We start from the raw sequence: 42,447 nt of genomic DNA on the forward strand, positions 1-42,447 counted from the left end.
GAGCGGGCGGGGTCAAGGCCGTCAGCCGCCGGAGGCGGGGGCGCGCAGCGCCAGCCTTGAGCCCGCTCGATCACCGGTCTACTTCAACACAGTTGCTCCTCGGGGAGCGATGCACTATTGCCCCCGTCGCCTTGCCGATGGCTGATGCCGCGGTCCGGTTGGGCCGCAGGCATCACCGCAACACTTGGCGCACAGACCCCGGGCGCCAGGACCACACGATTTTGCCGTACGCAGGCTGCACCCGTCGTATGCGCGCGGCGTTCGCTCACGGAGTGACCCGCCCTGCAAACCATCGCGCGCGGCGCTGCCCGCGTCCACCACGTCCCATCCCGCGTTCGTGACGATCGCGATCCGCCCCTCGGCCCGGGTTGGGGTGGCCGAAACATGCGATAATTCCGAATTCTAGTAAAGCGAATTATTTTGAATGAACGCATTGACCTTGGCCTCGTGTGTTTGCCCGTCAGGCAACGCAAGAGATGGTGTGGAGATTCGACACCACGCCCGCCACAACCGCGCCACGAACACGTCTCCCCGCGGTCTAAAAATGCGCTACGATGACCTCAGCGCGCTCCAAGTCGCGCAGATTGATGAATGAGGAAACGACATGAGGATGACGATGGGAACGGCGATCGCCGGGGTGGCGGCGCTGGTGGTGGCGGGGATGGCTCTGACGGCGGCTCTTGAGCCGGTCTGGGCCCATGGGCCGACACGGCAGAAGGTGCGGGAATCCATCGAGATCAGCGCGCCGCCAGCCAAGGTCTGGGCGGCGATCGGCAATTTTCAGGACATGAGCTGGCTCCCGCCCGTCACCAAAACCGAGGGCCAGAAGGGCAATGAGATCGGCGCGACGCGGACGCTGACCTTAACCGGCGGCCCGACGGTCGAGGAGGAGCTCTACAAATACGAGCCCGACATGCTGAGCTATTCGTACCGGATTACCAAGGTCGACGTGAAGGTGCTGCCGGTGACCAATTATTCCTCGACCTTGACGGTGTCGCCTGCGCCGGATGGCAAGGCGAAGCTGGAATGGGCCGGCGCGTTCTATCGTGGCTATCCCAACAACGATCCGCCACCGGAGCTGAGCGACGAAGCCGCGGTGAAGGCGGTGAGCGGGCTGTACAGGGCCGGGCTCGAGTCGCTCAAGAAGAAGATCGAGAGCGGTAGCTGATGGTGCGAGCGCTGGTCCTGGCGGCCTTGGCCGCCAGCCTTTGCGGTGCCGGTCTCCCGCGTGCGTCCGCCGACGAGGCGTTCGTCACCAACCAGCTCAGCGACGATCTGATGGTCGTGGACCTCGCCACTGCCCGCAGCGTTGCAACCATTCCGATCGGCGGCAAGCCGGCGGGCGTCGCCGTCAGCGCGGACGGACGTTTTGCCTATGTGACGAGCCCCGATGCCAAGGCGGTGACGGTGGTGGACGCCGCCGCGCGGCAGGTTGCGGGGCGGATCGAGGTCGGCGGCGGGCCGCTCGGCATTGCGGTCGCGCCCGATGGCAAGACCGTCTATGTCGCCGACTGGTTTGCCGCCGCGGTGCGGGTGATCGATACGGCCTCGCGCAGCGTCATGGCCAGCATCGCGGTCGGCGCCTCACCATCGGGCCTTGCGGTGACGCCGGACGGCAAGCTGCTGCTCTCGGCAGACCGCGACGACGACAGCGTCTCTGTGGTGGATACGACGACGCGGCAGCGCAAAGCAATGATCAAGGTCGGCACGCGTCCGTTCGGCGTCACCATCGACGCCGCGGGCAAGCGCGCCTACACCGCCAATGTCGGATCCGACGACGTCTCCGTGATCGACATCACCGAAGGCCGCGAGATCGGCCGCGTGCCGGTCGGGATGCGGCCCTACGCGGTGGCGCTGACGCAAGGGCGCGGCTTCGTCACCGACCAGTATGGCGGCACCGTCAGCGTGTTCGATCTGGCGACTCTGAAGCCAATGAAGCGCATCAATGTCGGCGATTATCCCGAAGGCATTGCCGCGACCGCCGACGGCAAGCGCATCATCGCCGCCTGCTGGGAGAGCAACTCGCTCAACATCATCGATGCCACTGATCTGAAGGTGATCGGCGAGATCAAGACCGGCGACGGCCCGCGCGCGTTCGGGGCGTTTTTGCGCAGGACGGAGTAGGGGATTGCGTAGGGTAGGTTACCCGGACCACGCGCGGGATGTCTCAACGAGTCATAGTGGAAGGCGTAACCAAGCCGCGAGCAACGGAGGATCGGAAGACCACAGCAGTGGGTTACGCTTCGCTAACCACCCTACGAGTCCCGCGGGTCCCGCACAACACACCCACAATCTCGTCCATCTGCTCAAACACGTGGTCCGGCTTCAGGGCCCGCAGCGCCGCCGGGGCCGCATAGCCCCAGCACACCGCACCGCAGGCAATGCCGACGTTGCGTGCCGCCTCGATGTCGCGGACCTCATCGCCGATTGAAATGACCTTACTAGGCTCGACACTCGCGCGCCGGATCACCCGGCGGAATTTTGCAGCCTTGCCGAACAGTGATGCAGAGCAATCGAAATGCGCGAACAGCGCCGCGGCCTCGCCGAGCTTCTCGCGCGCATTGGCTTCGCTGTCAGAGGTCACCAGCGCGAGTTGCACGCCGCTTCCGGCAAGCGCCTGCAGCATCGCCTCGACACCCGCAAACAGCGAAATCTCGCTAGCTGCCTCCGCCTTCAGCCGCCGCGCATGCCGCGCGATCGCCGGCAGCTTCCACAAGGGTACCTCGAGGTGGCTGAGGATCTCGCGGCTCGACGCATGCCGCAGCTCCTCGATGTCCTCATCCTTCACGCGGCGAAAGCCGAAGCGATCGGCGACGTCGTTGATGGTGCGCAGGAACCAGGGAAAGCTGTCGGCGAGCGTGCCGTCGAGATCGAAGATGACGAGGGAGTAGGGCATTGATCTCGCTGAGGTGCTTTGGTTCGCAGAGCCCTTTAGTCCGAACATAACCTTGCGGAAGAGATTTACGTTCATTTCACACAGCGCGGCCGTCACAAAGCGAGGGCTTTGGATCTTTGGATTGGCAAGGTCTCGCTGTAGGACGCTAGCTTCGGGCGGGTGTTGGGAACAATTTGGTGGGCTTGGTGGCGTCCGCCGCAATGGCAGGGCGGCGCAAGCGCTCCCCGGCCCATTCTACGAAGACCGCGCGCGCGGAGGAGTCACCAATGACTCGTGCCGGGATGAAAAACCCCTGTCTCGCATGGTACCAGAATGCGACCATGACTGGGCTGTCTTGAATCGTCGCAATCTCATCCCAAGACATCCGGCTCTCGGTGTTCGGACCTCTGGCGACGATCGAGAAGTCGTCAAAAATAACGTGCCATGTCTTCTGACTGAGACGATCCAACTCAAAGAGTTTCTCGAATATTTGGCGAGAAATCCAGCTCGAGACAAAATACATGTAGAGCTGTCCCACTACTAAGCACAGTATCGCGGCAAACACGGCGGGCGGCGTCAGCCATTCCTGACGTAAGGCGATATAGCTTGCCACGATCATGAAGGCATAAATGGTCAACGCCAAGGTCATTTGGCTACGCCAATCGATGAGGGCCTTCAGGTTGGCTTTCGCAAGTCTTCTGAAGAATCTATCTTCTTCTCTAGAAATTATGAATTCAAAGCTAAAGCTGGATGAGGCGGTTGCGTCGCTCAATCTAACCTCCTGCAGGCGAAGTCAGAAAAATATAGCAACAACCTTCAACTGAACCACAGATTGTTGCCCGAGGCGCCACTTGAGATGCGTCCTAACGAACGCGCGTCCGACTGGTCCGAGTCATTTCCGGGAAATTTGATCACGGCTGCGAGGCGGCGTCACTCCGCCGCCTCGCTCGTCCTCCCGCGCTTCGGCTTGCTTGCCTTCTTCAGCACCGGCTCCAGGAACTTGCCGGTATAGCTCCGCGGTGCCTTGGCGATGTCTTCCGGCGGGCCCCAGGCCACGATCTCGCCGCCGCCGTCCCCGCCTTCGGGGCCGAGATCGATGACCCAGTCGGCGGTCTTGATGACCTCGAGATTGTGCTCGATGACGACGACGGTGTTACCCTGCGCGACCAGCTCGTGCAGCACCTCCAGCAGCTTCTTGACGTCGTGGAAGTGCAGGCCGGTGGTGGGCTCGTCCAGGATGTACAGCGTGCGCCCGGTGGCGCGCTTCGACAGCTCTTTTGCCAGCTTGACGCGCTGGGCTTCGCCGCCGGACAGCGTGGTGGCCTGCTGGCCGACGTGGATGTAGTCGAGTCCGACGCGGTGCAGCGTGTTGAAGGTCTCGCGTACGCGCGGCACCGCCTTGAAGAACTCGGCGGCCTCCTCCACGGTCATGTCGAGCACGTCGGCGATGCTCTTGCCCTTGAACAGCACCTCCAGCGTCTCGCGATTGTAACGCTTGCCCTTGCAGACGTCGCAGGTGACGTAGACGTCGGGCAAAAAGTGCATCTCGATCTTGATGACGCCGTCGCCCTGGCAGGCCTCGCAGCGGCCGCCCTTGACGTTGAAGGAGAAGCGGCCGGGCTCGTAGCCGCGCGCTTTGGCCTCGGGCAGGCCGGCGAACCATTCGCGGATCGGCGTGAAGGCGCCGGTATAGGTCGCGGGATTCGAACGCGGGGTGCGGCCGATCGGCGACTGGTCGATGTCGATGATCTTATCGATGTGCTCGAGGCCCTCGATGCGGTCGTGCGGCGCTGCGCCTTCGCTTGCATTGTTCAGCTTGCGGGCGATGGCACGATAGAGCGTGTCGATCAGCAGCGTCGACTTGCCGCCGCCGGAGACGCCGGTCACACACGTGAACAGGCCGAGCGGAATCTCGGCAGTGACGTTCTTGAGGTTATTGCCGCGCGCATTGACCACCTTGATGGTGCGGCGATGGTTCGGTGGGCGCCGCTCCGGCACCTCGACTTCGAGCTCGCCGGTCAGGTACTTGCCAGTCAGCGATTTCGGATTGCGCATGATCTCCGCGGGCGTGCCCTCGGCGACGATGTGGCCGCCGTGCATGCCGGCGCCGGGGCCGATGTCGAGCACGTAATCGGCCAGCCGGATCGCGTCCTCGTCATGCTCGACCACGACCACGGTGTTGCCGAGGTCGCGCAGGCGCTTGAGCGTATCGAGCAGACGGGCGTTGTCGCGCTGGTGCAGCCCGATCGAGGGCTCGTCGAGCACGTAGAGCACGCCGGTCAGGCCCGAGCCGATCTGCGAAGCCAGGCGGATGCGCTGGCTCTCGCCGCCGGACAGCGTGCCGGAGGAGCGGGACAAAGTGAGATAGTTGAGGCCGACGTCGAGCAGGAAGGTGAGGCGCTCGCGAATTTCCTTCAGGATGCGCCCGGCGATCTCGTTCTGCTGCGCGTTGAGCGCATCAGGCACGGTCTCGAACCATTCGCCGGCCTTCCTGACCGACAGCTCCGAGATCTCGCCGATATGCTTGCCGCCGATCTTGACGCAGAGCGCCTCGGGCTTGAGCCGAAACCCGTGGCACGCCTCGCAGGGGACGTCATGGAAATATTTCGCCAGCTCCTCGCGCGCCCACTCGCTCTCGGTCTCGCGATAGCGGCGGTTGATGTTGGTGATGACGCCCTCGAACGGTTTTTTGGTGTCGTAGGAGCGCACGCCGTCTTCATAGGAGAACTTGATCTCATCCTCGCCGGAGCCGTAGAGAAGCGCGTTTTGCGTCTTCTTGGGCAGGTCCTTCCACTTGGTGTCGAGCGTGAACTTGTAGTGCTTGCCGAGCGCGTTCAGCGTCTGCACGTAATAGGGCGATGATGACTTGGCCCAGGGCGCGATCGCACCCTTGCGCAGCGTCAGATCCTTCTCGGGGATGACGAGATCCTCGTCGACATGCTGCTCGACGCCGAGCCCGCCGCAGGCGGGGCAGGCGCCGTAGGGATTGTTGAAGGAAAAGAGTCTCGGCTCGACCTCGGGGATGGTGAAGCCGGAGACCGGGCAGGCGAATTTTTCCGAGAACAGGATGCGCTCGGGCCCGCTCTTGTCGTGGATCTTCGCGGTCTTTTTTTTCTCTTCCGCGGGTGCGGCCGCCGGCGCGTCGGCGAATTCGACGACGGCAAGGCCTTCGGCGAGCTTCAGCGCGGTCTCAAAGCTCTCGGCGAGGCGCTGGCCGATGTCGGCGCGCACCACGATCCGGTCGACCACGACGTCGATGTCGTGCGGGAATTTCTTGTCGAGCGTCGGCGCCTCCGCCAGCTCGTAGAAGGTGCCGTCGATCTTGACGCGCTGAAAACCCTTCTTGAGCCATTCGGCGAGCTCTTTGCGGTACTCGCCCTTGCGGCCGCGCACGACCGGAGCGAGCAGATAGAGGCGCGTGCCTTCCGGCAACGCCAGCACGCGGTCGACCATCTGCGAGACGGTCTGGCTCTCGATCGGCAGGCCGGTGGCCGGCGAATAGGGCACGCCGACCCGCGCCCAGAGCAGGCGCATGTAGTCGTAGATCTCAGTGACGGTGCCGACCGTGGAGCGCGGATTCTTCGAGGTCGTCTTCTGCTCGATCGAGATCGCCGGCGATAGCCCGTCGATCTGATCGACGTCGGGCTTCTGCATCATCTCGAGGAATTGGCGCGCATAGGCCGACAGCGATTCGACGTAGCGGCGCTGGCCTTCGGCGTAGATGGTGTCGAAGGCGAGTGAGGATTTGCCGGAGCCCGACAGCCCCGTGAACACCACCAGCTTGTCGCGGGGAATCTCGACGTCGATGTTCTTGAGGTTGTGCTCGCGCGCGCCACGGATCGTAATCGCGCGCAGGCTTGAGCCCGCGTTCTGTTGTTGGCGCTTGGCCTTGATCACTTCGTCCATCCCGCTGGTCCTCAAGGAATCCCAAAGACGCGCGATCGCGCCAATGTAAAAGGCGCGCTTCGCCCGGAACCGGGATCGGCGCCGATGGGTATGTCAGCGAACGTAGGAAGAACGCGAGCGGATTTCCAGTGGCACGTGCGAATCGTCAACGGATTGTTGGCGGGCTGGCGGCATCTGGCAGCAGCAGGCGCGAGCGGAACTGCGCGGAACGACCCGTAAAACAAAAAGGCCGGCGCGAGGCCGGCCTTTCGTGACGATGTGACGTCGATAGTGATCAGTACTCAGCTCAGTACTTGGCGACCACCGGGCCCCCGAAGTGATAGTTCACGCCGACCTGCACGGTGTGGAAGTTGATCGTGCCGGAGGCCAGCGGAGCGCCAAGGTTAGAGAAGTAGTTCTCGCTGCCGAGGCTGCGATAGAGGTACTCGCCCTTGACCGACCACTGCGGAGCGAAGAAAGCTTCGACGCCCGCACCGACGGTCCAGCCGGAATGCCACTTGCTGTCGGAGACGCTCACGCCGAGGGCGCTGACGGTGATCTTGTTGTCGATCCAGGCGTAGCCGCCGGTGCCGTAGAACAGGACGTTGTTGACGGCCCAGCCGATTCGGCCGCGCACGGTGCCGAGCGCATCGGTCTTGGAGGCGACAGTGATGCCAAGAGCGGTCGCCGAAGCGCTCACGTCAGCCCAGGCGCCATCCGCCTCGATGCCGAACACGACGTTGCCGGTCTGCCAGTTGTAGCCGGCGGTGCCACCGACGAAGCCACCCTGCATCCGCGGGTCGGATGCGTTTTCCCAAGCGCCGCCGCCGACGACGCCGAGGTAGAAGCCGGTCCAGTTGTAGACAGCGGCCGGAGCGATCGGGGCCTTGGTATAGGGGCGCGCTGCGAGGTCAGCGGCTGAAGCCGGAGCAGCGAGAGCGAACAAACAGGCCGAAGCCAACAAAACCTTTTTCATTTTCAACTAATCCCAGTCCCAGTTTCTGTTGTCGCCTTCCATGCCGAAGGCAGCGGACTCAACGGCCCAACTAATGCCGTGCTTACACCACTAAAGCCGCAAGTTGTGTCTCCGAAAAGCCACAACAGTTACAAAACGTCTCGATCACTGACTTATCCGACCGTCCGCTTTGGATAAAACGAAAAAGGCCGGCACGAGGCCGGCCTTTAATCCTTGAACGAAATCAGAGCGATCAGTACCTCGCGACCAGCGGGCCGCCAAAGCGGTAATTCAGCCGGACGAGACCGATGTCGACATCTTGGCCAATTCGGTCGCTCCCGAACACAACGCCCGCCGGCGTGGTAAAGCCGATCGTGCGGTGGCCGAGGAAAATGTGGTCGTATTCGACGCCGACCGACCAGTTTGGTGCGAATCCGAATTCCAGACCGGCCCCCACCGTACCACCCCAGCGGGTTTCACGTGCCGATGCCAGCAGCGTGCCAGCGCCCGGAGTGCCTGCGGCGGCATAGACGTCGTACTTGTCCCCGACCACAGCGGCGCCGCCCTTCACATAGAACAGCACATTGTTCCAGGCATAGCCGACCTGGCCAGTGATCAGGCCAAAACTGTCGATGCGAGAGCGGTTACGATCACCGGTGACCAAAGCGGTGCCAGGGAACAGGGTGCTCACGTTGTCGCCGGAAAAGTCAGCCCAGTTGCCCTGGCCCTCGAAGCCGAACACCCAATTGGTCGACTGCCAGCGATAGCCAATCTGGCCACCGACCGTGCCGCCCGTCGCGTTGTGGCAGCCTTCGCCAACCAGAGTGCCGGTAACAGGCGTCACGAAATCCCAGCACTTGTGGCTCGAACCACCGCCGCCGTTGATACCGATGTAGAAGCCGCTCCAGTCGTAGATCGCGGCAACGGCAGGAGCCGGAGCCTTGGTGTATGGGCGCGCAGCGAGATCTGCCGCGCTTGCGGGAGCCGAGAGGCCCAGCGCCATTGCACCGATTGCACTAAACAGAATCTTATTCATTGCAGTCTCCCCAGTTTCGACCGCTTCTCGAACTCCCCGAAGCGGCTAATTAAGGCGCGACGCCCATATGAACTAATTCCGAGGCAACCCTAGCCTACGAAACCGGCAAAGTCCGTCTCCGAAATGCCACACTCGCGGACCGATTGAGCCAAGCGCAACTTGATGAATGTTAAGCGGTTTCCGCCTTTCGCGGGAACCCAAAAAAGTTCCATCGAGCGGCTGCCTTCATCACCACCATCGCGGCTCGAAGGGCCCGATGTCCGCCTCGGATTGTCACAAAGAACAAATCTGGAACGAAGCCAATGGCGGTGCTATATGTGGGGATAACCCGAGGGGTGATGGGCTGAGCGGCGCCCGCAAGCGTATAGGGTCGCCTCAACGGGCGGCGGAGGAACGCACAGAGCGGACTCGGCCTTTGAAATTCAGTGGCATTGGAGTGGAGAGCGGCGATGGCGGGAAGCGTCAACAAGGTCATTCTGGTTGGAAATCTCGGCAAGGATCCCGAAATCCGCCGCACCCAGGACGGGCGACCGATTGCCAATTTGAGCATCGCCACCTCTGAGACCTGGCGCGACAAGAACACCGGCGAGCGCAAGGAAAAGACCGAATGGCATCGCGTCGTGATCTTCAATGAAGGGCTGTGCAAGGTCGCCGAGCAGTACCTGAAGAAGGGCGCCAAGGTTTACATCGAGGGCGCGCTCCAGACCCGCAAATGGACCGACCAGAGCGGCGTCGAGAAGTACTCGACCGAAGTCGTGCTCCAGGGCTTCAACTCGACCCTGACGATGCTCGACGGTCGCGGCGGAGGCAGTGGCAGCTTCAGCGACGAACCCAGCGGCGACTTCGGCTCGTCCGGTCCCGTAAGCAGCGCGCCTCGCCGTCCCGTTGCCGCTGGCGGTGCCCGCAACAGCGACATGGACGACGATATCCCGTTCTGAGAACACGGATCACGCGGCCGAGGCGCATTGCCCGATCGGGCTCCGCCTGGTGTGTCGTGTCAGCAATTCCTGTTCATCGGCGGGGTGGGCTCGGATTTTCCGGGCCCGCTTCATGTTTGACGTGAGCTTGGATTGCGCCATGGCAAATATTCTGAAAGGGCACTCGCAGCGCGATCTTCAGGCGATGGAGGCCATTTCGGAAGGCCGATTTCGCGCCTCTCGGGAGCAGGGCTCTGAAGGGCTTAAGTTGTTGGAAAAATAGGCGGAAAAATCGCTTGCCCTGACCTTCGCGAGGGTAGTTATCGCGGCCCCGATGCGCTATATGATTCCCAGATAAAACCTCACCGGATTTCCCCTTGGCTGACGACGATAACAAGCCCGGCAACCAGCCGGCGCAACCCTCGGACATTCGCCCCGTCTCCATCCTCGACGAGATGAAGAAGTCCTACCTCGATTACGCCATGAGCGTGATCGTGTCGCGCGCGCTGCCCGACGCGCGCGACGGCCTGAAGCCGGTGCATCGCCGCATCCTGTTCTCGATGAACGAGGAAGGCTATACGCCGGACAAGAAGCACAAGAAGTCGGCCGGTATCGTCGGCGACGTCATGGGCCAATACCATCCGCATGGTGACCAGGCGATCTACGACGCGCTGGTGCGCATGGCGCAGCCTTTTTCGATGCGCGAATTGCTGGTGGACGGGCAGGGCAATTTCGGCTCGGTCGACGGCGATCCGCCAGCGGCGATGCGCTACACCGAGTCGCGCCTAACCAAGATCGCGCTGAAGCTGCTCGACGACATCGACAACGAGACCGTCGACTTTCAGGACAATTACGACGGCTCGAGCAAAGAACCGGTGGTTCTGCCGGCACGGTTCCCTAACCTGCTGGTCAACGGCGCCGGCGGCATCGCCGTCGGCATGGCCACCAACATTCCGCCGCACAATCTCGGCGAGGTCATCGACGCCTGCCTAGCGTTGATCGACAATCCTTCGCTGACCATCGACGAGCTCAACAACATCATCCCGGGCCCGGACTTTCCGACCGGCGGCATCATTCTCGGCCGCCAGGGCATCCGCAGCGCCTACCATCTCGGCCGTGGCTCCATCGTGATGCGTGGCAAGGTCGCCTTCGAGACGATCCGGAAGGAGCGCGAGGCGATCGTCATCACCGAGATCCCGTATCAGGTGAATAAGGCGACGATGGTCGAGCGCATCGCCGAGCTCTACAAGGAAAAGAAGATCGAGGGCATCTCCGACCTGCGCGACGAGTCCGACCGCGATGGCTACCGCGTCGTCGTCGAGCTCAAGCGTGATGCCATGCCCGACGTGGTGCTGAATCAGCTCTACAAGTTCACGCCGCTCCAGACCAGCTTCGGCGTCAACGCCGTCGCGCTCGATTCCGGCCGTCCGCAGACGATGAACCTGAAGGACATGCTGACGATCTTCGTCGGCTTCCGGGAGCAGGTCGTCACGCGCCGGACCAAGTACAAGCTGCGCAAGGCGCGCGAGCGCGCGCATGAGCAGGTCGGCCTCGCCATCGCGGTCGCCAACATCGACGAGATCATCAAGGTGATCCGCACCTCGCCGACGCCAGCGGCTGCGCGCGACACCCTGATGACGCGGGACTGGCCGGCGCGCGACGTCGAGGACATCATTACGCTGATCGACGATCCGCGCCACCGCATCAACGAGGACGGCACCATCCGCCTGTCGCTGGATCAGGCCAAGGCCATTCTGGAATTGCGTCTGGCGCGGCTCACTGCGCTTGGCCGCGACGAGATCGGCGACGAGCTGTCAAAACTCGCCGGCGAGATCGGCGACTATCTCGAGATCCTGCGCTCGCGCGCCCGTATCCTCGACATCATCAGGACCGAGCTCGCCGAGGTGAAGGCCGAGTTCGCCACGCCGCGCCGCACCGTGATCATGGAGCAGGAAGGCGAGGTCGAGGACGAGGACCTGATCCAGCGCGAGGACATGGTCGTCACCGTCTCCCACGCCGGCTACGTCAAGCGCGTGCCGCTGTCGGCCTACCGGGCGCAGCGCCGCGGCGGCAAGGGCCGTGCCGGCATGCAGACCCGCGACGAGGATTTCGTCAGCCGCCTGTTCGTCGCCTCTACGCACACGCCGGTGCTGTTCTTCTCCTCACGCGGCCAGGTCTACAAGGAAAAGGTCTGGCGCCTGCCGATGGCTGCGCCGAACGCGCGCGGCAAGGCGCTGATCAACATCCTGCCATTGGAGCAGGGCGAGCGCATCACCACCATTATGCCGCTGCCCGAGGATGAATCGACCTGGGGCAATCTCGACGTGATGTTCGCCACCACAGGCGGCAACGTGCGGCGCAACAAGCTGTCCGACTTCGTCGATGTCCGCCGCTCCGGCATCATCGCCATGAAGCTCGACGACAACGAGGCGATCGTCGACGTGCAGATCTGCACTGAGCGCGACGACGTGCTGCTGACCGCCGCTGGCGGCCAGTGCATCCGTTTTCCCGTCACCGATGTGCGCGTGTTCACCGGGCGCACCTCGATGGGCGTGCGCGGTATTGCGCTTGGTGAGGGCGACAAGGTGATTTCGCTGGCGATCCTGCGCCATGTCGAGACCACATCGGACGAGCGCTCGGCGTACCTGAAGATGCGCCGTGCGGTCGCCGGCGAAGCCGCGACTGAGGAGACCGCCGCGGACGGAGAGGCCGAGGAGACCTCCGGCAGCTTCCAGCTTGCCCAGGAGCGTTACGCCGAGATGTCGGCGCAGGAGCAGGTCGTGCTCACCGTCTCCGTCAATGGCTATGGCAAGCGCACCTCGTCCTACGAGTACCGCACCACGGGACGCGGCGGCAAAGGCATCGTCGCCATGAGCGTCAACAACCGCAACGGCAACTTGGTTGCGTCCTTCCCCGTGGAGGATGCCGATCAGATCATGCTGGTCACCGACAAGGGCCAACTGATCCGCTGCCCGGTCGAAGGCATCCGTATCGCCGGCCGCTCGACCCAGGGCGTGATCGTGTTCGACACCGCCGAGGACGAGCACGTCGTCTCGGTCGAGCACATCACGGAAGAGGCGGAGAGCAACGGCGCGAATGGGGAGTAACGTGTAGCGCAGATGGAGCAGGAAGTCGGTGCCAAGCGCCGGCCAAAGGCACAATCCGGGACCGCATGTTGCCGAACGTTCGGAATCGCGGATTACGCTTGCACTCCATCCGGACTGCGCATTTGCGCGCTAAATCTCCAGCTCGGTCCCGAACTCCACCACCTGCTTGGTCGGCACGCCGAAGAACGCGGCCGAGCGTTCGGCATTGCGCTGGAGGAAAGCGAACACGCTTTCGCGCCAGACCCACATGCCCGGCACGTCCTCGCGCGGGATGATGGTCTCGCGGCCGACATAGTAGGTGACGTCGGAGAGATCGATGCCGGGCAGCTTGCCGAGGCGCCCGACGAACCCCAATCCTTCATAGATCGTCGGGTTCTGCATGAAGCCGTAATGCAGGATCACGCGGGTGATGCCGGGAATGATCTCGATCACCTCGGCCCGTTCTTGGTCGGGAATGTGCGGGGACTCCTCGATCAGCACGGTGACGAGCAGCACGCGTTCGTGCAGCACGCGGTTGTGCTTGACGAACTGGGTCAGCGCCAGCGGCACGCCGCGCGGCGCGGAGGCCAGGAACACGGCAGTCCCCGGCAGCCTGGCGCGGCATTTGTTGACCGCGGTCTCGATCAGGTCTTCCTCCGGCTGGCGCAGCTTCGCCCGCGCCGCCTCGACCAGCTTCACGCCGGCGCGCCAGGTCAGCATCAGGAAGGCGACGAGGCCGGCGAGCAGCAGGGGAAACCAGCCGCCCTCGAACAGCTTGATCGAATTGGCGGAGAAGAAGATCACGTCGATCACGAAGAAGGTGCCGTTCACGGCCACCACGAGCCAGGGCGAATATCCCCATTGGATCGCCACCAGGGCCGCGAGCAGCGTGGTGATTGCCATCAGCAGCGACACCGCGATGCCGTAGGCGCCGGCGAGCGCGTCCGACGTCCCGAAGCTCAGGACCGCTCCCAACGTTGCGGCGGCCAGCAGCCAGTTCACCAGCGGCACGTAGATCTGGCCGATCGCAGCGCTCGTGGTGTGGCGGATCAGCATGCGCGGCAGGAAGCCGAGCTGGATCGACTGCTGGGTCAGCGAGAACACGCCGGAGATGATCGCCTGCGAGGCGATCACGGTCGCAACCGCGGAGAAGGCCACCAGCGGATAGTGCAGGGCGTCGGGGCAGAGCTGGAAAAACGGATTCTCGATCATGGCGGGATCGGTGATCAGGAGCGCGGCCTGACCGAAATAGTTCAGCACCAGCGCGGGCAGGCAGATTGCGAACCAGGCGAGCCGGATCGGGAAGCGGCCGAAATGCCCCATGTCGGCGTACATGGCTTCGCCCCCGGTCACCGCGAGGAAAGCGGCGCCGAGGATTCCGAAGGAGATATGGAAATCCTGGTGGATCAGGAAGTCGAAGGCATAGAGCGGGCTCAGCGCCGCCAGCACCGCCGGCGCGTTGACAATGCCGTGGATGCCAAGCGCGGCAAGCACGACGAACCAGGCCAGCATCACCGGGCCGAAGATGCGGCCGATGAAGCCGGTGCCCTGCTTCTGCATCATGAACAGGCCGATCAGGATCGCGATGGTGACGGGCACGACGACGGGCGCAAGCGAGGGGGCGTCGACCTTGAGGCCTTCGATGGCGCTGAGCACGGAGATCGCGGAGGTGATCGCGCCGTCGCCATAGAGCAGGGCGGCGCCGACGAGGCCGACGACCAGCAGATGCGCCCGCCAGGTGCCAGGCTGGGCATTGCGGGCGTGCAGCAGCGCTAGCAGCGCGACGATCCCGCCTTCGCCGCGATTGTCCGCGCGCAGGATCAACAACGCATATTTGAGCGAGATGATGAGCAGCAGTGCCCAGAGGATCAGTGAGGCAACCCCCAGGACAGCATCGTGGCTTAACGTGCCGCCATGGGCAGCCGCCTTGGCGGCTTCCTTCAGGGCGTAGAGGGGACTGGTGCCGATATCGCCATAGACCACCCCAAGGGCGCCCATGGTCATAGCAAGCGGCAGCGGATCGGGATGATGGCCGGAAGCGACTGCGGGCGTACTGGACAATGGCGACCCCCGATGGGAATCGCGCCCGACGGATCATTCCGGCGGGCGCGAGCATCACGCAGTCTGCGACGAGACGTCGCAAATATCCATGGGGTTTGTATTGGGTCGGTCTATAGCGGGCTAGCGCATGATCCCGAAAAGTGCCCAGCGGTTTTTCGAAAAGATCATGCTCAAACAACAACCTAACGCGCGATGACGATTCATCCTGATCTCATCGCGCTTTGGCTGACGTGAAACTGACAGGTCCGACTAAGGGGTCCGATCGGCGGTCACGAGGCGTGCCTCACGGACATTGGCCTTGGTGCCGGCGCGGCGCAGGCACGAGGCTTCGAAGTTCGGCCAGGCCTGCTGCGAGCAGTCCTTGCCGATGCTGCGGATGTCGAGCCGGTCGCTCTTGGCCAGCGGCTGCGGCACGCTGGCTTCGACGGTCGGGGCGAAGCCGGGCAGCAGGGTGAGGGCGGCGGCAGCACATGCTGAGATGGCGATCGCCGAAAGAGCCTTGATCATTGACAGTCCCCTGTGATGCGGCCGCTGCGCCTTGTGTGCGGCCCGTCATTCGTTGGCTAGATTGGTAACCATGGCCAGTTTCCAGACGTCTTCGCCGGAGCGGGAAATGGTTTCGTTGATGCGCCCTTTGTTTCGTGGCCGCCCCCAGGACGAAACAATTCGAGGGATTTCGACATGGTTTTGCGGAAAAAACGGCAGGGAACCCGCCCGACTTGCCGCCCCGGGCCGGGCGCGGTAGGAGGAGGCCATGCCGCGCATCGCCTTCTATCCCGGTTCCTTCGACCCCATCACCAACGGCCATCTGGACGTGGTCAGGCACAGCGTGTCGCTGTGCGACAGGCTGGTTGTCGCAATTGGAGTCCACCCCGGCAAGAAGCCGCTGTTCTCGACCGAGGAGCGGCTGAAGATGCTGCACGACGTCTGCGGGCCGGTGGCGGCCCAGGCCGGTTGCGTGCTCGAAGCCGTGACCTTTGACGATCTGTCGGTCACCTCGGCGCGCAAGCACGGCGCGACCATCATGATCCGGGGCCTGCGCGACGGCAGCGACCTCGATTACGAGATGCAGCTTGCCGGCATGAACGAGGCCATGGCGCCGGAGGTGCATACGGTGTTCCTGCCGGCCTCTCCCATGGTTCGCCCGATCACCGCCACTTTGGTGCGCCAGATCGCCGGTATGGGCGGAGACGTTTCGGCCTTCGTCCCGCCGCTCGTAGCAAGCCTGCTCAAGGCAAAATTCGCCTGATAACCGCGCGCTTCTTCCTCATCTGATCCGGAGTTGTCATGATCCGAATTCTCGCAGTTCTTGCCGCGCTCGTGTTCGCGGCGCCGGCGGTGGCGCAGCAATTGCCGGCGAACCTCGACAAGGCCAACGCCATCGTCATCGACAGCACCAAGGGCCGCATCGTCATCAAGCTCAGGACCGACATCGCGCCCCAGCATGCCGAGCGCATCAAGCAGCTCGCACGTGAAGGCTTCTACAACAACGTGCCGTTTCATCGGGTGATGGACGGCTTCATGGCGCAGACCGGCGACGGCCAGAATGGCAACGGGACCGGCGGGTCGAAATATCCGAACCTGAAGCAGGAATTCTCGAAGGTGCATTTTGCGCGCGGCATCGTCGGGATGGCGCGGCGCGGCGACAGCGTCGACAGCGCCAACTCGCAATTCTTCATCATGTTCGCCGACGGTGGCAGTCTTGATAACCAGTACACGGTGATCGGCGAGGTCGTGCAGGGCATGGAGGTCGTCGACAAGCTGAAGAAGGCACCGCCCGGCTCGCCGAGCGGCACCGTCAGCGATCCCGACAAGATGGTGAAGGTGCAGGTCGCATCCGACATCAAATAGGAGAGGCCGATGGCGCGCCGCGGTGGCAAGCTCCTGCTGGTTGCCGCGATGCTGCAGCTCGGCATTCCCAGTGCGGCCGCCGCGGATGCGCAGGTCAACACCATCCAGGACGTTTTCCGGCATCTGCGCACCTGCTGGAAGCCGCCACCGCCGGCCAAGGCGCGCCCACTCGACATCACCGTCGTCGTGAGCTTTAACCGGGCCGGAAACATTCTGGGCCATCCGAGGATTACCTATGAATCCGCGGAAGCCTCCGACGATGACCGGCTGCAATACCGGATCGCGGTGATGGAAGCGTTGCAACGCTGCACGCCGATGCCATTTACCGATGCAATGGCCGGCGCCGCCGCAGGGCGTCCATTCGCAATCCAGTTCCGCAGCCGGAAGACTTCACCCCCAACGCAAGAGAGACGAGCATGAGCGTCACCGAAAACACCCTGATCCTCGAGACCACGCAGGGCCCCGTCACCATCGAGATGCGGCCTGATCTGGCGCCCGGCCACGTCGCGCGCATCAAGGAGCTGGTCCGCGAGGGCTTTTACGACGGCATCGTGTTCCATCGCGTGATCGACGGCTTCATGGCGCAGACCGGCTGCCCGCAGGGCACCGGCACCGGCGGCTCCGGCAAGAAGCTGAAGGCCGAGTTCAACAAGGAGCCGCATGTGCGCGGCACCGCCTCGATGGCCCGCGCCGCCAATCCCGACTCCGGCGACAGCCAATTCTTCATCTGCTTCGAGGACGCCCGCTTCCTCGATAACCAGTACACGGTGTGGGGCAAAGTCACCGAGGGCATGGAGAACGTCGACAAGATCAAGCGCGGCGAGCCGGTGCAGAACCCCGACAAGATCGTCAAGGCGCGGATGGCCGCGGACAAGGAATAAGTGCTCAATCCTCATCCTGAGGAGCGCGGAACGCGCGTCTCGAAGGATGAAGGCCGCTGCTGCAGTTTGGCCTTCATGGTTCGAGACGGCGCTACGCGCCTCCTCACCATGAGGGTCTGACTGTGCGGCGCTGAACTCGACATGCGCACCGATCTCTTCGATTTCGACCTGCCGCCCGAGCGTATCGCGTTGCGTCCGGCGAGCCCGCGCGACTCCGCGAAGATGCTGGTCGTCGAGAATGGCGCGTTGCGCGACCAGACCATTTCCGACCTGCCGCAATCGCTGAAGCCGGGCGATCAGCTCGTCGTCAACGACACCAAGGTGATCGCGGCGCAGCTCAAGGGCCGCCGCATCGGCCGCGAGACCGAGCCGAAGATCGAGGCGACACTGATCAAGCGTCTCGACGGCTCGCGCTGGCAGGCGCTGGTCAAGCCGGCGAAGAAGCTCACAGCCGGCGACCGCATCCGCTTCGGCAATGAAGGCAAGGTCTGCCTGCTCGGCCATCTCGACGCCGAGGTCGAGGCCAAGGGCAGCGAAGGCGAGGTGACGCTGTCGTTCTCGTTCCACGGGCCCACGCTCGACCAGGCCATTGCCGATCTCGGCAGCCCGCCGCTGCCGCCCTATATCGCCTCCAAGCGTACGCCTGATGACCAGGATCTTGCCGACTACCAGACGATGTTCGCGGCGAACGAAGGCGCCGTCGCCGCGCCGACCGCCGGGCTGCATTTTACGCCCGCGCTGGAGCAGGTGCTGCGCGAGCACGGCGTCGGCATCAACCGCGTGACGCTGCATGTCGGGGCAGGGACGTTCCTGCCGGTCAAGGTGGACGATACCGAGAGCCACAAGATGCATGCCGAGTGGGGGACGATCTCGGCCGAGACGGCGGAGCGGCTCAACACCGCGCGCAAGAACGGCGGCCGCATCATCGCCGTCGGCACCACGTCGTTGCGCCTGCTCGAGAGCGCGGCAAGCGAGGATGGCACCATTCTGCCGTTCGCGGCGGAGACCTCGATCTTCATCACCCCCGGCTATCGCTTTCGCGCGGTCGATATTTTGTTGACCAATTTCCACCTGCCGAAGTCGACGCTGTTCATGCTGGTGTCAGCGTTTGCGGGTCTGGAGACGATGAAGCGAGCCTATGCGCACGCCATCGGGAGCGGCTACCGGTTCTATTCGTATGGCGATGCGTGTTTGCTGTTCCGGGCAGAGCCCTAAGACGGATGAGCGAAGCGAAATCCGGGATTCCTGCCTTGCGGCTTCCCGCATTTCGCTGCGCTCTTGCGGGCTACAACACTGCCCTAGGGTGGGCAAAGGCGCAGAGCGCCGTGCCCACCATCGATCTGCATAGTTGAGGTCGATTGGTGGGCACGCTTCGCTTTGCCCGCCCCTACGAGACCGCTACGCCATCGCCCGCTGCGGCAAGAGCTCCGCTATCTGTACAGCATTCAATGCCGCGCCCTTGAGCAGCTGATCGGCCGCGACGAACATCGAGATCGAATGTCCTGTGGGGTCGCTGAGGTCCTTGCGGATGCGGCCGACCAGGACGTCGTCCTGGCCCGAGGCGTCGATCGGCATAGGGAAGTAGTTCTTGGCGCGGTCGTCGATCACCTTGACGCCGGGCGCCTGCGCCATGATGGCGCGGACCTGGTCCTCGGTGATCGGCTTCTCGCATTCGAAGGTGATGGCTTCGCAATGGGCGCGCAGCACCGGCACGCGCACGCAGGTGACGCCGACGGCAATGGTCTCATCCTCGAAGATCTTGCGGGTCTCCTTGATGACCTTGGTCTCTTCATCATTGTAGCCGGTCTCAGGATCGACCGCGGTGTTGTGGTTGAAGAGGTTGAAGGCGTAGGGGTGCGGCATCACCTTTGGCGTATAGACCTGCCCGTTGAGATTGGCGCGGGTGGATTCGACGAGCTCCTCCATCGCCGCGGCGCCGGCGCCGGAAGCCGCCTGATAGGTCGAGATGATCACCCGCTTGATGCGGTTCTTCTGGTGGATCGGCCAGAGCGGCACCAGCGCCGTGATGGCCGCGCAGTTCGGGTTGGCAATGATGCCCTTGTGATCACGAATGCGGTTTGCGTTGATCTCGGGGATCACCAGCGGCACGTTCGGGTCCATGCGGAAGGCGGAGGAATTGTCGACCACGACCGCGCCGGCCTTGACCGCGATCGGCGCGAACTTCTTGGAGATGCTGCCGCCGGCGGAGAACAGGGCGATGTCGACGCCGTCAAAAGCGCGCTCGGTCAATTCCTCGATGACGACCTGTTGCCCGCGGAACGACACTGTCTTGCCCGCCGAGCGGGCGCTCGCCAGCGCCTTGAGCTTGCCGACGCGAAAGCCGCGCTTGTCCATGGTGGCGATAAATTCGGCGCCCACCGCACCGGTGACGCCGACAATCGCGACGACGGGATCGTTACTCACTTTGTCCTCCATTGCATTGAGAATTTAGACAACAAAAAAGCCCCGGACCATCGAGGGCGGGGCTTCGGTAGAGCTGATGCGTTTAAGTCGACGACCTACGCGCGCACGCCTCCCCCGGCCCCTGAGGCCGTGGTGGTTTTGGTCGTGCGTTTGGTGGTCGCGAACATGGCGGCGACTTATGCGGGAGAGTCTTGCAGCCGTCAATGGCTTTCCGCCCCGGTCGATGCCGGGGCCGGGCCGCCGCTATTTGGCCCGCGCGCCCGGCGGCTCCAGGATGACCTCCTTGAGGTCGTCGCCGCTGATCACGACAATCGCAAAATTGAGACGGCCGCGTTCGCGCACCAGCCCGCCGCTGATTGCCTTGCCCGAGGCTGCGCGTTCGGCGACGCGCACGGCGTCGGCGAGGCGGTGCCTGATCGCGCCGAGCGCTGCGAGGTTGTCGCGGTCCTCATGGTCGAGCTCGGCGAGGGGGAGGGCGGCTTCCCCGCCGACGAGCTCTCCGGTCAACGCGTTGATGGTGTGGCGCCAGATCCGGTCATTGTGCAGGGTTTTCACCCGGTAGACCGGGGCGCCGGAAGCTCCATCGAAACTCACATCTGCCGTGGTGGCGCCGGCGTGTCGGCCTTCTGCAATCGCCATGGCCTGGCTGATCGAGATCGACGAGCTGCGGAAGCGCTCGATCTCGCGGCTGACCGCCTGGCGGTCCGCTTCGGCATCACCATCTGTGTCGCTGTGAAGCGCGGTCGGCGTGCCTGCGGTCATGATCGCCTGTGCCGGTGCCGCGAGGAGCAGTGCGGGCAGGGCGATCGCAAGCAGTTGCGAGGTCCATCGTTTGGCTGTCGTCATGCTCGAAACCCTCGGCCAGCGAGTGTGCCGGATGATCGTAAAGAATTCGCGGCCGACCTTGGGCACCGGTCGGCCGCGGAGCGCCGCATCGGGCTGTACCCGGCGCGACGATCGAAGCGGTACGGACCTCCTTGGGGCTGGTGAAAAAAGCGGTCCGTCTCGCCTTATAACAAAACCATACCGTATCGTTTCATTTGGTCAATGGCCGAGGCACGGGTTCTTGGGAATTTGATCGCGAGCTCACGGAATTGTCAGCGGGACGGGCGCCGCGGCGTGCTCTTTGCGGCGCTCTGGACGCGGTCGGCGGGTCCCAGCGCGCCGGCCAGGAACAGCTTGATCGCCGCACGCATGCGCTTCTCCGCAGGTTTTAGCTCCAGCGCCGTTCCGAACGTCGCCATGCGGTGGGTGTGCCCGACGACCACGTCGAGAAACACCTCGGCTGCAATGGTGGTGTCTTCGACATCAAGTGCGCCTTGCGCCACCAGGTGATCGAATAAGCGCGCCGTGGTGGCGACGGCCTTGAGCCAGCCTTCTTCCTTGCCGAGCTTGGCGACGTCAGGGAAGTTGATGGCTTGTGACGTCATCATGCGGCTGAAGGCGACGGCGTCGGGACCGCAGGTGAATGTGAGCATCTCGCGCCCGATCTCGACCAGCCGCTGCTCGACCGAGATGTTCGCGGCGCTAGAGAGTTGCGTCTCCGCGGCTGCCGACAACGGTGCAAGCCATCGTGCGATCTCGCGCCTCAGCACGGCCGCAAACAGCCCTCGTTTGTCGCCGTAACGGGAATAGACTGTGGGCTTGCTGACCCGGGCCGCTTCCGCGACTGCGTCGAGCGAGGTCGCGTCGAAGCCGCGATCGAGGAATAGGCGGGTGGCGACCTCGATCAGCCGCTGATCGCGCTCGATCGCGGCGGTCTTCGTCGGCCGGCCGCCGCGCGATTTCGGCACCTCGCGCCGTGGCGCAGCCGGTCTGGTCTTGGTCGCAGTCAATCCCATGCCCAATGATTCCTGCGCGATCGTGATATCAGTCATTCGCTCTATATCGCGCAGCAGCGGGGGCGTCATCGCGAATCTGGCCGATTTGGCCGTGTCATCAACGGTTTCCCTGTGGCCTCGTTCCGTCATGAGGGATCACGGAAGCGTCGAAATCCAGGCTTGGCCGGAAGCCGCCTTGTCATATCCGTACTGATACAGCGCCCGCATGTAGGCGGTATCGAACCCTTCCGAGGGCGCCGCCGGATAGTCGCGCGCGATGTAGGAGAGATGGAAGCCGAGGCGGTTGCGCTTGGCGAAATCATAGGTGGAGAAGATGATCGAGCGCGTCTGCGACTGGGTGATCGACGACAGGCTGCGCGAGGCGACGTCGATGGTGCTGTTGGAGACGAGCTCGAAGTTGCGTTCGATCTTCTTGTTGACGAGGATGTAGATGTCCATCTTCGTGTTGCCCGGCAGGCGGCTGCCTTGGAACAGCAGGGCTTCCGGCAACGTCAGCACCGGCGCCGTCACCCCGCCGTCGACATGCATCTCCTGGAAACGCCGGCCCTGGCCTTCGGCGTCGATAATGATCGGCGGAAAAACCAGCGGAATGCTGGCGGAGGCCGCCATCACGTCGCGAAACAGCTTTAGCGCCTCGGCTGTCCCGACCGCGGCGATCTTGCCCATGTCCCAGATCGCGGTCCGCTGGGTGTCGAGATCGGTCGTCACCACCAATAGCTTCCGGCCCTTGGCATTCTCGCGCGCGACTTGCGCCATGATCTCGGGTCCGACATAGCGGGCGACGAGCTCGCGCAGCCGCGTGTTGCCGAACAGGCCGGATCCGAATAGCACCCGCATGATGCTGGGATCCTTCAGGAGGCTCTCGGCGATGCCGCTGGTGTAGACCTCCTTCAGCGTGTCGTCATATTGCGAGCCGAGGAATGCAAACGGCGCGATGAGGCCGCCGGTGCTGACGCCCGAGACGACCGAGAAGGTGGGACGGGTTCTGGACGCGGTCCAGCCGTTCAGCACGCCGACGCCATAGGCGCCGTCGGCACCGCCGCCGGATAGCGCCAGGTAGGTCTTGGTCGCGGTGCTGTTGTCTTTCTCGAAGCTGAATTTCGTAACGGGCTCGTCGGCGTAGCGCCGGAGCCCATCGATGTCGAGCACGCGCGATGTGCTGGCTTCAGCGGCCGTGTAGGGCGTCCGGGGCAGGGACGTGCAGGCACCGAGCGCCAGGCTGCACGTCAAGACCAGGACTCCGCCCAGGCGGGCGCCTATCGGCCTTGTCCAGCCCTGCGATGGGGCGGACATGTCAGTCGAACTTGAAGGGTAGGGCATCGTCGGTGGCGGGCGATCATACTCATACGGCCGCCGGCAAATCTGCCGCGGCATTCTCGTCCAGCCTCCAAAGTAAAACTATACTGTATCGTTTTGTTTAACAAGAGCGGCGGACCTCGATATCGCTCAAGTCCTCCCAGTTGAGCCATTGGCCGGCCATGGCATGGTTCGGGCGGGTTGATCGACGTCCTCCGACACGCAATAAGCACCGCCATGAATCCCGACAATGATCTTCCCAATCACTTTGAGTTGCTCGCTACCGATGGCGCCGCGCGCAGCGGGCGCCTGACGACGCCCCACGGCGTGGTGCGGACGCCGGCCTTCATGCCGGTCGGCACCGCCGGTGCCATGAAGGGCATGCACTGGCGCGAGGTGCGCGACGCCGGCGCCGACATCGTGCTCGGCAACACCTATCATCTGATGCTGCGGCCCGGCGCCGAGCGGATCGCGGCGCTTGGCGGCTTGCAGACCTTCACCGGCTGGAACGGGCCGATGCTGACGGATTCCGGCGGCTTCCAGGTGATGTCGCTGGCGGATCTGCGCAAGGTCAGCGAGCACGCCGTCACCTTCCGCTCGCATATCGACGGTGCCAAGGTCGAGCTGTCGCCGGAGCGCTCGATCGAGGTGCAGCGCTTGCTCGGCTCCGACATCGCCATGCAGATGGACGAATGTGTGCGGCTACCGGCCGAGCGTGATGACATCGAGCGGGCGATGCGCCTGTCGCTCCGTTGGGCCGAGCGCAGCAAGCGGGCCTTCGAGAGCGCGCCCGCTGGTTACATGCTGTTCGGCATCGTGCAGGGCGGCGACGTGCCGCAGCTTCGCCATGCAAGCGCGCAAGGCCTGGTCGAGCTCGGCTTCCACGGCTATGCGATCGGCGGCCTTGCCGTCGGCGAGCCGCAGGCGGTGATGCTGGGGATGATTGACGAGACCGCCCCGCTGCTGCCGCAAGAGCGCCCGCGTTACCTCATGGGCGTCGGCACGCCCGACGACATCCTCGAGGCGGTCAAGCGCGGTGTCGACATGTTCGATTGCGTGATGCCGACGCGCAATGGCCGTCACGGCGTCGCCTTCACGCGCTTCGGCCAGGTCAATTTGCGCAACGCGCGCCACGCCGAAGATCCGCGTCCGCTCGATGAGGAGAGCTCATGGCCCTCGACGCGCAGCTGCGCTCGCGCCTATCTGCATCATCTCGTCAAGGCAGGCGAGACGCTCGGGGCGATGCTGCTGTCCGAGATCAATATCGCTTACTATCAAACCCTGATGCAGGGCATCAGGGTTGCGATCGCACAGGGCAAGTTCGAGGAGTTCTATCAGCTTACGCGTGAGGACTGGGCGAGGGGCGACATCGCCCCGCGCTAGAGCAACTCCACGATCAGTTGCATACGAACCGCTGCTTGATGGCGTGCTTGGTGACGAAGCCGTAGCCGCAATTATCGCAGGTCCAGAGATAGCTGATCACGCGGTCCGAGACGTAGGCGGATGCTTCGGCGGCGACCATGGAGTCGGCGCAGACCGGACAGGTGGGCAACTCGCTGCAACGCGGATCGCGGTTGAGCGCGACGGTCGACAACACTTCAGCAATCGCTGACATCGTGGTGACCTCTCCCTGCTTGAGACTTAAGTCTAACATAAGCAGATGCGCTTGACGAGGTCGCAACACAAATGCGTTGGTTTTCTGATATTGGCAGCTCACGTGATTTTGCGATGCAGCGTATTTAACATGTGCTGCATTGTCGCTTGCGTGTCGCCGCAAGCTGTCCGTAACTGCGCAAGAGCCGCGACAGAAGCGCAGATCGTCGCCACAGGGAGTTCATCATGGACGCATCGTCCAACACGGGTGCAGCGCACCAGCCCGGTCGCGGCCGGATCTATGACTCGATCGTCGAGGCTTTTGGCGACACGCCGATCGTGCGGTTGCAGCGACTGCCCGGCATGCACGGCGTGAATGCGACCATTTTGGCAAAACTTGAATATTTCAGCCCGGCCGCGAGCGTGAAGGACCGCATCGGTGCGGCTATGATCATCGCCATGGAGAAGGCGGGCATCATCACGCCCGACACCGTGTTGATCGAGCCGACGTCCGGAAATACCGGAATCGCGCTTGCCTTCGTCGCGGCCTCGCGCGGCTACCGGCTCAAGCTGGTAATGCCGGAGTCGATGTCGATCGAGCGGCGCAAGATGCTGGCCTTTCTCGGTGCCGAACTGGTGCTGACTCCGGCAGCCCAGGGCATGAAGGGCGCCATTGCCGCCGCGGAAGAACTGTTGAAGACGACGCCGAACTCGGTGATGCCGCAGCAGTTCAAGAACCTCGCCAATCCCGAGGTGCACCGCCGCACCACGGCGGAAGAGATCTGGAATGACACGGCGGGCCGCATCGATATCTTCGTCGCCGGGGTCGGCACCGGAGGCACCATCACGGGCGTCGGCCAAGTGCTGAAGCCGCGCAAACCATCCTTGCGGGTGGTGGCGGTCGAGCCGGAGGAGAGCCCGGTGCTCTCAGGCGGCCAGCACACCGCGCACAAGATCCAGGGCATCGGTGCCGGCTTCGTCCCCGACATCCTCGATCGCTCCGTGATCGACGAAATCGTCAAGATCAACTCGACCATGGCAATCGAGACCTCCCGCGCGCTGGCGCGGCATGAGGGCATTCCAGGCGGCATCTCCTCGGGCGCCGCGATCGCGGCGGCGCTCCAGATCGGCAAGCGCCCCGAAGCTGCGGGAAAAACCATCCTGGCGGTGGTGCCGTCCTTCTCCGAGCGGTATCTTTCAACGGCTCTGTTTGAGGGAATCTAGGATATGGCGGATCAACCAAGACGGCCGCGTACGCTTGGCGACGCCAGGACGGAAGCTGAGGCGGCGTTCAAGAAGGTGACAGCCAAGGCCGCCGTGGCGCCGCCCAAGCAAACCGCCGTTCCCGGCATCAAGGAACAGGTCACGCTGCGTATCGACCAGGACGTGCTGGAGTTCTTCCAGGAGGGCGGGCCGGGCTGGCAGGACCGCATCAACGAGGCGCTGCGGAAGGCCGCGGGGAAGTAGGCACCGCAGCCCAGGCAGCGGACCGCATCCTGAGAAGCTTGCGCGGCAAGCGTCTCGAAGGATGAAGGCCTCCGGGCCTTTCATGCTTCGAGAGGCGCTCCTATGGCGCGCTCCTCGGGATGAGGAACTCGCAACGAAAAAGCCCGGCCTGAGCCGGGCTTTTGCTTTGATTGGCTTCGCGCCTCAGCGGCGGAACATGCCGCCCATCATGCCGCCGACGACGCCACCCACGAAGGCCGCGCCGGCAGCGTCGCCTGGATTGCTGCGCTGGGGAGCGGGTGCCGGCGCACTGCTGGGTGCCGGAGCGCTGGCACGCCGAGCCGCCTTCTGGCTGTTATCACTGGCGGTCGGCGGTGCAGCCACGATCTCCGAGAGCAGGGCCTTGTGCTGGTGCTTATTGAGGTAGCCGGAGGAAGGATAGCCGCGCGCGGCCTGCCAGCGCTTGAGCACGGCGCGGGTCTCATCGCTGAATACGCCGGTCTGCTTGGTGTCGAAGCCGAGGCCGGTGAGGCGACGCTGCACGTCGCGGCGCTGGTTCTTGTCGAGGCCGATCTGGTCCTCGGTGAGCTGAGTGGCCTCGTCGGTAAAAGTCGCGGGATCGACGCCAGCAGTGAGCGTGCGGGTCGCGGTCGAGGGGCCGCTCTTGATCGCAGCAAGGCGTGCCAGCGCCAGCGCCTTGAACTGACCGTTCGGATAGGCGGCAAGATAAGCGTTGAGCTCTTCCGGCTTGTTGGACTCCTTTACCGAGCGCCAATATTCGAGCTCGACGCCGTCCGAGCCGCCGCCGGTCGCTATTGGCACGCTGCCAGCCGCGGTCGGAGCCGCGTTGGCGACCTGGGTCGTGGGGGCCTGGTTGAGATAGACGGAGCCGGTCAGGTTGGTGTGGCCCCAGGGCAGCTGGCCTTTGCGGGTCTCTTCATTGACCTGGGCGCGCACCGACGTCATCGCCTGCTGGATCTCGACCCCGGGCTTGGTGATGTTGTCGATCAGCGCGCGGGTGAACGGGCTGTTGTTGCCCTCCTGGCCGTCGAGGGCGGTCTGGCCAGGACCGGTGGCGAACGCGATCAGCGTGCCTTCGCCGGACTTCATCTCGGCGAGACCGCTCTGGACGTTGACGCTGCGGGTCGCCGAGTTCGACTTGATCTTGGCGGCGAACGGATTGTCGCGGCAGGCATCGAGGAAGACGAGCTTGACCTTGGCATCGCCCATGGTCTGCTCGAGCGTGAGGTCGATGTTGATGGCCGCCCCCAGCTTGACGTCCATCTCCGACTTGATGTCGGCGTCGACAGGCAGGAGATAATTGGTGCCGCTGACCGCGATGCCGTGGCCGGCATAATAGAACAGCGCGATGTCGGAGCCTTGCGCCTTGCGGCCGAAGTCGAGCAGCTTCTCCGTCATCTGGTCGCGGCTGAGATTGGATCCTTCGATCACCTCGAAGCCGACATTGCGCAGCGTCGCCGCCATCGCTTTGGCGTCGATCGGCGGGTTCGGTAATTGCGCGACGTTCTTGTAGTTGCCGTTGCCGACGACGAAGGCGACGCGGCGGTCGGCCTTCGCGGCACTGATCGACAGGGCCATGCACATCAGCGAAGCGAGGAGGGTGAAATAGCGCATCTGAGATCCCCAACAGAATCGAATTGTAGGCAGCAACAAATTGGCAACGAACCTACACGAAGTGCCCGACTCCGCGCCACCAAAACGGCAGTAAGTCGCGTCCAAACCGCTGCTGTGTGGCCGAATGTGCACGATGGGAATGCTTCCCGAACGTGATCCAAATCACACGGCCACTTCGTTTTGTCGCGCAAGGCAGCGCAAGGTTCACTGCGCGCGGGCGGGAACGGGCGGAGCCGGCTTCAAATTCAGGAGATTGCCGCACAGGATCAGCGCCGCGCCGAGGACCGTCCAGGCGTCGAGCCGCTCGGAATACAGCAGCCAGCCAGCCGTCGCGGTTAGTGGAACGCGAAGGAAGTCCATGGGGACCACGATCGTCGCGTCCGCATAGCGCATCGCGCTCGCGAGGCAATAGTGTGAAAACGTGCCGCAGACGGCGATCACGCCGACCCAGGCCCAGACATGGGCCGATGGCCAAGTCCAGACAAACAGCGTCGGAGCGAAGCCTGCGACCGACTGCACCACCAGCATCCAGAACAGGATCGACAGCGCGCTGTCCGTGCGCGTCAGGGATTTAACCAGCGCCATTGACACGCCAAATCCGACGGCAGCGCCGAGCGCGATCAGCTGCCCCGGATTGATCTCGCCGGCGGCGGGACGGACGATGACGATCACACCGACAAGGCCGAGCACGATGGCCGCAATCCTCCAAGGCGTCATGCGTTCGGACAGGAAGCTCGCCGCCAGGATCGCCGTCCAGATCGGCATGGTGAACTCGATCGCGACCACCTGGCCGGTCGGGATCAGCGTCAGTGCAAAGAACCAGCCGAGCTGAGCGACATAGTGCACCAGGTTGCGACCGATATGTTGCGGCAGGCGCGACGTCTTGAGCACCTTGAAACCGCCCGCGCGGTAGATGATCGGCGAGAGCAGCACGAAGCCGAGCAGCGACCTCACTTCCATGATTTGAAAAACGTTCAGCTCGCGCGTGGCTTCGCGCCCGGCAACCGCCATCACCAGCATCAGCGACAGCCAGCCGGCCATCCACAGTGCGGCCATCGTTTTTGACGGTGTCGTGCTCATTGAGGGCAGATGCTGGAGAATGGAATCTTGAAAGGACGGCCGGTATCAGCGACATCGCCGCCGTTTGCAACGGCCAAATCTGCGGATGCAGCGATGCAGGTCGGCGTGCTAAGGCGTCAGCGAACGACGAGAAAATCGGGAGGTCTTCGCTCATGCGTATCTTGCAGCCAGCCGAGTGGAAAAAACCGCGCGGCTTTTCCCATGGCGTCCTCGTCGACGGGCCGGGGCGTTGGGTGGTGCTGGCCGGGCAGACCGGCGGCGATGAGAGCGGCAACTACGCGCCCGACATGGCGGCGCAAGTTGCGACAGCTCTGAAGCGGATCATCAAGCTCCTGGGCGAGGCCGGCGCGGGCCCCGAGCACATCGTCCGCCTGACGTGGTACCTGACCAGCCGCAGCGAGTATGAGGCCGCCGGGGCCGGCATTGGCGCGGGCTGGAAGGAAACGCTTGGACGCAACTTCCCGCCCTCGACGCTGCTTTACATCGGCGGTCTCGTTGACGAGCGGGCCAAGGTCGAGATCGAGGTCACGGCGTTCGTGCCGCAGGCATAAAAAGTCGACCCGGCGAGGTCGCCGGGTCGACTGTCTTGAACGTGCTATCTCAGCGCGACATCGAGATGTTGGCGCCGCGGAACTGGCTATCGGCGCGCATCGTGACGGTCTGCTTGTTGCCACTCGTCTTCAGCGCGATATTGGCGTTGAAGCCGGCGGCAGAGGCGACCACATCGAAGTTTCCGCCGCCGCCGCGGCCCTGGAGCGAGCCGCTGATATTGCGGCTGGCCTCGGACCAGCTGCCGGTGATGGCGCTGCCCTCTGACTTGACGCTGGCCCCGAGATTGAACTTGTAGGCGTCGCTGGCGCAGGTCAGCGACATTTCCATGGTCGGGCCGATCGGGGTGTACTTGGCCCGGCAGCGGATCCGCTCGGTCGAGCCATCATCGAGGATGACGGTACCGCTGCCGCTCCAGGTGCCTGCCATCGGGGCAAACGGGCCGGACTGGGCTTGGCTTTCAGTGCGGGCGATGCTCGCCACAAACAAAATGGCGGCCGCGATCAGCAGCCGCCGGCCTCTGGCGCGAGCCTCAGTTGGTTTATTGGCGCGATGCTTCCCACCGCCCGCTGCATGGTATGCCTGCAGATGCTCCATTCCACTTCCCCGATCCGGCGTTGCCGTTGAGTTGACCGTTGGCATATGCACCATTGATCGAAACTTTCACAAGTCCCTCACGACCGATGGTGCCGGAAACGTTAGCGCCGGGCGCAGTGATCTTGCCATCGGCAACCGTCAGCATGGAGCTTGCGGTCGGTTCGCAGGAGCCGCTCTTGGTCACGATCGTGACCTGCCAATTGCCGTCATAGGGGCTCTGGGCGAAGGCGGGAGCGGCGAGGGTGCCGGCGACAACTGAAGCGGCACACAACACCGCAATGCGACCTAAACGCATGAAATCCGTCCTCGAATTTGTCTGATATGCTGACGTTTATTCGCACCAAATGTGACGGAAATTTGTTGCGATGCCAAATCGAAAATTGTTCCTGTGGAAACAATGGTTTATTTGAGTCTTGGTGCTCCGATTTCCGCTGCAAAATCAACGCGGACTCGCGTTAAGGGTAAACGTCAGGAGAGACTTGGTGCCAAGGTCGCGAACTGCTCGTCCTGAACTTTGGCCGGCAGCGTCTTGTGGACCTTGGCATAATCGATCACGTCGGCCAGTAGCTTGAGGCCGAGAGGCGCCAGCGCGCGTTCCCAGAGCTCCCGCGCCGTCTCGCCCTTCTTGACGAAGCACCAGTCCTGGGCGGCGATGGCGCCCGCGTCCATGCGGTCGGCGAGGTGGTAGATCGTGCCGCCGGCGATCGGATCGCCTTCCTTGATGGTCCATTCCACGGCGGCCTTACCGCGGTGGCGCGGCAATAGCGAAGGGTGATAGCCGATCCCGCCCAGCTTGGCGGCGGCGAGCGCGTCCCTGCCGATCCGGGCGTGACTGTGCGCCGTGATGATCAGATCGGTATCGGAGGCAATCTCGGAGGCCACCACCAGCTTCGGATTGGCCTGGACCACCACCTCGATGCCGGCCGCCTTGGCGGTGGCGGCGAGGCGATCCTCGGCATCGGCCACCACAACCCGCGCGATCGAGACGCCGTGCTCCCGGAGCATGTTCAGGGTGGTCACGCCGAAATGGCGGGAGCCGACGAGGGTAATGCGCATGGGTATCCGATCCGTCTCGCAGCTGCGTTATCCCCCGATAACACGTCCGGACGTCCTGTCACCACCCAGGCCGCGTTTGCGCGGGTTATCAACAATGCACCGGGTGAGGGCGCGATGAACTCAGCGATTGTGCAGCCACCAGCGTTGCCGTGGTGCCACGGTCGGATGGGAAATGTGGGCAAGCCGACTCTTGTGTTTCGTTGTAGACAGAAGAGATCTTCCATCTGTCGTAAGAGCATGCACAAATCGGGGCTGGCGACATTTCAACCCGCATCCGTTTTCAAACCGGCTTGGCCGCTGGCGTGATCGCCAGCGGCTTTTTCATACCGCGCATCGCGAAATCATCTGATGGTAATACGTTATCAACCAGCTTGGCGTATCGACGAATCCGTCGCGGATTTGTATTGCGTACCGCGACCGAGAATGTTCCGCCGGCGTAGGTGCGCCGCGCCGGCCTTTTCGCCGGGACCAATCTCATGCCGAGCGCGATTGAGCAGATCGTCGACATCTATGTCCGACTGAAGAACCGACGCGGCCTCGACGAGCTGATGATGCACAGGCAGCGGCTCGCGGTCGATCTGAAGAGCAGGTCGGGCTATGATTTCAGCCTGCCCATCGGTCAGATCGACGAGGAGATCGCAACCATCGAAGCGGGCCTCAGCCGGCTGAAGGCGGGCGATTCCAACACGGCCGGCACCAGCCAGCCGACCTGACCCGTTCAGTCGCGCCGGCCGCCGTCGATCACCGTGAATAGCGGCCGCGCCGGAGTCGGCTCGACCAGAAGCTCTTCCACCAGTGCGGTCGCCGCATCGACATATTTGCGCGTCGGCTTGTCGAGCGGACGCTTGGCCTCGTCATCGAGTGCGACTTTTGCGGCCTCGACCAGCTTGCGCATGCGCACCGCATGATCATCGCCCGCCGTCAGCGTCGCGCGTGCCAGCGAACGCAGCACGAACAGCTCGCCCTCGAGGCGGAGCAGACGGTCGTTGAGCCTGGTGAGGACGGCGTTGAGGTCGGCCATGGCGGATGTTCGGCGCGGAGGATCTGTCCTGATCTAACGGCGATCAGTGAACGGAGTCCAAACACCCTTGGCGCAATTCGGTCGATACCCGGCTACGAATTTCGCTGCCGCTGTGTCCAGGCACGATCGTTCGATCGGTCAGGGAACGCGGCGGCTCAGCCGATCATCCAGCTCCGGCCCAGCGCCGTCCGAACAGCGGCGGTTTCGACTTCACCGCTTCCCAGCCGAAGAAGTGATGCTTGCCCGACCAGCTATGCACCACGCTGCTACAGATGCTGCATTTGAAGCTGCCGGCATGCGCGTCATCATGTTCCTCCCTTGTCGCGGCGTAGGTCATGCTGCAACCCCGGCAGGTGAATTCTTCGATCGTCCAGATGCTATTGGCCATTGCACAGAATGTCTTTGAGGACCTCAACCCACGGTAGCCACGGGCTTTTGCAGCGGCGTAAACTGGCCCAGGGAAATCCGGTTAACGGACGTTAGCCAAGCCAGGCCGCAAGTCCCGATCAATGCGCATCTGCACGCGTCTGATGGCGAGCAGCGGCAGCTTGCCTTGCACGCGCCCGGAGCGCACCCTGTCGCCGATCGCATAGGCATAGCGCCAGTAGCCCGGCGCGGCATTCCGCTTCAGCGAATAGTGGACGCCGCGGTGAATCCCCGCATGTGCATCAGGCTCTCTGGGACCGGCCGTCATCGTCCTCAAAATGCCGGTAGGTCCGATGCGTTCCTAGTCAGCGGATGTTGCGGGAACCGGTCGCCTTGACGCCCGGCTTGTTGCTGGCAATAACGGCTAGGCCGCGCAAGCGCCGCAAGTTGCGTTCATGTCGCAAGGAAGGCATTAGCCGTGAAAAGTCTCCGTCAGCTCCTGACGGGTGAGGATATCATCCAGCTCGTGATCCGGCTCGGCCTGCTCGCCCTGCTGATCATCTGGACCTTCCTGATCATCCGCCCGTTCGTGCCGATCCTGGCCTGGAGCGGCGTGCTCGCGGTCGCGTTCTATCCGGCCTTCAGCTTGGTCGCCAAGATCCTCGGCGGCAGGCCGAAAACCGCGGCAGCGATCCTGACCCTGATCACGCTCGGCATCGTCATCGGCCCTGCGACCTGGCTCGGCCTCAGCGCCGTGGACGGTGTGCGGGAGCTGGCGCACCAGCTCGGCACCGGCGATCTGGCGCTCCAATCGGCGCCGGAGCAGCTCAAATCGTGGCCGCTGGTCGGTCCGTGGCTCTATGACCTCTGGGACCAGGCCTACACCAACATCCGCGCAGTGCTGCGCGAGGTGGCGCCTTATCTCCAGCCGCTGGCGGGACCGCTGTTGTCGCTCGCGGGTGATGCGGGCCTCGGCACGGTCCAATTCCTACTGTCGGTGTTCGTTGCCGGCTTCCTGTTTCCGCACGGCCCGCAGCTGGTTGCAGCCGGCCGCAGCTTCCTGTTTCGTATCGTACCCGAACAGAGCGAGCATTTCCTGGAGCTCGCGGGCGCGACCATCCGCGCCGTAGCGCAAGGCGTGATCGGCGTCGCAGTGGTGCAGGCGCTGCTCGCCGGCTTCGGCTTCAAGCTCGCAGCCGTGCCCAGCGCCGGCCTTCTCGCCTTCATTGTGCTGCTGCTCTCGATCGTGCAGATCGGCGCCTTCCTCGTGCTGCTGCCGGTGATCATCTGGATCTGGACCGCCAAGGACGTCACCACGGCGCTGCTGCTCACCGTGTTTCTCGTCCTGGTCGGCTTCATCGATACCATGCTGAAGCCGCTCGTCATGGGGCGCGGCCTGACCACGCCGACCATCGTGATCTTCGTCGGCGTAATCGGCGGCACGCTCGCCCATGGTATCGTCGGCCTGTTCATCGGTCCGATCATCCTGTCGGTGGCGTGGGAGATGATGATGGCCTGGATCAGGACCGAGGACAGGACGGAGGCGGGCAAGGGCTGACCTTGCGCTCGCCGGTGCGACCGGCCCGCCGTGTCGCACCAGGAGCCAACGGCTCCGCGGCCTCTGATCAAGATGCGTCCCGAACTTGTCTATCCGACTAGACAAGTTACGATCTGGACGATTCTGGTCTCGATCTACGGCAGTGATGGCGAAGTCTTCCAAGCTGGTTGCCGCCAGGCGCGGCAAGGTATTGTTGGTCAGACGCCGGTCGGACGGCCTCTGGATGTTCCCGGGCGGGCGCAAGCGCGCGCGCGAATCCGAGAAGGACTGCCTGCGGCGGGAGATCAAGGAGGAGCTGCCCAAGCTGAAGCTCGGCCGGATCAGTCTCTGGAAGGAAGTGAAGGCCAGGAACAAGCGCTCCGGCCGCAAGATGAGCGACGCAATCTTCATCGCCAAGGACGCCAAGGGCAGGCTGGCGATTGGTGACAAGAAGGAGATCGACCGCGCCGCCTGGCAGAAGCCCCGCGGCATCCGCCTGACGCCGACCTCACGCTACATCCGCGACCGCCTGTTTCCGAGAAAGTCGCGGCGGTGAGCTAATCCTCTCGCCCCGCAGGTCGTGTCCGCGCGGCGGATGACCTCGACCGGGCTGCTCGCGACTCCGGCGCAGCGAGCCTGATCACATCCGCCTCGCGTTGCTCCTTGCGAGCCTTGCGCGCATTGCGCATCGCGCGCTTGATGAAGGGGTGTTGGGAGTCCTCTGCGAAGAACAGCACCACCTCGCAGCTCGGACATTGCCTGGAATAGCCGTCCTGCAACCGGCCGGCGCGATCGCGAAACACATCCTTGCAGCGTGTGCACTGAATCTGGACGAAATTCATGCGCGATCAACTATTGAAAATGGATGTTCAGGTGATCTCAAAGGTCTGAAGAAAGCCTGAAGCGCCTTCGGGAGTCGGTCGACGGGCTTTGTCGCAGCCGATGCGGGTAAGTGGGCCGGTGCTCGCAGAATGCGCGCAGCCGTCATCGCGCCGCCGCAGCGGCCCCGACCGATCAATTGGCTCGATCAGCGCTATTGCTTGGCCGCCATAGTGTCCAGACAACGGTTGAGATAGGCGGTGCGATCCCTCGGCAGCACCTTCTCGAGATCCGCCTTCATCGCGCATTCGCGCTGCCGCAGCTGCTCGGCCCGGCGCTTCTCGGCCGCCTCCCGATATTCGGGGGCGACCTTGCTTGGGTCGACCAGCGCCTGTGAGCGTGCAGGAGCCGTCGCAAGCAGTGCGATGGCCGCAATGAAGAAAATGAATGGTTTCAAAATGCGCCTCCGTAAAAGCGGGCATCCTAGCTCGCGCTGTGTGGGCGCTCAAATCCGAAGATGCGGTACTCCGATCCGGAGCAGTTGGGCGTTGAATGCACGGTCCGCGCCGATCGATATCTAGCCCGCCGCTTTGGAACGACTCCGCCTGCCGAGCGTAGAATCCAGGCTCTCGGCCCATCCCCAACCCCAAAAGCCCCGGGCCTGAGAGAAAACCTTTCCCCACAAAGGTTGGCGACCTCGGTTTCCCCGAGGTCGTTTGATTTGGATGCCGCAAGGGGTGTGAACCAGTTCACAAACGCCCGGCGGAATCGCTGCTATGAGGACGTCATTGCTTAACCGATTCATTTTGAACGAAACGCCCCAGCGTGGCTCCAAGCGCTGGGGTTTTTTCGTGCCTGCTGGATCCGTGGAGCGTTCTCCATCGCATTGACTTTCGCATCGAGAGCAGGGTCCGCATTTACGCGTCGGAACGGAGCCAGTTCCGATCTGCTGGGCGAACAACGGCCAAATTGCCGGGATCACGATGATGCCCCCGACGTTGCCCATGAGCGTGCGTTCGCGGGGCAAATCCCATATGCATAGCGGCAAGCAGCCGAATCGAGATGCGAGCGGCTCGCGTGCAGTTGCCGGCGGTTGACGATCAGAGACGGATTCAAGTGAGGCTTTCCAGAAACGCGCGGGCGACTAAAAAGTCGCCTAAGAAGAGCAAGCGGGCGCAGCGCGCAACGATCTCGTCTTCCTCGCCCCTCGGTATGATGGCTCTGCATCTGCTGGCACAATGGAAGCAGTCCGGACGCAGCGGTCTGGTTTTTCTTGCCGAGAGCGAGAACCGGGCGGAGCGGCTGGGCAGCGTCATCCACGCGCTCGACCCTTCCTGCGAGGTGCTGGTGTTTCCGCGATTGAACACCTTGCCGTTCGATCAGTTGGAGCCGTCCCACGAACTCGCGGGGCGCAGAGCCTCGGTCCTGAGGCGCCTCGCAAGATCCAAGAAGCCGCTCTTTCTGGTTTCAACGGCGGAAGCCGTGATGGAGCGCCTGCCGCCGCCGGCTAACCTGTCGCGCTTGAGCGTGAGCTTGAAGGTGGGCGGCGCGTTTTCCGAGCAGGACCTCGAGGCGCGCCTCCAATCCCTGGGATACGATCTCGAGGACGAGCCCGACTATCCGGGCGGGGCGCTGTTTCACGGCCAGACCTTCGAGATATTTCCCGCAGGCGCGCTGGGACCATTCCGGATCGAGCATTCGGATCGCGCGATCAGGCGGATCGTGGCGTTCGATCCGAAAGAGCACGACATCATATTCGAGACCAGCGAACTTCTGGTCGATCCCATGTCGGAGCGCCTTGGCTTTGCCGGCAAGCGCGGCAAGCGCGCGAGCCTGTTCGACTATTGCGGGCGTGCCAAATGGATCGCCGATGCAGGGGTCCCATTGCACGCCGGCGCCTGGCTGAGCACGATCGAGGAAGCCGCGCCACGTGCGGAGCGGGAGCGCGAATATCTGGGCCGAGGTGACTGGAAACGGCTCGCCAAGGGCATGAAGGTGTTGCCGCGGGCGGCGCCGTTCCAGACCACGCCGGAGTTTTCGAAGCTGACATCCGCAAGGAAAGCACTTCGGGCCTTCGTCGAGGAAACGCGGCGGGCCGGTTCGCGCCTGATCCTCGTCGCCGCGCAGGAGGACGATCTACGCGTGATGGAGCGGATGAGCGGCGTCAGGGCGCAGCGCTGCGAGGACTGGGACGAGGCGACGAGTGGGCGCAACGGCGAGACGGCGCTGCTGGCCGATCTCGATGCCGGCTTCGTCCTGCCGGGGAAAAAGCCTCTTGCCGTCGTCACGGCATCCGACGTGCTCGGCAGCCGGGCGCATCATCCCCAGCCGATGGCACGCGCCTGGAGTGCAGCCTTCGATCATCCGGACGTGCCGGAGCAGGGCACGGTGGTCGTCCATCTCCAGCGTGGCCTTGCCGTGCTCGATGGCTTGCAGACGGTGAACACGGGCGGTGGCGCAATGCGAGAGATGATCCGCCTCAAGTTCGCGGGCGACAATGCGGTGCTCGTACCGCCGCCCGATCTCGCTTTGATGTGGCCTTACGCAACCGAACTCGGCAAGCTGGCGCTCGACAAGGCCGATGGCAGCACGTGGTGGGCGCGCCGCACCGAGGCCGAGCGCGAAATCCAGCTTGCAGGCAAGGTGCTGGCCAAGCACATCAGCCAGCGCCGCCGGCGGCGCGCCGAAAAGCTGGTTCCGCCGGGATCGGCCTACGAGAAATTCGTGGCGCGCTTCCCGTATTTCACCACGAGCGACCAGGCCAAGGCGATCGCCGACGTGCTGGACGATCTCGCGTCCGGTCACCCGATGGACCGTGTGATCTGCGGCGATGTCGGCTTTGGCAAGACCGAGGTGGCGCTGCGCGCGGCGGCCGCCGTGGTGCTGTCGGGCAAGCAAGTGGCGATCGCGGTGCCGACGACGGTGCTGGCCCGGCAGCATGTCGCGACGTTCCAGAAGCGCTTTGCCCCGTTCGGCATCGAGGTCGGCAACCTGTCGCGCGCGACGTCAGGCGCTGAGCTGCGCGAGACCAGGGAGGGACTGCGCAGCGGCCGGATCAAGGTCGTGATCGGCACGCAGGCGCTCACCGGCAAGGACGTGAAGTTCGATGATCTCGGCCTCGTCATCATCGACGAGGAGCAGCATTTTGGTGCCGCCGAAAAAGCAAAGCTCTCCGGCCTCGCCAAGAATGTACATGTGCTCATGATGAGCGCGACGCCGATCCCGCGGACGCTGGCCGCCGGTCTTGCCGGTTTTCGCGATCTCAGCGTGATCGCTTCGCCACCGGTTCATCGGCTGCCGGTCGCAACCAGAATCGCACCGCTGTCGGATGCTGCCATCGCCAACGCATTGCTGCGCGAGCAGCGGCGCCACGGCCAGAGCTTTCTGATCTGTCCGCGCATTCAGGATCTCGATCCCATGCTGGCGCGGGTGCAGGCGGTGGCGCCGGACCTCCGCATCGTGTGTCTGCACGGCAGGCTGGCGGCCGACGAGATCGACGACCGCATGATGAGCTTCGTCGAGGGCAGGGCCGACGTCCTGCTCGCGACCAACATCGTCGAGAGCGGCCTCGACATTCCCCGTGCGAACACCATCGTGGTGTGCTGGCCGGAGAAGTTCGGCCTTGCGCAGCTGCACCAGCTGCGCGGGCGGGTCGGCCGCAGCGGCATCCGCGCCTTCGCCCATTTGCTGACGGAGACGGAGTCCGGGCAATCCGAGAAGCGCCTGGCAGTGCTCGAGGAGTTCAGTCGGCCCGGCGCCGGCTTTGCCATCAGCGAGCGCGACCTCGATCTGCGAGGCGCGGGAGACCTGTTCTCGGAGCAGCAATCCGGCCACGTGCAGGTGTTCGGGCCCGTGCTCTACAGTCACCTGCTGAAAATGGCCTCGGAGAAGGTCGACGAGGGGCGGGCCCCGGTGTGGGTGCCCGACCTCAATTTGCCGGTCGGGGACATGCTTCCCGACAGCTACGTGCAGTCCGAGCCGGTGCGGCTCGAGCTCTACGCGCGTGCAGCACGATGCAATGACGAAGACGACCTCGACGACCTCGAGGAGGAAACGTCGCGCCGCTTCGGCCCCTTGCCGAATGTCGCGCGCGACTTCTTCGGCGCAGCTCGGCTCAGGATCGAATGCAAGCGCAGAGGCATCATCCGCCTCGACGTCGGCCCCGGGGCGGTCGCCGCGACATTCCTGCCCGGGCGCTTGCGGAAGTCGCGGGGAAAGTCGCTGCAGCGCGACGGCGATCGCGTCGTCTATTACAGCCCGATGCGCGATGCGCCATTCGAGCGGGTTGAGGAGTTGTTCGAGGTGCTGGACGAGGGGTAAGGGCGCTTGCGCCTTCGTCAGCACGGGCACCGGAAGCAGGGCAGGCACGCGGTCTGTCGGCGTCGTCCTTCGACCGCAGCTTGACGTCATCTTCAGCGGTACCCGAGCAGAGTTGCTGGATGAAGGTTGAGGCGCTGCCAAAACTGCGAAAACAACCCCATGCACAGTAGCTAAGTGCCGCCGGCACAACGTCTTCTGCATTGGACGCAAAGGTCATTTGACGCGTCGGGCAAAACAGTGGCATTCTGCCATCTTCGGAAAATCCGCCGCGAAGCACTTTGGTCATTCCTCGCACACACCCCGTATTCAGCCGGAGTGGCTGAGCCTGTCAGCCGCCCAAGCCGCTAACGTGGAATTAATCCGAAAAGCCCACAATTTTAGGCACTTGTGTATGGGTGCTGCGTAAAGGAGGCGTCGCGAGGACGTTCCGGGAGCGGCTTCCTTTTGCTCGCTCATTGGGGTCAATGCACGTGACCATGACTTTCGAAACGCAAGGCTTCGTCGAAGAGCTCGACCCTGCAGCACTGGCAGCGGCAGTCGCCGCACCCGCAGTCCCAGAAGCTCCAGGGCCGGTCAAGCGGTCCAGCCGCAAGTCGGTCCTGGCACTGTCGGTGTGTGCCTTGGCCAACGGCGCGGCCGCCATCTATACGTTGCCCTCTGAGTTTCCGTCGCTGAATGTCGGCAGCTTGGCTGAACTGCTTCCGCGCCAGGAAGCTTCGGCGCCAAAAGCCGATTCGGTTGTCGCTGCTCTGAAGGACATTCAATCGGCCCAACAGCTACAGACTGCCTTGCTGAAGGAGAACAATGATTCCGTGCAGCAAAATGCAGCTTTGCTGCAGCAGGATTCGATGGTGCTGCTTTCTCTGCGACAGAGCATCACGGACGAACGGGTCGATGTGAGGAAGATATCTTCGCAGCTTTCCACGCTGATCGCGAAGGTCGACTCGCTGCAAAGTGCAATGATATCGGACATAACCTCCTCCATTCCAAGAGGGCACGCCCGCAATCGACTGGCGATGCGCAAACGGATGGTTCGGGAAGCGAAGCCTGTCGGGCCTGTTTCGGTTGGAGGAGCTCCGCTGAGTACGCCGGCCACGCCGCCGGCTCCGGAAAGCTGAAGCATTTTATTCAGCAACCTGAGCGGCGAACGCAGGGTGCTTTGGGTCTTGGGTGGCTCACCCTCTGACTTCTTCTGAAATTGGATATTGCACTTCTTTGCGATTGGAGCGCGAGCGGTGGCTAGCGCAACAGCCATCAGTTGCTTGACCTCGACCTCCAGCCGTATTCCTGATGCGGAATGGTGGCGGTGATGTCGGCCTCTTTGTCCGCTGAGAGGCGCCAGGCTGCCACCCCGAAGCACAAGGTCAAAATCAGGGCTGTCGCAAGCAGAAGCATCGAGACGAAATGGCTCACGCGCGTCCACCACAGTTTGAAACTACAGAGAGCGAACACGAGACACCGATTCGGAAAATACAGACGCGCTGACCTAAAGCCTGGTTTCCACAGCTAGTCATACCGGGCCAAAGGCGCTCACGATCCCGATCGTGATCGGGACCAACGCGACGATTGTCCATAAGGCGGGCGAGCTGGAGGATAGGCCGGCGAAAAAGATCAAGAGACCGAAGCCAACGAGGGCCGCCGAGATAGCATAGGCGAGTGCTTTTTCCATCATTCGATCCACAAGGAATACGGGATGGATTGCGCCTCTAGGACTCGTTGCCGGTCGAAACGTTCCTATGCCCGAATATCTGGATCAAGCGGTGCATCAGCATCTTTGATCCGTTGACGGGACGCATTGGCAGGTCAGCCGCCGACAGGGATGCTCGTCCTCCGCGGCTGACCCGCGAGATGTGGGCCTTGGAAAGCCCTCGATCAAAGCAACCATCTTCGAAACGTCAGAGAATTTGATCCGGAGTCCACCCGTGCGATTTTGTCCGGTCTCGCTATCCAACAGCGGGAGCGCGCAAGGGCCCTCAGCGACATCGCCAGACTCAGGAAAGAGGCATCCGCCGAGATCGAACGGTTGATCGCCTTCCTGGACGCCTCCGATCCCTATGTCGTGACCGAGCTTGAGCAAGGGGTTGATGATGGGCCCTGCGATACCGACGAATTGGAGGTCAGCGAGGGGGATGACGAGGACGTCCCTTGGAAGCCTCGACCACCACCACAGCCAAGAGCAATGGGCGGGCGGCGGTAGCACCGACCTGGAGGAAGACCCTACCGAGTCCGGGATTGCTGACTGGGAGGGTTTGCTAGAGCAGATTGGTATGCGGGATTGGACCGGGACGGTGATGGCATGAAACCAGCATGGAGGCGTGGCACCGCCGGCAAGCAGTCGGCCTGGCAAGCTAGGTGCCGGAAAACGTTGATAACGCTCGGCTGGTGCTTCAGGCGGTGCAAGAGCTGGTAGAGACCTTCCTGATGCAGGAACCAGCCGCGCCACTACCCGCGAATGTGGTCTCTCTGCGGGATCTTCCCTGCGCTTAGGCGGGCGGTAGTCTCAAAAAGATACGCCGCCGGGCTCGAAATACATTGTCCCGGCGGCGCCCTGTTTCAAACTGGGTCCAGCAATCCCAGTCATCCGAATATGAGCAATGCTTGTGCCAAGAGGCCCGCCGGAGCTTCCGCGTGACTCGGGGTCTGACGGCACGTCGTTAAAACAAACGCTGCCGTGCTGCAGTGCCACTCGCTACCAAGTGCACCACTTGAGACGGGATGCGGAGCTGCCATGGCGAACAGAAGAGTCGCGCCGGCGAAGGAATTTACGATCACCAGCGTGCGCGCTTTACGAGACAAGGCATTGATGAAAGCTGACATAGCCGAATCCCCATTGGTCCATTGGGAGAGGCTAGGCCGGGTTTGTTTCTGGATGGCTTCGCGGCGCTGAAAAATGGTTTCGTCGCGGGAATAGGCGGGAATAAGTGGCAAGGTCAAGAATGGTCTCATTTGGTCACTGCAGTCACTCCTTGACCCCCGACTGCTGGGAATGTTTAGGGAAATGGCGACTTCAGCGCGCCCACCGCGCATTGGGAGTCAATCTCGGTAGACGGGATGCGCCTATGACCGCCGCTCAGCCTGCCGACGTCAGGTGCCCCAAGTGCAAGCAGCCGACCCGGCTTGTGGAGCGGCTTTGGCGCCTCGAAACCTCCAGCTACGTCCGCGTTTTCAAATGCCAGTGCGGGGACTGGGACGATTAGGCCGCCTCAGTTGGCGGCCCGCCGGGTTCACGCTGGCGGACATCTTTTTAGTTTGTGCACACTAGTCACCATTAAACGCAGTGATTATTCTGGCACGATATCTCGCGTATTTTAAATTATTTT

At 63.4% G+C, this 42,447-nt stretch carries 43 protein-coding genes; 19 read left to right on the forward strand and 24 right to left on the reverse strand.

Annotated features, from left to right (window positions below; translation table 11 throughout):
• The first annotated feature begins 604 nt into the window (after window positions 1-604).
• Window positions 605-1,168 carry an SRPBCC family protein gene (locus IVB01_RS32240; protein WP_247279904.1) on the forward strand — a complete coding sequence of 188 codons (564 nt, stop codon included), beginning with the start codon at window positions 605-607 and terminating at the stop codon, window positions 1,166-1,168.
• Between the two features lie 2 nt (window positions 1,169-1,170).
• Complete coding sequence (locus tag IVB01_RS32245) at window positions 1,171-2,124, forward strand: cytochrome D1 domain-containing protein (protein WP_247279909.1); 954 nt, start codon at window positions 1,171-1,173, stop codon at window positions 2,122-2,124.
• Between the two features lie 112 nt (window positions 2,125-2,236).
• On the opposite strand, the gene IVB01_RS32250 is transcribed toward IVB01_RS32245, so the two are convergent.
• From IVB01_RS32250 to IVB01_RS32270, 5 genes are all read right to left on the reverse strand, one after another.
• Window positions 2,237-2,896, reverse strand: a complete 660-nt coding sequence (locus tag IVB01_RS32250; RefSeq protein ID WP_247279908.1) for an HAD family hydrolase — start codon at window positions 2,894-2,896, stop codon at window positions 2,237-2,239.
• A 145-nt stretch (window positions 2,897-3,041) separates the two neighbouring features.
• Window positions 3,042-3,647, reverse strand: a complete 606-nt coding sequence (locus IVB01_RS32255) for a hypothetical protein (protein WP_247279903.1) — start codon at window positions 3,645-3,647, stop codon at window positions 3,042-3,044.
• Window positions 3,648-3,805: 158 nt separating this feature from the next.
• The gene (uvrA, locus tag IVB01_RS32260) at window positions 3,806-6,781 is read right to left on the reverse strand and encodes an excinuclease ABC subunit UvrA (protein ID WP_247279902.1); all 2,976 of its coding nucleotides are present in this window, start codon (window positions 6,779-6,781) and stop codon (window positions 3,806-3,808) included.
• A 286-nt stretch (window positions 6,782-7,067) separates the two neighbouring features.
• Window positions 7,068-7,736 (reverse strand): outer membrane protein, encoded by a 669-nt coding sequence (locus IVB01_RS32265; protein WP_247279901.1) that lies wholly within the window; start codon window positions 7,734-7,736, stop codon window positions 7,068-7,070.
• Window positions 7,737-7,968: 232 nt separating this feature from the next.
• Window positions 7,969-8,751 carry an outer membrane beta-barrel protein gene (locus IVB01_RS32270; protein WP_247279900.1) on the reverse strand — a complete coding sequence of 261 codons (783 nt, stop codon included), beginning with the start codon at window positions 8,749-8,751 and terminating at the stop codon, window positions 7,969-7,971.
• A 449-nt stretch (window positions 8,752-9,200) separates the two neighbouring features.
• Here IVB01_RS32270 and IVB01_RS32275 point away from each other — a divergent pair, with 449 nt between their 5' ends.
• From IVB01_RS32275 to gyrA, 3 genes are all read left to right on the forward strand, one after another.
• Window positions 9,201-9,689: a single-stranded DNA-binding protein gene (locus tag IVB01_RS32275; RefSeq protein ID WP_247279899.1), complete on the forward strand. Its 489-nt coding sequence runs from the start codon at window positions 9,201-9,203 to the stop codon at window positions 9,687-9,689.
• Window positions 9,690-9,828: 139 nt separating this feature from the next.
• A complete protein-coding gene (locus IVB01_RS35540; RefSeq protein ID WP_256464602.1) occupies window positions 9,829-9,951 on the forward strand; it encodes a hypothetical protein in 123 nt (40 codons plus the stop codon).
• 94 nt (window positions 9,952-10,045) lie between these two features.
• The gene (gene gyrA / locus IVB01_RS32280) at window positions 10,046-12,775 is read left to right on the forward strand and encodes a DNA gyrase subunit A (RefSeq protein WP_247279898.1); all 2,730 of its coding nucleotides are present in this window, start codon (window positions 10,046-10,048) and stop codon (window positions 12,773-12,775) included.
• A gap of 129 nt (window positions 12,776-12,904) precedes the next feature.
• Here the strand turns inward: gyrA and IVB01_RS32285 are convergent, their stop codons facing one another.
• The 3 genes from IVB01_RS32285 to IVB01_RS32295 all read right to left on the reverse strand — a co-directional run bounded on the left by IVB01_RS32285 (window position 12,905) and on the right by IVB01_RS32295 (window position 15,571).
• The gene (locus IVB01_RS32285) at window positions 12,905-14,758 is read right to left on the reverse strand and encodes a KUP/HAK/KT family potassium transporter (RefSeq protein ID WP_247279907.1); all 1,854 of its coding nucleotides are present in this window, start codon (window positions 14,756-14,758) and stop codon (window positions 12,905-12,907) included.
• Window positions 14,759-15,064: 306 nt separating this feature from the next.
• Entirely contained in the window at window positions 15,065-15,322 is a 258-nt protein-coding gene (locus IVB01_RS32290) for a hypothetical protein (protein WP_247354356.1), read from the reverse strand.
• A 45-nt stretch (window positions 15,323-15,367) separates the two neighbouring features.
• The gene (locus IVB01_RS32295) at window positions 15,368-15,571 is read right to left on the reverse strand and encodes a hypothetical protein (protein ID WP_247279896.1); all 204 of its coding nucleotides are present in this window, start codon (window positions 15,569-15,571) and stop codon (window positions 15,368-15,370) included.
• On the opposite strand from IVB01_RS32295, the gene coaD reads away from it, so the two are divergent.
• The 5 genes from coaD (at window position 15,570) to queA (ending at window position 18,762) form a co-directional block, all read left to right on the forward strand.
• Window positions 15,570-16,064, forward strand: a complete 495-nt coding sequence (coaD, locus tag IVB01_RS32300) for a pantetheine-phosphate adenylyltransferase (RefSeq protein ID WP_247279895.1) — start codon at window positions 15,570-15,572, stop codon at window positions 16,062-16,064. The genes IVB01_RS32295 and coaD overlap by 2 nt on opposite strands.
• 38 nt (window positions 16,065-16,102) lie before the next feature.
• The gene (locus IVB01_RS32305) at window positions 16,103-16,666 is read left to right on the forward strand and encodes a peptidylprolyl isomerase (RefSeq protein ID WP_247279894.1); all 564 of its coding nucleotides are present in this window, start codon (window positions 16,103-16,105) and stop codon (window positions 16,664-16,666) included.
• A 9-nt stretch (window positions 16,667-16,675) separates the two neighbouring features.
• Complete coding sequence (locus IVB01_RS32310) at window positions 16,676-17,086, forward strand: hypothetical protein (RefSeq protein ID WP_247279893.1); 411 nt, start codon at window positions 16,676-16,678, stop codon at window positions 17,084-17,086.
• Window positions 17,083-17,547 carry a peptidylprolyl isomerase gene (locus tag IVB01_RS32315; protein WP_247495180.1) on the forward strand — a complete coding sequence of 155 codons (465 nt, stop codon included), beginning with the start codon at window positions 17,083-17,085 and terminating at the stop codon, window positions 17,545-17,547. Before IVB01_RS32310 ends, IVB01_RS32315 begins: the two co-directional genes overlap by 4 nt.
• A gap of 141 nt (window positions 17,548-17,688) precedes the next feature.
• Entirely contained in the window at window positions 17,689-18,762 is a 1,074-nt protein-coding gene (gene queA / locus IVB01_RS32320; protein ID WP_247279892.1) for a tRNA preQ1(34) S-adenosylmethionine ribosyltransferase-isomerase QueA, read from the forward strand.
• A 183-nt stretch (window positions 18,763-18,945) separates the two neighbouring features.
• Here the strand turns inward: queA and IVB01_RS32325 are convergent, their stop codons facing one another.
• The 4 genes from IVB01_RS32325 to IVB01_RS32340 form a co-directional block, all read right to left on the reverse strand.
• Window positions 18,946-19,983 (reverse strand): aspartate-semialdehyde dehydrogenase, encoded by a 1,038-nt coding sequence (locus tag IVB01_RS32325; protein WP_247279891.1) that lies wholly within the window; start codon window positions 19,981-19,983, stop codon window positions 18,946-18,948.
• 231 nt (window positions 19,984-20,214) lie between these two features.
• A complete protein-coding gene (locus IVB01_RS32330) occupies window positions 20,215-20,817 on the reverse strand; it encodes a PepSY domain-containing protein (RefSeq protein WP_247450247.1) in 603 nt (200 codons plus the stop codon).
• A 251-nt stretch (window positions 20,818-21,068) separates the two neighbouring features.
• Complete coding sequence (locus tag IVB01_RS32335; RefSeq protein WP_247279905.1) at window positions 21,069-21,812, reverse strand: TetR/AcrR family transcriptional regulator; 744 nt, start codon at window positions 21,810-21,812, stop codon at window positions 21,069-21,071.
• A 135-nt stretch (window positions 21,813-21,947) separates the two neighbouring features.
• Complete coding sequence (locus IVB01_RS32340) at window positions 21,948-23,105, reverse strand: patatin-like phospholipase family protein (RefSeq protein ID WP_247279890.1); 1,158 nt, start codon at window positions 23,103-23,105, stop codon at window positions 21,948-21,950.
• A 240-nt stretch (window positions 23,106-23,345) separates the two neighbouring features.
• Between IVB01_RS32340 and tgt the strand changes: the two genes are divergently transcribed.
• A complete protein-coding gene (gene tgt / locus IVB01_RS32345) occupies window positions 23,346-24,491 on the forward strand; it encodes a tRNA guanosine(34) transglycosylase Tgt (protein WP_247279889.1) in 1,146 nt (381 codons plus the stop codon).
• 13 nt (window positions 24,492-24,504) lie between these two features.
• Here tgt and IVB01_RS32350 read toward each other — a convergent pair whose 3' ends face one another.
• Complete coding sequence (locus tag IVB01_RS32350) at window positions 24,505-24,723, reverse strand: hypothetical protein (protein ID WP_247279888.1); 219 nt, start codon at window positions 24,721-24,723, stop codon at window positions 24,505-24,507.
• Window positions 24,724-24,947: 224 nt separating this feature from the next.
• Here IVB01_RS32350 and cysK point away from each other — a divergent pair, with 224 nt between their 5' ends.
• Both cysK and IVB01_RS32360 read left to right on the forward strand, forming a co-directional pair.
• Window positions 24,948-25,925: a cysteine synthase A gene (cysK, locus tag IVB01_RS32355; protein ID WP_247279887.1), complete on the forward strand. Its 978-nt coding sequence runs from the start codon at window positions 24,948-24,950 to the stop codon at window positions 25,923-25,925.
• Between the two features lie 3 nt (window positions 25,926-25,928).
• The gene (locus IVB01_RS32360) at window positions 25,929-26,168 is read left to right on the forward strand and encodes a BrnA antitoxin family protein (RefSeq protein ID WP_247279886.1); all 240 of its coding nucleotides are present in this window, start codon (window positions 25,929-25,931) and stop codon (window positions 26,166-26,168) included.
• 183 nt (window positions 26,169-26,351) lie between these two features.
• Here IVB01_RS32360 and IVB01_RS32365 read toward each other — a convergent pair whose 3' ends face one another.
• Together IVB01_RS32365 and IVB01_RS32370 are read right to left on the reverse strand one after the other, a co-directional pair.
• On the reverse strand, window positions 26,352-27,782 hold the full coding sequence (locus tag IVB01_RS32365; protein ID WP_247279885.1) for a caspase family protein: 1,431 nt from the start codon (window positions 27,780-27,782) through the stop codon (window positions 26,352-26,354).
• 204 nt (window positions 27,783-27,986) lie between these two features.
• Window positions 27,987-28,862, reverse strand: coding sequence for a DMT family transporter (locus IVB01_RS32370; protein ID WP_247495181.1), 876 nt, complete (start codon window positions 28,860-28,862; stop codon window positions 27,987-27,989).
• A gap of 152 nt (window positions 28,863-29,014) precedes the next feature.
• Between IVB01_RS32370 and IVB01_RS32375 the strand changes: the two genes are divergently transcribed.
• On the forward strand, window positions 29,015-29,413 hold the full coding sequence (locus IVB01_RS32375) for a RidA family protein (RefSeq protein WP_247279883.1): 399 nt from the start codon (window positions 29,015-29,017) through the stop codon (window positions 29,411-29,413).
• A 49-nt stretch (window positions 29,414-29,462) separates the two neighbouring features.
• On the opposite strand, the gene IVB01_RS32380 is transcribed toward IVB01_RS32375, so the two are convergent.
• The 4 genes from IVB01_RS32380 to IVB01_RS32395 all read right to left on the reverse strand — a co-directional run bounded on the left by IVB01_RS32380 (window position 29,463) and on the right by IVB01_RS32395 (window position 31,542).
• Window positions 29,463-30,008 carry a hypothetical protein gene (locus tag IVB01_RS32380; RefSeq protein ID WP_247279882.1) on the reverse strand — a complete coding sequence of 182 codons (546 nt, stop codon included), beginning with the start codon at window positions 30,006-30,008 and terminating at the stop codon, window positions 29,463-29,465.
• Window positions 29,953-30,303, reverse strand: coding sequence for a hypothetical protein (locus tag IVB01_RS32385; protein WP_247279881.1), 351 nt, complete (start codon window positions 30,301-30,303; stop codon window positions 29,953-29,955). The genes IVB01_RS32380 and IVB01_RS32385 overlap by 56 nt, the downstream gene beginning before the upstream one ends.
• Window positions 30,304-30,476: 173 nt before the next feature.
• Window positions 30,477-31,064, reverse strand: coding sequence for a formyltransferase family protein (locus tag IVB01_RS32390; protein ID WP_247279880.1), 588 nt, complete (start codon window positions 31,062-31,064; stop codon window positions 30,477-30,479).
• A 280-nt stretch (window positions 31,065-31,344) separates the two neighbouring features.
• Entirely contained in the window at window positions 31,345-31,542 is a 198-nt protein-coding gene (locus IVB01_RS32395) for a hypothetical protein (protein ID WP_247419438.1), read from the reverse strand.
• Between IVB01_RS32395 and IVB01_RS32400 the strand changes: the two genes are divergently transcribed.
• On the forward strand, window positions 31,541-31,777 hold the full coding sequence (locus IVB01_RS32400; protein ID WP_247279879.1) for a hypothetical protein: 237 nt from the start codon (window positions 31,541-31,543) through the stop codon (window positions 31,775-31,777). The two genes, IVB01_RS32395 and IVB01_RS32400, sit on opposite strands and share 2 nt — an antisense overlap.
• Before the next feature lie 5 nt (window positions 31,778-31,782).
• Here the strand turns inward: IVB01_RS32400 and IVB01_RS32405 are convergent, their stop codons facing one another.
• From IVB01_RS32405 to IVB01_RS32415, 3 genes are all read right to left on the reverse strand, one after another.
• The gene (locus IVB01_RS32405) at window positions 31,783-32,085 is read right to left on the reverse strand and encodes a hypothetical protein (RefSeq protein WP_247279878.1); all 303 of its coding nucleotides are present in this window, start codon (window positions 32,083-32,085) and stop codon (window positions 31,783-31,785) included.
• A gap of 163 nt (window positions 32,086-32,248) precedes the next feature.
• The gene (locus tag IVB01_RS32410; protein WP_247279877.1) at window positions 32,249-32,473 is read right to left on the reverse strand and encodes a hypothetical protein; all 225 of its coding nucleotides are present in this window, start codon (window positions 32,471-32,473) and stop codon (window positions 32,249-32,251) included.
• An 81-nt stretch (window positions 32,474-32,554) separates the two neighbouring features.
• Window positions 32,555-32,779 (reverse strand): hypothetical protein, encoded by a 225-nt coding sequence (locus tag IVB01_RS32415; RefSeq protein ID WP_247279876.1) that lies wholly within the window; start codon window positions 32,777-32,779, stop codon window positions 32,555-32,557.
• Window positions 32,780-32,929: 150 nt separating this feature from the next.
• On the opposite strand from IVB01_RS32415, the gene IVB01_RS32420 reads away from it, so the two are divergent.
• A complete protein-coding gene (locus IVB01_RS32420) occupies window positions 32,930-34,009 on the forward strand; it encodes an AI-2E family transporter (protein WP_247279875.1) in 1,080 nt (359 codons plus the stop codon).
• A gap of 145 nt (window positions 34,010-34,154) precedes the next feature.
• Complete coding sequence (locus IVB01_RS32425; protein WP_247279874.1) at window positions 34,155-34,544, forward strand: NUDIX hydrolase; 390 nt, start codon at window positions 34,155-34,157, stop codon at window positions 34,542-34,544.
• A 477-nt stretch (window positions 34,545-35,021) separates the two neighbouring features.
• Here IVB01_RS32425 and IVB01_RS32435 read toward each other — a convergent pair whose 3' ends face one another.
• Complete coding sequence (locus IVB01_RS32435; protein ID WP_247279872.1) at window positions 35,022-35,264, reverse strand: hypothetical protein; 243 nt, start codon at window positions 35,262-35,264, stop codon at window positions 35,022-35,024.
• 755 nt (window positions 35,265-36,019) lie between these two features.
• On the opposite strand from IVB01_RS32435, the gene IVB01_RS32440 reads away from it, so the two are divergent.
• A complete protein-coding gene (locus IVB01_RS32440; RefSeq protein ID WP_247279871.1) occupies window positions 36,020-39,127 on the forward strand; it encodes a DEAD/DEAH box helicase in 3,108 nt (1,035 codons plus the stop codon).
• Between the two features lie 464 nt (window positions 39,128-39,591).
• Window positions 39,592-40,245: a hypothetical protein gene (locus IVB01_RS32445; protein WP_247495182.1), complete on the forward strand. Its 654-nt coding sequence runs from the start codon at window positions 39,592-39,594 to the stop codon at window positions 40,243-40,245.
• 1,459 nt (window positions 40,246-41,704) lie between these two features.
• Here the strand turns inward: IVB01_RS32445 and IVB01_RS32450 are convergent.
• Window positions 41,705-42,061, reverse strand: coding sequence for a hypothetical protein (locus IVB01_RS32450; protein ID WP_247279869.1), 357 nt, complete (start codon window positions 42,059-42,061; stop codon window positions 41,705-41,707).
• Window positions 42,062-42,447 lie beyond the last annotated feature (386 nt).

Source organism: Bradyrhizobium sp. 164, from assembly GCF_023073715.1.
Taxonomy (GTDB): domain Bacteria; phylum Pseudomonadota; class Alphaproteobacteria; order Rhizobiales; family Xanthobacteraceae; genus Bradyrhizobium.

Coding starts and splice junctions, on each gene's coding strand:
- IVB01_RS32240 (WP_247279904.1), top strand. CDS start 605: ATGAGGATGACGATGGGAACGGCGATCGCCGGGGTGGCGGCGCTGGTG.
- IVB01_RS32250 (WP_247279908.1), bottom strand. CDS start 2,896: ATGCCCTACTCCCTCGTCATCTTCGATCTCGACGGCACGCTCGCCGAC.
- uvrA (WP_247279902.1), bottom strand. CDS start 6,781: ATGGACGAAGTGATCAAGGCCAAGCGCCAACAACAGAACGCGGGCTCA.
- IVB01_RS32265 (WP_247279901.1), bottom strand. CDS start 7,736: ATGAAAAAGGTTTTGTTGGCTTCGGCCTGTTTGTTCGCTCTCGCTGCT.
- IVB01_RS32270 (WP_247279900.1), bottom strand. CDS start 8,751: ATGAATAAGATTCTGTTTAGTGCAATCGGTGCAATGGCGCTGGGCCTC.
- IVB01_RS32275 (WP_247279899.1), top strand. CDS start 9,201: ATGGCGGGAAGCGTCAACAAGGTCATTCTGGTTGGAAATCTCGGCAAG.
- IVB01_RS35540 (WP_256464602.1), top strand. CDS start 9,829: ATGGCAAATATTCTGAAAGGGCACTCGCAGCGCGATCTTCAGGCGATG.
- IVB01_RS32285 (WP_247279907.1), bottom strand. CDS start 14,758: ATGACCATGGGCGCCCTTGGGGTGGTCTATGGCGATATCGGCACCAGT.
- IVB01_RS32290 (WP_247354356.1), bottom strand. CDS start 15,322: ATGATCAAGGCTCTTTCGGCGATCGCCATCTCAGCATGTGCTGCCGCC.
- coaD (WP_247279895.1), top strand. CDS start 15,570: ATGCCGCGCATCGCCTTCTATCCCGGTTCCTTCGACCCCATCACCAAC.
- IVB01_RS32295 (WP_247279896.1), bottom strand. CDS start 15,571: ATGGCCTCCTCCTACCGCGCCCGGCCCGGGGCGGCAAGTCGGGCGGGT.
- IVB01_RS32305 (WP_247279894.1), top strand. CDS start 16,103: ATGATCCGAATTCTCGCAGTTCTTGCCGCGCTCGTGTTCGCGGCGCCG.
- IVB01_RS32310 (WP_247279893.1), top strand. CDS start 16,676: ATGGCGCGCCGCGGTGGCAAGCTCCTGCTGGTTGCCGCGATGCTGCAG.
- IVB01_RS32315 (WP_247495180.1), top strand. CDS start 17,083: ATGAGCGTCACCGAAAACACCCTGATCCTCGAGACCACGCAGGGCCCC.
- queA (WP_247279892.1), top strand. CDS start 17,689: ATGCGCACCGATCTCTTCGATTTCGACCTGCCGCCCGAGCGTATCGCG.
- IVB01_RS32325 (WP_247279891.1), bottom strand. CDS start 19,983: ATGGAGGACAAAGTGAGTAACGATCCCGTCGTCGCGATTGTCGGCGTC.
- IVB01_RS32330 (WP_247450247.1), bottom strand. CDS start 20,817: ATGACGACAGCCAAACGATGGACCTCGCAACTGCTTGCGATCGCCCTG.
- IVB01_RS32335 (WP_247279905.1), bottom strand. CDS start 21,812: ATGGGATTGACTGCGACCAAGACCAGACCGGCTGCGCCACGGCGCGAG.
- IVB01_RS32340 (WP_247279890.1), bottom strand. CDS start 23,105: ATGTCCGCCCCATCGCAGGGCTGGACAAGGCCGATAGGCGCCCGCCTG.
- tgt (WP_247279889.1), top strand. CDS start 23,346: ATGAATCCCGACAATGATCTTCCCAATCACTTTGAGTTGCTCGCTACC.
- IVB01_RS32350 (WP_247279888.1), bottom strand. CDS start 24,723: ATGTCAGCGATTGCTGAAGTGTTGTCGACCGTCGCGCTCAACCGCGAT.
- cysK (WP_247279887.1), top strand. CDS start 24,948: ATGGACGCATCGTCCAACACGGGTGCAGCGCACCAGCCCGGTCGCGGC.
- IVB01_RS32360 (WP_247279886.1), top strand. CDS start 25,929: ATGGCGGATCAACCAAGACGGCCGCGTACGCTTGGCGACGCCAGGACG.
- IVB01_RS32365 (WP_247279885.1), bottom strand. CDS start 27,782: ATGCGCTATTTCACCCTCCTCGCTTCGCTGATGTGCATGGCCCTGTCG.
- IVB01_RS32370 (WP_247495181.1), bottom strand. CDS start 28,862: ATGAGCACGACACCGTCAAAAACGATGGCCGCACTGTGGATGGCCGGC.
- IVB01_RS32375 (WP_247279883.1), top strand. CDS start 29,015: ATGCGTATCTTGCAGCCAGCCGAGTGGAAAAAACCGCGCGGCTTTTCC.
- IVB01_RS32380 (WP_247279882.1), bottom strand. CDS start 30,008: ATGGAGCATCTGCAGGCATACCATGCAGCGGGCGGTGGGAAGCATCGC.
- IVB01_RS32385 (WP_247279881.1), bottom strand. CDS start 30,303: ATGCGTTTAGGTCGCATTGCGGTGTTGTGTGCCGCTTCAGTTGTCGCC.
- IVB01_RS32390 (WP_247279880.1), bottom strand. CDS start 31,064: ATGCGCATTACCCTCGTCGGCTCCCGCCATTTCGGCGTGACCACCCTG.
- IVB01_RS32400 (WP_247279879.1), top strand. CDS start 31,541: ATGCCGAGCGCGATTGAGCAGATCGTCGACATCTATGTCCGACTGAAG.
- IVB01_RS32395 (WP_247419438.1), bottom strand. CDS start 31,542: ATGAGATTGGTCCCGGCGAAAAGGCCGGCGCGGCGCACCTACGCCGGC.
- IVB01_RS32405 (WP_247279878.1), bottom strand. CDS start 32,085: ATGGCCGACCTCAACGCCGTCCTCACCAGGCTCAACGACCGTCTGCTC.
- IVB01_RS32410 (WP_247279877.1), bottom strand. CDS start 32,473: ATGGCCAATAGCATCTGGACGATCGAAGAATTCACCTGCCGGGGTTGC.
- IVB01_RS32415 (WP_247279876.1), bottom strand. CDS start 32,779: ATGACGGCCGGTCCCAGAGAGCCTGATGCACATGCGGGGATTCACCGC.
- IVB01_RS32425 (WP_247279874.1), top strand. CDS start 34,155: ATGGCGAAGTCTTCCAAGCTGGTTGCCGCCAGGCGCGGCAAGGTATTG.
- IVB01_RS32440 (WP_247279871.1), top strand. CDS start 36,020: ATGATGGCTCTGCATCTGCTGGCACAATGGAAGCAGTCCGGACGCAGC.
- IVB01_RS32445 (WP_247495182.1), top strand. CDS start 39,592: ATGCACGTGACCATGACTTTCGAAACGCAAGGCTTCGTCGAAGAGCTC.